Annotated in this window: 51 protein-coding genes (1 of these 51 only partly in view); 26 read left to right on the top strand and 25 right to left on the bottom strand. The window is 51.9% G+C overall.

Annotated elements, in window-relative coordinates; translation table 11 throughout:
* The 5 genes in view from PsAD46_RS07265 to nagA are tightly spaced (at most 20 nt apart) and all read left to right on the top strand, a layout consistent with a single transcriptional unit that may run on beyond the window.
* Positions 1-15 carry the final stretch of an SIS domain-containing protein gene (locus tag PsAD46_RS07265; protein ID WP_063306498.1) on the top strand. Its footprint begins 996 nt before the window's first position, so 15 of the gene's 1,011 nt are visible here — the last part of the coding sequence; the start codon falls outside the window, past its left edge; its stop codon occupies positions 13-15.
* A gap of 20 nt (positions 16-35) precedes the next feature.
* A complete protein-coding gene (locus PsAD46_RS07270) occupies positions 36-1,142 on the top strand; it encodes an SIS domain-containing protein (RefSeq protein ID WP_063306499.1) in 1,107 nt (368 codons plus the stop codon).
* A 1-nt stretch (position 1,143) separates the two neighbouring features.
* Positions 1,144-2,079, top strand: coding sequence for an ROK family protein (locus PsAD46_RS07275; protein ID WP_063306500.1), 936 nt, complete (start codon positions 1,144-1,146; stop codon positions 2,077-2,079).
* Positions 2,076-3,389, top strand: a complete 1,314-nt coding sequence (locus tag PsAD46_RS07280; RefSeq protein ID WP_063306501.1) for a class II D-tagatose-bisphosphate aldolase, non-catalytic subunit — start codon at positions 2,076-2,078, stop codon at positions 3,387-3,389. The genes PsAD46_RS07275 and PsAD46_RS07280 overlap by 4 nt, the downstream gene beginning before the upstream one ends.
* The gene (gene nagA, locus PsAD46_RS07285; RefSeq protein WP_063306502.1) at positions 3,386-4,531 is read left to right on the top strand and encodes an N-acetylglucosamine-6-phosphate deacetylase; all 1,146 of its coding nucleotides are present in this window, start codon (positions 3,386-3,388) and stop codon (positions 4,529-4,531) included. Before PsAD46_RS07280 ends, nagA begins: the two co-directional genes overlap by 4 nt.
* Positions 4,532-4,555: 24 nt before the next feature.
* Here the strand turns inward: nagA and PsAD46_RS07290 are convergent, their stop codons facing one another.
* The 3 genes from PsAD46_RS07290 to PsAD46_RS07300 form a co-directional block, all read right to left on the bottom strand.
* Positions 4,556-5,866: an HlyD family type I secretion periplasmic adaptor subunit gene (locus tag PsAD46_RS07290; RefSeq protein WP_063306503.1), complete on the bottom strand. Its 1,311-nt coding sequence runs from the start codon at positions 5,864-5,866 to the stop codon at positions 4,556-4,558.
* Positions 5,863-8,082: a type I secretion system permease/ATPase gene (locus tag PsAD46_RS07295; protein ID WP_208981717.1), complete on the bottom strand. Its 2,220-nt coding sequence runs from the start codon at positions 8,080-8,082 to the stop codon at positions 5,863-5,865. The genes PsAD46_RS07290 and PsAD46_RS07295 overlap by 4 nt, the downstream gene beginning before the upstream one ends.
* Positions 8,083-8,566: 484 nt before the next feature.
* The gene (locus tag PsAD46_RS07300) at positions 8,567-9,463 is read right to left on the bottom strand and encodes a LysR family transcriptional regulator (protein WP_063287098.1); all 897 of its coding nucleotides are present in this window, start codon (positions 9,461-9,463) and stop codon (positions 8,567-8,569) included.
* Between the two features lie 197 nt (positions 9,464-9,660).
* Here PsAD46_RS07300 and PsAD46_RS07305 point away from each other — a divergent pair, with 197 nt between their 5' ends.
* The 3 genes from PsAD46_RS07305 to PsAD46_RS07315 all read left to right on the top strand — a co-directional run bounded on the left by PsAD46_RS07305 (position 9,661) and on the right by PsAD46_RS07315 (position 12,756).
* Positions 9,661-10,524, top strand: coding sequence for a hypothetical protein (locus PsAD46_RS07305; RefSeq protein ID WP_208981718.1), 864 nt, complete (start codon positions 9,661-9,663; stop codon positions 10,522-10,524).
* A 116-nt stretch (positions 10,525-10,640) separates the two neighbouring features.
* The gene (locus PsAD46_RS07310; RefSeq protein WP_057463794.1) at positions 10,641-11,381 is read left to right on the top strand and encodes a gamma-glutamyl-gamma-aminobutyrate hydrolase family protein; all 741 of its coding nucleotides are present in this window, start codon (positions 10,641-10,643) and stop codon (positions 11,379-11,381) included.
* 61 nt (positions 11,382-11,442) lie between these two features.
* Positions 11,443-12,756: an FAD-binding oxidoreductase gene (locus PsAD46_RS07315; RefSeq protein ID WP_063306505.1), complete on the top strand. Its 1,314-nt coding sequence runs from the start codon at positions 11,443-11,445 to the stop codon at positions 12,754-12,756.
* 9 nt (positions 12,757-12,765) lie between these two features.
* Here the strand turns inward: PsAD46_RS07315 and PsAD46_RS07320 are convergent, their stop codons facing one another.
* The gene (locus tag PsAD46_RS07320) at positions 12,766-13,686 is read right to left on the bottom strand and encodes an SDR family oxidoreductase (protein WP_063306506.1); all 921 of its coding nucleotides are present in this window, start codon (positions 13,684-13,686) and stop codon (positions 12,766-12,768) included.
* Positions 13,683-15,065: an NAD(P)-binding domain-containing protein gene (locus PsAD46_RS07325; protein WP_063306507.1), complete on the bottom strand. Its 1,383-nt coding sequence runs from the start codon at positions 15,063-15,065 to the stop codon at positions 13,683-13,685. The genes PsAD46_RS07320 and PsAD46_RS07325 overlap by 4 nt, the downstream gene beginning before the upstream one ends.
* 146 nt (positions 15,066-15,211) lie before the next feature.
* On the opposite strand from PsAD46_RS07325, the gene PsAD46_RS07330 reads away from it, so the two are divergent.
* The 3 genes from PsAD46_RS07330 (at position 15,212) to PsAD46_RS07345 (ending at position 18,246) form a co-directional block, all read left to right on the top strand.
* Positions 15,212-16,276 (top strand): AraC family transcriptional regulator, encoded by a 1,065-nt coding sequence (locus tag PsAD46_RS07330; protein WP_084404362.1) that lies wholly within the window; start codon positions 15,212-15,214, stop codon positions 16,274-16,276.
* 319 nt (positions 16,277-16,595) lie between these two features.
* Positions 16,596-17,402: a 3-methyl-2-oxobutanoate hydroxymethyltransferase gene (gene panB / locus PsAD46_RS07340; protein ID WP_063287105.1), complete on the top strand. Its 807-nt coding sequence runs from the start codon at positions 16,596-16,598 to the stop codon at positions 17,400-17,402.
* A 124-nt stretch (positions 17,403-17,526) separates the two neighbouring features.
* Positions 17,527-18,246 (top strand): isochorismatase family cysteine hydrolase, encoded by a 720-nt coding sequence (locus PsAD46_RS07345; protein WP_063306510.1) that lies wholly within the window; start codon positions 17,527-17,529, stop codon positions 18,244-18,246.
* Here PsAD46_RS07345 and PsAD46_RS07350 read toward each other — a convergent pair.
* The 10 genes from PsAD46_RS07350 to PsAD46_RS07390 all read right to left on the bottom strand — a co-directional run bounded on the left by PsAD46_RS07350 (position 18,243) and on the right by PsAD46_RS07390 (position 28,025).
* Entirely contained in the window at positions 18,243-19,061 is an 819-nt protein-coding gene (locus PsAD46_RS07350; protein WP_063306511.1) for a phosphodiesterase, read from the bottom strand. The two genes, PsAD46_RS07345 and PsAD46_RS07350, sit on opposite strands and share 4 nt — an antisense overlap.
* Positions 19,062-19,522: 461 nt before the next feature.
* Complete coding sequence (locus PsAD46_RS27890; RefSeq protein ID WP_152986720.1) at positions 19,523-19,654, bottom strand: DUF2474 family protein; 132 nt, start codon at positions 19,652-19,654, stop codon at positions 19,523-19,525.
* Entirely contained in the window at positions 19,654-20,661 is a 1,008-nt protein-coding gene (gene cydB, locus PsAD46_RS07355) for a cytochrome d ubiquinol oxidase subunit II (RefSeq protein WP_063306512.1), read from the bottom strand. Before cydB ends, PsAD46_RS27890 begins: the two co-directional genes overlap by 1 nt.
* A complete protein-coding gene (locus PsAD46_RS07360) occupies positions 20,651-22,060 on the bottom strand; it encodes a cytochrome ubiquinol oxidase subunit I (RefSeq protein ID WP_084404363.1) in 1,410 nt (469 codons plus the stop codon). Before PsAD46_RS07360 ends, cydB begins: the two co-directional genes overlap by 11 nt.
* A 251-nt stretch (positions 22,061-22,311) precedes the next feature.
* Positions 22,312-22,686: a DUF805 domain-containing protein gene (locus tag PsAD46_RS07365; protein ID WP_063306513.1), complete on the bottom strand. Its 375-nt coding sequence runs from the start codon at positions 22,684-22,686 to the stop codon at positions 22,312-22,314.
* Positions 22,687-22,837: 151 nt separating this feature from the next.
* A complete protein-coding gene (locus tag PsAD46_RS07370; protein WP_208981719.1) occupies positions 22,838-23,284 on the bottom strand; it encodes a DUF805 domain-containing protein in 447 nt (148 codons plus the stop codon).
* A gap of 134 nt (positions 23,285-23,418) precedes the next feature.
* Entirely contained in the window at positions 23,419-23,652 is a 234-nt protein-coding gene (locus tag PsAD46_RS07375; RefSeq protein WP_063306515.1) for a FeoC-like transcriptional regulator, read from the bottom strand.
* A 1-nt stretch (position 23,653) separates the two neighbouring features.
* Complete coding sequence (feoB, locus tag PsAD46_RS07380; RefSeq protein WP_063306516.1) at positions 23,654-25,996, bottom strand: ferrous iron transport protein B; 2,343 nt, start codon at positions 25,994-25,996, stop codon at positions 23,654-23,656.
* Positions 25,993-26,313, bottom strand: a complete 321-nt coding sequence (locus tag PsAD46_RS07385) for a FeoA family protein (protein ID WP_063287113.1) — start codon at positions 26,311-26,313, stop codon at positions 25,993-25,995. The genes feoB and PsAD46_RS07385 overlap by 4 nt, the downstream gene beginning before the upstream one ends.
* 143 nt (positions 26,314-26,456) lie before the next feature.
* A complete protein-coding gene (locus PsAD46_RS07390; protein WP_208981720.1) occupies positions 26,457-28,025 on the bottom strand; it encodes a bifunctional aminoglycoside phosphotransferase/ATP-binding protein in 1,569 nt (522 codons plus the stop codon).
* 299 nt (positions 28,026-28,324) lie between these two features.
* On the opposite strand from PsAD46_RS07390, the gene PsAD46_RS07395 reads away from it, so the two are divergent.
* On the top strand, positions 28,325-29,998 hold the full coding sequence (locus tag PsAD46_RS07395; protein WP_063306517.1) for a thiamine pyrophosphate-binding protein: 1,674 nt from the start codon (positions 28,325-28,327) through the stop codon (positions 29,996-29,998).
* A gap of 25 nt (positions 29,999-30,023) precedes the next feature.
* Here PsAD46_RS07395 and PsAD46_RS07400 read toward each other — a convergent pair whose 3' ends face one another.
* Entirely contained in the window at positions 30,024-32,741 is a 2,718-nt protein-coding gene (locus tag PsAD46_RS07400) for a bifunctional acetate--CoA ligase family protein/GNAT family N-acetyltransferase (protein ID WP_063306518.1), read from the bottom strand.
* 197 nt (positions 32,742-32,938) lie between these two features.
* The gene (locus tag PsAD46_RS07405) at positions 32,939-33,769 is read right to left on the bottom strand and encodes a universal stress protein (protein WP_063293672.1); all 831 of its coding nucleotides are present in this window, start codon (positions 33,767-33,769) and stop codon (positions 32,939-32,941) included.
* 450 nt (positions 33,770-34,219) lie between these two features.
* On the opposite strand from PsAD46_RS07405, the gene PsAD46_RS07410 reads away from it, so the two are divergent.
* From PsAD46_RS07410 to PsAD46_RS07425, 4 genes are all read left to right on the top strand, one after another.
* Positions 34,220-35,239 carry a C4-dicarboxylate TRAP transporter substrate-binding protein gene (locus PsAD46_RS07410; RefSeq protein WP_063293673.1) on the top strand — a complete coding sequence of 340 codons (1,020 nt, stop codon included), beginning with the start codon at positions 34,220-34,222 and terminating at the stop codon, positions 35,237-35,239.
* Between the two features lie 138 nt (positions 35,240-35,377).
* On the top strand, positions 35,378-36,049 hold the full coding sequence (locus tag PsAD46_RS07415) for a TRAP transporter small permease (protein ID WP_063306519.1): 672 nt from the start codon (positions 35,378-35,380) through the stop codon (positions 36,047-36,049).
* Entirely contained in the window at positions 36,046-37,413 is a 1,368-nt protein-coding gene (locus PsAD46_RS07420; RefSeq protein ID WP_063293675.1) for a TRAP transporter large permease, read from the top strand. The genes PsAD46_RS07415 and PsAD46_RS07420 overlap by 4 nt, the downstream gene beginning before the upstream one ends.
* A gap of 95 nt (positions 37,414-37,508) precedes the next feature.
* Positions 37,509-38,396, top strand: a complete 888-nt coding sequence (locus PsAD46_RS07425) for a GNAT family N-acetyltransferase (RefSeq protein WP_063293836.1) — start codon at positions 37,509-37,511, stop codon at positions 38,394-38,396.
* Positions 38,397-38,763: 367 nt separating this feature from the next.
* Here the strand turns inward: PsAD46_RS07425 and xseA are convergent, their stop codons facing one another.
* The gene (gene xseA / locus PsAD46_RS07430; RefSeq protein ID WP_063293676.1) at positions 38,764-40,299 is read right to left on the bottom strand and encodes an exodeoxyribonuclease VII large subunit; all 1,536 of its coding nucleotides are present in this window, start codon (positions 40,297-40,299) and stop codon (positions 38,764-38,766) included.
* A gap of 196 nt (positions 40,300-40,495) precedes the next feature.
* Here xseA and PsAD46_RS07435 point away from each other — a divergent pair, with 196 nt between their 5' ends.
* The 4 genes from PsAD46_RS07435 to PsAD46_RS07450 all read left to right on the top strand — a co-directional run bounded on the left by PsAD46_RS07435 (position 40,496) and on the right by PsAD46_RS07450 (position 45,356).
* Complete coding sequence (locus PsAD46_RS07435; protein WP_084404373.1) at positions 40,496-41,224, top strand: 16S rRNA (uracil(1498)-N(3))-methyltransferase; 729 nt, start codon at positions 40,496-40,498, stop codon at positions 41,222-41,224.
* A gap of 23 nt (positions 41,225-41,247) precedes the next feature.
* Positions 41,248-43,083, top strand: a complete 1,836-nt coding sequence (locus PsAD46_RS07440) for an adenylate/guanylate cyclase domain-containing protein (protein ID WP_063293677.1) — start codon at positions 41,248-41,250, stop codon at positions 43,081-43,083.
* A 146-nt stretch (positions 43,084-43,229) separates the two neighbouring features.
* Positions 43,230-44,048: a hypothetical protein gene (locus PsAD46_RS07445; RefSeq protein WP_208981721.1), complete on the top strand. Its 819-nt coding sequence runs from the start codon at positions 43,230-43,232 to the stop codon at positions 44,046-44,048.
* 429 nt (positions 44,049-44,477) lie between these two features.
* Positions 44,478-45,356: a LysR family transcriptional regulator gene (locus tag PsAD46_RS07450; protein WP_063287123.1), complete on the top strand. Its 879-nt coding sequence runs from the start codon at positions 44,478-44,480 to the stop codon at positions 45,354-45,356.
* Positions 45,357-45,492: 136 nt separating this feature from the next.
* Here the strand turns inward: PsAD46_RS07450 and PsAD46_RS07455 are convergent, their stop codons facing one another.
* Complete coding sequence (locus PsAD46_RS07455) at positions 45,493-45,816, bottom strand: DUF1127 domain-containing protein (RefSeq protein WP_057463768.1); 324 nt, start codon at positions 45,814-45,816, stop codon at positions 45,493-45,495.
* Positions 45,817-46,010: 194 nt separating this feature from the next.
* Here PsAD46_RS07455 and PsAD46_RS07460 point away from each other — a divergent pair, with 194 nt between their 5' ends.
* The gene (locus tag PsAD46_RS07460) at positions 46,011-46,910 is read left to right on the top strand and encodes a LysR substrate-binding domain-containing protein (RefSeq protein ID WP_057463767.1); all 900 of its coding nucleotides are present in this window, start codon (positions 46,011-46,013) and stop codon (positions 46,908-46,910) included.
* A 53-nt stretch (positions 46,911-46,963) separates the two neighbouring features.
* On the opposite strand, the gene PsAD46_RS07465 is transcribed toward PsAD46_RS07460, so the two are convergent.
* The 3 genes from PsAD46_RS07465 to PsAD46_RS07475 form a co-directional block, all read right to left on the bottom strand.
* Positions 46,964-47,902, bottom strand: a complete 939-nt coding sequence (locus PsAD46_RS07465; protein ID WP_063306521.1) for a DMT family transporter — start codon at positions 47,900-47,902, stop codon at positions 46,964-46,966.
* A 125-nt stretch (positions 47,903-48,027) separates the two neighbouring features.
* Positions 48,028-48,651, bottom strand: a complete 624-nt coding sequence (locus PsAD46_RS07470; RefSeq protein ID WP_063295431.1) for a hypothetical protein — start codon at positions 48,649-48,651, stop codon at positions 48,028-48,030.
* A gap of 85 nt (positions 48,652-48,736) precedes the next feature.
* Positions 48,737-49,921: a Na/Pi symporter gene (locus tag PsAD46_RS07475; protein WP_193757737.1), complete on the bottom strand. Its 1,185-nt coding sequence runs from the start codon at positions 49,919-49,921 to the stop codon at positions 48,737-48,739.
* A gap of 258 nt (positions 49,922-50,179) precedes the next feature.
* Between PsAD46_RS07475 and PsAD46_RS07480 the strand changes: the two genes are divergently transcribed.
* The 3 genes from PsAD46_RS07480 (at position 50,180) to PsAD46_RS07490 (ending at position 52,784) form a co-directional block, all read left to right on the top strand.
* Complete coding sequence (locus PsAD46_RS07480) at positions 50,180-50,977, top strand: transporter substrate-binding domain-containing protein (RefSeq protein WP_208981743.1); 798 nt, start codon at positions 50,180-50,182, stop codon at positions 50,975-50,977.
* Between the two features lie 173 nt (positions 50,978-51,150).
* Positions 51,151-51,975, top strand: a complete 825-nt coding sequence (locus PsAD46_RS07485) for an amino acid ABC transporter permease (RefSeq protein ID WP_063306523.1) — start codon at positions 51,151-51,153, stop codon at positions 51,973-51,975.
* A gap of 110 nt (positions 51,976-52,085) precedes the next feature.
* Complete coding sequence (locus PsAD46_RS07490) at positions 52,086-52,784, top strand: type 1 glutamine amidotransferase (protein WP_063287127.1); 699 nt, start codon at positions 52,086-52,088, stop codon at positions 52,782-52,784.
* Between the two features lie 103 nt (positions 52,785-52,887).
* Here the strand turns inward: PsAD46_RS07490 and PsAD46_RS07495 are convergent, their stop codons facing one another.
* Together PsAD46_RS07495 and PsAD46_RS07500 are read right to left on the bottom strand one after the other, a co-directional pair.
* Complete coding sequence (locus PsAD46_RS07495) at positions 52,888-53,790, bottom strand: MBL fold metallo-hydrolase (protein WP_063293679.1); 903 nt, start codon at positions 53,788-53,790, stop codon at positions 52,888-52,890.
* A 15-nt stretch (positions 53,791-53,805) separates the two neighbouring features.
* Positions 53,806-54,471 (bottom strand): hypothetical protein, encoded by a 666-nt coding sequence (locus PsAD46_RS07500; RefSeq protein WP_063293680.1) that lies wholly within the window; start codon positions 54,469-54,471, stop codon positions 53,806-53,808.
* 95 nt (positions 54,472-54,566) lie between these two features.
* Here PsAD46_RS07500 and PsAD46_RS07505 point away from each other — a divergent pair, with 95 nt between their 5' ends.
* On the top strand, positions 54,567-55,472 hold the full coding sequence (locus PsAD46_RS07505; protein ID WP_063293681.1) for a LysR family transcriptional regulator: 906 nt from the start codon (positions 54,567-54,569) through the stop codon (positions 55,470-55,472).
* 14 nt (positions 55,473-55,486) lie between these two features.
* Here PsAD46_RS07505 and PsAD46_RS07510 read toward each other — a convergent pair whose 3' ends face one another.
* Positions 55,487-56,380, bottom strand: coding sequence for a LysR family transcriptional regulator (locus PsAD46_RS07510; RefSeq protein ID WP_063306524.1), 894 nt, complete (start codon positions 56,378-56,380; stop codon positions 55,487-55,489).
* Positions 56,381-56,481: 101 nt separating this feature from the next.
* Here PsAD46_RS07510 and PsAD46_RS07515 point away from each other — a divergent pair, with 101 nt between their 5' ends.
* Positions 56,482-57,411: a tyrosine-protein phosphatase gene (locus PsAD46_RS07515; protein ID WP_208981722.1), complete on the top strand. Its 930-nt coding sequence runs from the start codon at positions 56,482-56,484 to the stop codon at positions 57,409-57,411.
* Positions 57,412-57,671 lie beyond the last annotated feature (260 nt).

Below are 57,671 nucleotides of genomic sequence, written 5' to 3' on the forward strand. Positions count from 1 at the left end.
ACTGTAACTATTTGATTTTATGAAGGAATGCTGCGATGGTCGATCTGACCAAATGGGCAACTACGCGCGAAATTCAGGCGCAACCGCAAATCTGGGCAAGTTGGGGACAGGAATTCGCTGCGCGTCTGAGTGATCTGAGCGAATGGGTTGCCAACTCCGGAGCCACGGAAGTCTGGTTCTGCGGGGCAGGCACATCCGCTTATATCGGCGACCTCCTCTGCAGAGCGCTGGACGCAACTTCCGTGTTGCCAATGCGCTCCGTTCCTTCAACCGATCTCGTCAGCGCCCCGCATGCCTTCAAACGCAACGGCGTTATCCCGCTGGTCGTCTCCTTCGGGCGCTCCGGCAACTCCACCGAGTCCATCGGCACGCTGGACTTGCTGGACGCAATCTTTCCCGAAGCCCCACGGCTGAATATCACCTGCAACAAAGACAGTGCACTGGCAACCCGCCAACCTGCCTCAAAGGCCAGCCAACGCGTGATTGTATTGCCGGACGAATGCCACGACAGCGGCTTCGCCATGACCTCCAGTTTCACCACCATGATCCTGACAGCCATGGCAGTGTTTGGGCAGGAAACACCGGAAGAGTTTGCCGCCAATATGAACGAGATCAGCCATGCAGCTGAGATTGTGCTGGCGCAAGCGGATCAACTGGCAGGCAAACTCACCATCCAGCAGCGCGCCGTCTTCGTAGGCTCCGGCCCGCTTGCCTTTGTTGCCCGCGAAAGTGCGCTCAAAGTGATGGAACTGGCCGCAGGAAAAATCCCGTCTATCTGGGACAGCTCCCTCGGTTTCCGGCATGGACCAAAGTCCTTTGTCGATGACCAGACCAAGGTTTTCGTGTTTCTCTCCAACAACCTGCATTCCCGCCGTTACGACGAGGATCTGGCAGAAGAAGTGAAGGCACAGTTCGGCGAGCACACAGTCACCACCATTGGCAATTCTGCAAAGGCAGATGTGCACATTCCATGCAAACTGGAGGATGGCTGGATGTCCGTGCTCCATGTACTCATTGCGCAGTGGCTGGGAGTGGCTTGGTCTGATCAGCTTGGTTTCAACGTCGACAATCCGTTTGAAGGGCAGGGCACGCTGACCCGCGTTGTCTCGGGCGTCAAGCTCTATGCACTGGAAGAGGCCTGATATGGTTCGAGCTGGCGGCATTGATCTGGGCGGCACCAAAATTGAGGCAACCGCCTTTGATAGTGATTGGGCGGTGGTTGAAACCAAACGCATACCAACCCTTCAAGATTCCTACGAAAATCTGGTTGACGCTCTCTGCGAGATGGTCGTGTGGCTGGAAGAAACCGCAGGCTCAAAAGGCTTGCCAGTGGGCGTTGGTATTCCCGGTTTCCATTCCAAACGAACCGGCAAGTTCCTCACCGCCAACCTGCTGGCCTCAGGCCGCACCGTCCATCAGGACCTGATCGACAAGTTGGGCAGAGCCGTCGCGTTTGAAAACGACTGTAACTGCTTTGCCCTCTCTGAAGCCATGCTCGGCGCTGGGCGCAGCTACGCCAGTGTCTTCGGCCTGATCATCGGCACAGGTGTTGGTGGCGGTTACTGCTCCAATGGCACGTTAATCTCGGGTCTGAATGGGGCTGCTGGAGAATACGGTCACCTCGGCATTCCCTACATGACCATGAAGGAACTCGGGCTCGACGGTATCCAATGTGGTTGTGGTCGCACCGGCTGCTTTGAGACCTATCTGGCTGGCCCCGGCATGCGCCGTCTTGCCAGACACGTCACAGGCAAAGACGTCGATGCGAAGATCATCACCACGGCAGCGGCTGCTGGTGATCCGCAGATGCAAGAGGTCTTACGCATGTGGGCCCGTATCGCGGCGGAACTGGTTGCGGCGCTTCAATGCACGGTGGACCCGGACTGCATTGTGCTCGGCGGTGGCCTTTCCAAGATCCCGAACATCGACCGCCTCATTGCCCAAGCTCTGCCCGGCCATTTGCTGGACCAGACCGAGCCGCCGGAAATCCGTGTTGCGGAATATGGTGACAGCAGCGGCACACGCGGAGCGGCGCTTGCAGCTGTCCAAAACTATCAAATACTGGAGGAGCCGTCATGAGCAACCCTTTGCTTGAGGTGATCACTGCCAACCGTGCAGGCGCCAGAGCCGCGCTTCCCTCCATCTGCTCCGCTCAGCCTGATGTCATCCTTGCCTCCGCTCTGCTCGCAGCAGAAAAAGGCGCGACCCTGCTGCTGGAAGCGACCAGCAACCAGGTCAATCAGGACGGCGGCTACACAGGCATGAAGCCAGCCGACTTTGTCAGCTACGTCAAAAGCATTTGCGTAACTGCCGGATTGCCGGAGGACGCGCTCATCCTCGGCGGCGACCATCTCGGCCCACAAGCTTGGCGCTCCATGCCTGCCGATCAGGCCATGGCAAAAGCCAAAGAGCTGATGAAAGCCTACGTTCAGGCTGGCTTCACCAAAATCCATCTGGACTGCTCGGAAGGCTGCGCAGGCGAAGAGGCTCAGGTCGGTGATGAACTCAGCGCCAGCCGTGCTGCGCAATTGGCTGCTGTTTGTGAAGAATATGCACCAGATCCAAGTCGCCTCAGTTACATCGTCGGTACGGAAGTTCCTCCTCCCGGGGGCGCGCGTGAAGAAGGCGAGGCTCATAGCGTTGAGCCAACCCCACCCGCGCGTGCCTCCCGTACCTTGCAAATGCATTTTGAGAAGTTTGATGAGCTGGGCCTACACGCCGCAAAAGACCGGATCTGCGGCCTCGTCGTGCAGCCGGGTGTCGAGTTCTCACCCTTCCACATCGATCATCTACCCGCTGATGACGGCAAAGCTCTGCGAGCAGCGCTTGACCCATTCCAGAATGTTGTGTTCGAAGCGCACAGCACCGACTACCAGCTGGACAATGCGTTCCCACGCCTCGCCAACATGGGTTTTGCGATCCTGAAAGTCGGCCCTGCGCTCACCTTCGCCTACAGACAGGCCATCTATGGACTGGACCAGATGCTGGATTGGTTGGAAGAGGACAAACGAACAGCGCCAAAAATCTCAAAGATTCTGGAAGCAGAAATGCTGTATGAGCCCAAGTACTGGCGCTCTCACTATCAGGGATCGGATCAGGAACTGCGCCTGCTGCGCCACTTCAGTTATGCAGATCGCATCCGGTATTACTGGCCGCAAGAAAAGGTGCAGGATGCCCTTAAGGCACTCTTTACTGCCCTCCAAACCCATGAGATTCCAAAGGTACTGCAGCTTCAGCTGTTTGCATCTCGCACTGTTGAACGAGCACGGGCTTTGCAGAGCCATGGTTTTGGCATAGAGAAGGCGCTGGTGCTTGCTGAAATCCAGCAGGCATTGGACCCATATTTCTTTGAGAGAGTTGAGGCACCTCAGCTTGAGGAGGCTCTATGAGCACCGCACCGGGCAACCAAGATATCTGGCTGTGTCCAGATCAGCTGTTTGACGGCCAGAACCTGCTAACAGATACCGCCATTCATCTCGTGGATGGCAAATGCGCAGGCTTGTCTTCAGCAGACCAGTTGCCCGTCGATGTGACCGTGAAAAAGCTCTCTGGCCTCATCACGCCGGGCTTCTTTGATATCCAGATCAACGGCGGCGGCGGGGTTCTCTACAACACTTCACCATCACCAGAGGGTCTGGCTGCTATTGCAGCGGCGCACCGCCAATTCGGCACCACAGCCTTGCTGCCAACAGTCATCACCGACGCGCCAAATGTGCTGGAGGACGCCGTTGAGGCCATGAAGGATGCTTACGGCACCCATGGCATCAAAGGCATCCACATCGAAGGCCCGCACATCAGTGTAGAGCGCAAAGGCACCCACGAAGCCAGCTGGGTTCGTCCGCTTAATGAGCGCAGTTTGCAGCTGGTCCGCGACCTGCGAGATCGGGACATCCCGGTCCTCATGACGGTCGCACCAGAAGGCGTTGCCAAAGGTGATGTTGCAAGACTGGTTGAAATGGGCGCAGTTGTCTCTATCGGCCATACTGATGCAGGCGCAGCGCAGATCAAACCAGTTCTGAAAGAGGGCGCAAACCTCTTCACACACCTGTTCAACGGCATGTCCCAGATGGTCAACCGCGAGCCCGGTGCAGTTGGAACCGGCATTAACAGCACCGCCTATTGCTCGCTGATCGTAGACGGGCACCATGTGGCTGACGACATGCTTCGCCTTGCCATTCGTGCGCGCCCTGTCAAAGATCATATGATCATTATCAGCGATGCGATGCCAACTGTCGGCGGACCGGAAAACTTCAACCTTTACGGTCATCAGGTCTATCTGGAAGACGGCAAGCTCATCAACAAAGCCGGATCTTTGGCGGGGGCACATGTCACCATGCTGGAGTCTGTTGCGCGCATGATAACTGAGCTTCAGTTTCCGGCAGAAGAAGTGTTGCGCATGAGCCTGTCCAATCCGGCTGCTCTGATGGGACTGCAACAGTCTGTGGCCTCTCTGCAAAACACTGACTTGGTCGATATGCTACTGCTCGCACCGGACTATAAATCCTTCTCATTCCTCTCGCATATGCTCTAGTTTGCTGCGAGAGGAGCTGCTGCCTCACCGCTCGCGAAATGCCTCCGCTTTCACCTTGAGCAGTGGCTTGGCGAGATAGCTCAGCACGCTTTTCTCACCGGTCAGAATATCAATGCTGGCAGTCATGCCCGGCGTGATGGGCAACGGGTTTTGCTCTGATCCCAGATGGTTTTGCTTGGTCCGCACAATCACCTTGAAAAACGCCTGTCCCTGCTCGTCCTCTGACGTGTCCGGACTGATCCGCTCCAACACTCCATCCAATCCGCCATAGATAGAATAGTCATAGGCCGTAATCTTCACGCTCACATCCTGACCCGGATGCAGGAAGGCCACATGTTGTGGCTGGATTTTAGCAGCAATCAGCAAAGTGTCTTCCAGCGGAACAATCTCAATCAGTGGCTCACCAGTCTGAACCACCGCCCCAATGGTGCTGACATTAAGTTTGTTGATCACCCCGCGCACTGGTGCCACCAACGCACTGCGATGCACCCGATCCTCCGCCCCGCGCAGCCGCTCCTCAATCACAGCAAGTTCCGCTTTGGTCGCCACCAGATCTGACTGTGCCTGAGAGGCAAATGCTGTCTGCGCAGATGCTACCTTCTGTAAAACTTCTTCCTTGGCAGAGCGGGCACTTGCAAGAGAAGCATCCAACATCTGCCGCTCCCCCTCCAGAGTTGTGTACTGTCGCTTGAGCCGCAAGAACTCGATCTCTGGCAGGACACCACGTTTATAGAGCTGCTGGTTGATCTCCAGTTCCCGCGCAATGATGGTAAGATTGGCGCTCAGCATCTGTGCCTCAGCTTCAAGCTGCTTCAGATCCTGTTCTTTCTGGCTGAACTGACTGCGAAGCACCGCAACTTCCGCAGCAAGCTGCTCTTTGCGAGCTTTATAAACCGCCAGCTCTCGCTGCAAGAATGCGGCAATATCGGCAGGCGTGTTTGAAAGATCAAGCGCCAGATTTGCCTGATGGGCCTCAGCAGTCAACCGCGCAAGACGAGCCTGCAACGCATACTTCTTCTGCAACAACTCCCCCAACTGAGAGGCAAAGCCGGTATTATCCAGTTTCACCAGAACCGCGCCTTGTTCAACGATCTCACCCTCAAAAAACAGCACCTCAGAGACAATCCCGCGTTCCGGGGCTTGCACAATCTGCATCTGGCGGGAAGGGATGATGCGTCCATTGCCTCGTGTGACCTCTTCCACATGCGCAAATGCTGACCAGACGAACAACAACAGCATAATTGCGGCACATGAGAAGATCAGAACTCTGGACTGCTTTGGGCTGTGAAACTCTGGCAAATGCAGCGGTGTAACGGGAAGCGACCAACCCTTCATGCTCTCAGCCTTTCTTCAATCGGAACCTGCACAGGCTGTGGCACTTCATGCAGACGCGGTTGCTGCATGGATTGCTTCACTTCCTCGCTCAGTCCATCTGCAATGATGCGGCCTTGATCCAGAGCGATCAGCCGATTGGTGAGCTTCAGGAGGGAAGGGCGGTGTGTGCTGATAATGAGTGTCAGAGAACCGTTGTTATAGCGCCGCAAGCCACGCAACAAACGCTGCTCAGCGGAAAGGTCCAACTGACTGGAGGGCTCATCCAGAAACAGGATCTTAGGTTTGCGCAAAAGAACACGAGCCAACGCCACACATTGCCGCTGCCCACCAGAAAGCGCAGCTCCGTTTTCACCCACAATCAGATTGTAACCAGCCGGATGCTTGTTCACGAGACTATGCAGCCCCGTTATATGGCAAATTTCCTCGATCTCCTCGTTGGAAAGGTGAGGCAACCCAAGGCAAAGGTTGTCTCTCAGCGTGCCCTGGAACAGCGTATTGTCCTGAGACAGATACCCAACAAAATGGCGCAGGTCTGATGGATCAAACTGGCGCGTGTCAATTCCATCAATGAGAACAGCACCCTCAGAAGGATACCGAAGCCCGCTCATCAGCCGGCCTACGGTCGATTTTCCGGACCCGACACACCCAACCAGCCCAATGGTATCTCCTGGCTCAATCGAGAAATTGCAGCGGGTCAGGCTGGCCTTCTCACTGAGAGGATAAGAGAAACTGACATTTTGAAACTGAACTTCACCACGGCAGCACCGCAGATTTGCAGTTGCTTTTCCTGTCTTGCGTTCTGTTGGTTGGCTCAGCAAATCTCCAAGCTGGCGATAGCTGTGCAGCACCTGACGAAACCGGACCAGTGCATTGGCGATAGAGGAGATCGGCGCAAGCACACGCGACGACAGCATCATCGCAGCAATCAACCCGCCCATGTTCACAGCACCTGCCTCAACCTGATAAACACCCCAGACAATAATCAGCACCGACACCATGCCTTGCACATGCCCTGTTCCCACCATCGCCAGATTGGACCAATGACGGCTCTGCAACAGGATCTCGCTGCTGCGCTCAACAGACTGCTCCCAGCGGGATTGCATATGAGCTTCTGCATTGAGAGCACGCACTGTCTCATGCCCGCCCAATGTCTCCATCAAAATGTTCTGCCGCTTATTCCCCTCAAGGCTTGAGGCTTGAACGGTTCGCTCCAAAGGCAATTGAGCCGCCAGATTAAGCAGGCAAACCACGGGCACAGCAAGCAGGGGAATCCAGGCGATAGGGCCAACGATGAAAAACAGGATGCAGATGAAAAGCCCGACAAAGCAGAAATCCAGCAGGGCGATCAAGGCAGTTGAGCTGAAGAACTCGCGGAGCTTTTCATAATCATGAACAGTCCCGGCATATTCACCGGCACTCTTGGTTTTGGCAGAAAAATCAATATTCTGCACATGAGAGAATATCTTGGAAGCCAGTCGCTGATCTGCCTTTTTACCAAGGCTGTTGAGGATGGATGATCGTGCCACCTTCAGCAAACTATCTCCCGCCAGTGCCAACGCCACACCAATTGTCAGAGCCCATAGCGACGCCACAGCGAAGTTGGGCAGGATGCGGTCATAGACATTCATGATGAACAAGGGAGAGGCGAGGGCAAGGCAGTTGATCAGCAAGGTCCCGAGCGCAACATTTCCATAGTCAGGCCAGAACCTTGTGAATTCGGACCAGAACCAATGCTTGCTGTCTTGATGAACCTGCCCACTGCTGTCGCGTGCATGAAGAGAAGAAAACAAGATCGCATACCCGGAGTACGCGCGCTGCAAAATATCCAAGCTGAGATACTGCGGTCTTTCCAAATCTAAGGGGTCCAGCAGTTTAGCCTGCCGTGTGGCTGCGTCATAACCCACCAGCAGGCGCAAGGCTCTGTCATGAAACACCAACAGACACGGAAGGCTGCTGCTGGAGATCTTGCTAAGAACAATCTGTTGCTTTTCGGCTTGTAACCCGCAATTCTCGGAGGCTTTTTCTACCTGAGAGAATTGTAACCGCCCATTGATCAGCGGAAGCCCGGCAGTCAACGCTGTTTTACTGAGGAAATTCCCATGGGCGCGGGAGACATAAGCGACGCTTTCAAGCAGGGCGTCCAGCACCTCATGCATTGGATGGCTACCTTCCTCAGTATTGAGGGCATGAGGGCTGGACAAGCGAAAATCACTCACGGCGTGTTCCCTTGATTTATGACAGTAATCGCAGTTTCATTTATTTGTTTTTCGAGGGGCCACGCTTTGTTTGGTCTTCTTGCGAGAAGCAGAAAGATTAGGAGATACAACGCATTACAGGTATCAAGTAATCTCTCAGTTCCCGCTAAGAAGTTTCGGTGTTCTTGTGGGATCTAAGAAAACACCCTGAGTAAAATGTGGCAATCTCGGGAACTTGTACTGTCAAATAAGGGGGCAAAAATAGCAGGAGTGTATTTACCAAGGCATTCGCTATAAGATCAGCGCCTTAAAATTCTGATTGTCCGGAATCGCAAGTTTCCCAATGAACACAGCGTTTCTCTCCAAACCAACATATCCGAAAGTTTGAGAGTGAGCGTGTGTACGAAAGGGGATAGTGGGATAATTTCCCCTACGGCAAGTTATCCCATGCATTCTTAGGGGTAAAACACGGGACCAGTGAGGTTCAGCACCCAGAACCTCTCAATCACAATAGCTTAGGCAGTTTCCCGGCTAAGAAGTCAAAAAACAGCTTTATGCGTGGAATTTGCTTGAGAGTGTGCGGCGAAGCCAGCCAAACAGGCAAAGCAGGCAATGGGTCCTCCAGATCAAGGCGCACAAGGCTGTCATCCTCAAGGCCGATTCCAATCTGACCAAGACCAACCCCACATCCAGCACGCACCAATTCCCAGTAAGTCACCCTGTCATCACACCGCACACTAAAGAAGTCCCGGTCCACGTTCAGGCCCGCTTCCTGCATGCCGCGCAGGATCAGGTCAGATCTGTCGTACCCGATCCAATCAAGCGCTAAGAGTTCCTCTCTTGTGCTCGGCATGCCAACCCGCTCTACAAACGTGCGGCTTGCAAAAAGCCCCAATGGTGTCTCGCCAATCTTCTTGGCAAAAATGTCCAGCTGCGTTGGTGTAAACATGCGCACTGCGATGTCAGCTTCCTGAAACAACAGGTTTTGCGCATCGTCAGAAGGGAGAAGCTCAATCTGGATCTCAGGGTAGCTCTGCCGAAATTCTGCAATAAGCTTTGGCAGCACATAATGAGAGATCACCTGACTGGCGGTGACACGCACAGGCCCAGCAAAACCACTTTGCTTGCGCTCTTCTGCATGAAGCAGAAACTGAGCCGCCGCTGAATGCATAGCCTTGGCGTGCGGCAGCAACGCTTCCCCATCCTCTGTCAAGCCAAGCCCGCGCTGATGACGGTAAAACAACGAGACGCCCAGCTCCGCCTCAATCGCCTTCACTTGTCGCCCAATTGTCGGTTGGCTCTGGTTCATCTTCTTGGCTGCAGCTGAAAGACTACCTGTCTCCGCAACCGCTACAAAAACACCAATGAGATCCCAGGAAAGATGATGTAGTCTTCTATTCATAATTGAATATCATACCTGCATTTCATTCGAATTTACATAGGAAATAGAGCGCCTACTATCGTGTCTAAAGCGTATTCCCAAAACGTGACTACCGATGTTCGGATAAGAATATGCGATTTGGAAAAGAGTATTGGACAGGAGCGGTCATGAGACCCGTAGCTTTGATTTTAGGTGCCTCTGGCAGATTTTCAAAAAACATGACTGAGCAGTTAGAAGCTGCAGGCTGGGAAACCCGCGCCTTTGACCGTGCAAACCAAAATATGAAAAAAGCTGCAGAAGGTGTTGATGTCATCGTGAATGGAGCAAATCCGCAATATCCGCACTGGAAGCGGGATGTGCTTCCCTTCACCCATAAGGTGATTGAAGCAGCCAAACATGCCAAAGCCACAGTCATCATCCCGGGCAACAACTACTGCTTCGGCCCAAACATGATCCCCCCCATTGGCCCGCAAACACCTCAAAAAGCAACCAACGAGCTGGGTGTGATCAGAATAGAACTGGAACGCCTCTACAAAACATCGGGTGTGCGGACCATTCTGCTCAGAGCCGGAGATTTCATCGACACCTCCGCCAGCGGCAACTGGTTTGACCTGATCATGTCCACCAAGCTGGAGAAGGGGAAGCTCATTTATCCCGGCAAGACCGATATACCCCATGCATGGGCGTATTTGCCGGATATGGCGCGTGCTGCCGTCCAACTGCTGGAAATGCGAGACCAGTTGAACACCTATGAAGACATCTCTTTCCCCGGTTACACGTGGACGGGGAATGAACTCCGCAAAGCACTCACAGAAGTCACCAAACAGAATGTGAGCATCAAACAGTTCAGCTGGTGGCTGATACGCTTGAGCCGACCTTTCTGGCCCATGGCAAAACACCTTTTGGAAATGCGCTATCTTTGGAATACCCCGCATTGGATGGATAAAACACGGTTTGATGAGCTGCTCCCTGACTTTGAGGCAACGCCGGAACGGGAAGCCCTGAAGCAGGCCATCAGCCATTTACCCGCTTTCCAGCTGAACAAACCGGTCTCACTGAAACAGCCCAAAAGAGCGGCATGAGATTTTGCCTGAAGTGGCCTCCAAGAGTTTACAGAGGCAAAGCCGACAGGATATAACTGAGTAGTCCAATCAGATGTATTATGCGGCATTTGCCTCTTTGAATTTTGGAGTGCTCTTTGACCTTTAAACTTGGAATTCTGGAAGTTGGCCGACCACCCGAGAACCTGAGCAAGACATTCGGTGATTACCCGTCAATGTTCGAAACGCTCTTGAAGGATCAGGGGGGCAATTGGCATTACATGTCTTACCCTGTGGTGGATGGCCAACTGCCTCAAAACGTTCATGACTGCGACGGCTGGCTGATCACCGGCTCCAAGCACGGTGTCTATGATGATCTTGAGTGGATCGACCGGCTTAAGACATTTCTGAAAACGGCCTATGACGAGCACGTGCCAATTGTCGGCATTTGCTTCGGACATCAGATCCTTGCAGAAGCGCTGGGCGGTAAAGCTGAAAAGTCCAACAAAGGCTGGGGTTGTGGCGTCTTCACTTACTATGTCCTGGAAAATCCCAATTGGGTGCCAGAGGGCCTGACCAGTTTTTCCATTGAAGCCTATCATCAGGATCAGGTGACAAAACTGCCAGCAGATGGAGAGGTCATCGCGTCCTCAGATTTCTGCGAGTTTGCAGCGATCGATTACAAGGGCAGGGCGCTCACGCTACAAGGGCATCCGGAGTTCAACAAGGACTACTCAGTAGCCTTGTTTAAGGAACGCCGGGGTGACACACTTCCTGAAGACATCGCCGATCATGCAATCGCCTCCTCGGAAGCGCCAATGCAGATTGGTGAGGTCGCACACATGATCGTAAACTTCATTCAGCAGGCAGCAGTGAAAGAAAAGCAAGAAGGGCACTAACTGTTGCCCTGCGCTGTTTAAGAGGCTCGGGTTTGCAACCTGAGCCTTCTCAAGGACTTACATGGCTATTTCCCAAGGCTTTCTTCACGCCAACGATAAGGCAGGCCAATACCCAGCCTCCTACTACACCGCGACCGCAAACAAGCATCTCTCCTTTCCCGCGCTGGAAGGCGAGCATACCTGCGACGTCTGCGTCATCGGCGCTGGTTATGCGGGCCTGTCTTCTGCCTTACATCTGGCCGAGCGTGGCTACAAAGTCCATCTCCTTGATGCGCACCGTGTTGGATGGGGAGCCTCAGGCCGCAATGGTGGCCAGCTTGGCAGCGGCCAGCGAAAAGATCAGGACGAGCTGGAAAGCCTTGTTGGTCAGGAGCGTGCCAAAGAACTCTGGAACCTTGCTGAAACCGCTAAGTCCCTGACGAAAGATCTCATTGCAAAACACCAGATCCAGTGCGACCTGAAACCGGGAATTCTCCACGCAGATCACAAACAAAGCTATGTGAACCACAGTAAGGCCTATGCCGAAAAGCTGGCAGATACCTACGGCTACGATGAAATCCGCTTCGTAGACTCTGCCGAAATACAAGAGATGCTAGATACAACGGCGTATCATGGTGGCACGCTGGATATGGGGGCAGCTCACCTGCACCCCTTCAACTTCGCACTGGGTCTTACTGAGGCTTGCGAGAATGCTGGTGTGCAGATCTTTGAAAATTCTGAAGTGCTGGAGATTGAAAAGGGTGAGCCAGCCAGGTTGACACTCGCCAATGGACACGTCACTGCCCACTACGTGGTCTTTGCCTGCAACGGTTATATTGATAGCCTTGAGAAGCGCGTCGCGGCGCGGGTTATGCCCATCAACAATTACATCATTGCCACCGAACCACTGGGAGACGATCTGGCCCGCTCTCTGATCGCCAATGATGTAGCCGTGGCAGACTCCCGGTTCGTGATCAACTACTACCGTCTGTCAGCAGACAACCGTCTCTTGTTTGGGGGAGGGGAAAGCTACAGCTTCCAATTCCCGCGCGATATAAAGGCTTTCGTTCGCAAACCTATGCTGCAGGTCTATCCGCAGCTCAAGGACGTACCCATCGAATATGGCTGGGGCGGAACACTGGGCATCACGCTCAACCGCATGCCATACTTCGCCAAACTCGCCCCTAACATGCTCAACGCCAGCGGCTTCTCCGGTCATGGTGTCGCCATGGCAACACTGGCAGGTCAGCTCATGGCAGAAGCGATCGACGGGCAAGCCAGCCGGTTTGACGTCTTGGAAAAAGTCCCAACCCACGTCTTCCCCGGTGGCCGCCATTTACGCTGGCCTTTGATGGTTCTGGGCATGCTCTACTACAGCCTGCGGGACAGGCTTTAAGGCTGGTACTCAGCTCTTTTCCAGCTCTTGCTCCATTTCCGGCTTGTCCAGATACAGCCGTTGCCGCTGATAAAGCTTGCCGTCGACTTCCACCAGCAATCCTTGCCTGCGCAGCGAGGCCACATATTTTGCCATGCCTCGTCGTCCTTTCTTTTCAAAGAACGGCAGAATACGAGGCATCATGTTGGGCAACAGCATGGCCAGACGTGTCAGCCAGGAGTCGCTGGCTTTTGGGTAGCGCTCCAGACATGGCTTTTCCAGATGCTTCACGAACTGATCAGCCACCACGCTGGGCGATTGTGGCTCATCAATGAAGTTGAGCACGCTGCCACCTTCCAACGCTTCCTGCCGCAGCATGTAGGTGTCTGTAGCGGTTGGCAGAACGCAGCTGACCTTGATGCCGTGCAGGTCTTCATCCAGCGCAAAGGAAAGCATGGCCCCGCGTAGGCCAAACTTGGTCGCCGCATAAATCGGGGTTTCCCGAAGTGGCTGGATGCCGCCAAGCGAAGTGGTCGTGATGATGCGTGGATCATCACCTTTCAGCAGATAAGGCACCGCCAATCGGCTCAAGACCAACGGGGAGATCATGTTGATGGTGATCTCTTCTTCTATGCTTTCTGGTGTGCGTTCATGAAACCGATCCACTTTGGTGATCGCCATGTTGTTGATCAGCACATCCAAAACACCAAAGTTCTCTTCCACCTCGCGTAAGAGTCGGGTCATCTCCTCGCGTTGTGTCAGATCTCCTTCGAACACATGCACACGCAAACTGTCCAGTTGGGCCTGAAGCTCCCGCGCGGCGCGGCCATTCTTGTCTGCCAGAACAAGATTCATCCCTCGTTCGTGCAGGCGTTTGGCGATGTGCCCGGCGATGTCACCACCACCACCGGTTATCACCGCCGTACGCCCCTGAAAACGATAGGTGCTCATGCAACTACCTCCACTTTCTTTGCACTCGACGAACCCTTTGGCTTGGGCGCAGCGCGCTTGAAGCGAATATCCTCAGGGAAGGTCCAGCCCATCCGCTTGTAAAGCTTCTTCACATACTTGGTGTGCGCTGTGGCATCACAATATCCCGCATGACGGTCCGTCTTCAAAAAGTGGATGCCACCAGAAAGATCCGGTGTTTGACTCCGAATAATCGCGTGCATCTGGCTGGCGCGAGATGGATTATCTTGTTGGTCTTTCAGATAGTTGGCGACCAGTCCGGCCATGTAGTCAAACCGCTTGTAGGCACCGGAGTTGGTCTCAATATAACTGATGCCAAACAGGTTCTTGTGCTCGCGAGAAGCTGCCTGAATGAACAGCTTGGGCCGTCCGCCCTCATAGCTGAAATATTCACCAGCAAAGTCCAGATGCTGGTTGAAACCGGTCGCGCACAGGATCAGGTCAATCTCTTCCCGGCTGCCATCTTTAAACACCACTTCTGATCCATCCAGTCGGTCCACATCCGGCTTCACCGTCACATCCCCATGCTGCAGCGAATGCACCAGTTGAGTGTTGAGCAGAGGATGCGTCTCAAACAGCTTATGATCCGGCTTGGGAATGCCGAACCGCTGCAAAGTACCGTTAAACATACGCAGCAACAGCGTGAAGAACGGCCGGATCATCCAGACGGGTAAGTTAGGACCACCATCAGCAAATACATCTGCTGGCATACCAAAAACATGCTTGGGTACGATGTAATAACCGCGCCGCATGGAAAGGAAGGCTTTCTCCCCCAAAACGCCTGCATCACAGGCAATATCGCAGCCAGAGTTGCCCGCTCCAATCACCAGAATTCGCTTACCGTCAAACTCGCGAATGTTCTTGTAAGTCTGGCTGTGGCGGATCTCGCCATCAAACGAACCTTGCAACTCCGGCATGTTGGCCTGCCATTGCGAGCCCGTCGCGCAGACCACGGCCTTATATTCGCGGCACTCCCCGTTAGACAGATGAACCTGCCAGCGGTCATTCTCGGTCTTGGTCAGCTTTTCTATCTTGGTAGAAAAGGTAATCTTCTCTTGCAACCCATAAGCCTCTGCGAAGTCATGCAGGTACTTCAGGATCTCGGTGTGCTTGGGATAGTCGGCAAAATGCTCCGGCATCGGGAAATCCGCAAAGCCAGACAAGCTGCGAGAGCTGATAAAATGCGCACTCTCATAAATGGCCGTACCTTTGTGTTTGATGTCCCAGAGACCACCAACATCCGGGTTTGGGTCAAACTGATCCCATTCAATGCCGTTGTGTTGTAATGCGCGGGCCATCACAAGCCCTGCAGGGCCTGCACCAGCAATGCAGACCGCGTCACCCCTATCTATAATCTCCACCGTTCCCTCCCCGAACTGTGAAAATCTTACCCTACGGCAATAAGAGGGACGTTTAGAAGGACATATACGGACGTAGGGCGGACAAATTCGGTCATATCTTGCGGTCACTCCCGTGTTTCCGTAGCATGACTGCTTTGGGAGAGGGCATGCATTCTGAATTTGGCCAGTTGGCACCGCCAGAGGTGGCACAGCATTCAAAGGTTCCACCACACCTGTTGCGCTATCTGTTGCAGGAGCTGGAGCAACGCGGCATCGCCGCAGAAAAGGTGCTGCCTCACACATTCCTGAGCCAAAACACTGACCCCTCGGTGTTTCTGTCTCACGAGGCCCGCCTGACCTATCAGCAGAGCCGTCTCATCATCCTCAAGGCGCTGGCGTTGACGGGAGATGAAAGCCTCGGCCTTGCTGTCGGCCACCGTCAGTCCATCACCTCTCTCGGGCTCGTCAGCCTTGGCGTTATGGCAAGTGCAACGGGAAGAGCGGCGCTCGAGTTCGGCATAAAACACCACCGCTTGACTGGGAGCATGCTTGAGATTGATTTGGTGCCAGCAGCTGATAATGCGCTCACAATGATCGCACGCAGCCGGTTCCATGAGCCAGTGTTGCTCACGTTTTTCGTGCAGGAACTGTTTGCCGCCATGGTAGGCGTTGTCCGCTTCACAACAGGAAGCAAGCAAGCGATCCAGCGTATTGAGATGATGCAGACACCGCCAGCAAAGAGAAGCCTCTATCAGGAGGCACTTGGATCATCTGTCAGGTTTGATGCGTCACGAAATGCAATATTTTTTGACGCAGAGCACCTGCAACGTCCGCTGGCAACCGCAGACAGGTTTGTTGTGCAGGAAGTTGAAACACTTCTGGCAGGCATGATGCAGGAAGAAAGCAACCGTCTGGGCTTCCTTAAAACCGTGGAGGAAGAAGTCCGCCGTAGCCTGAAAAGCAACCCATCAATCGAAGAAATTGCGGGTGGGTTCTCCATGGGTGAACGTAGTTTTCGGCGCAAACTAGCCGCTTTTCAAGTCTCCTTCCGCGATATCCTCTCGCAGATCCGCCAGTCGCAAGCCATGGAGCTGCTCTTATGGTCGCGCTTGTCATCTGAACAGATCGCAGCAGAGCTCGGCTACTCGGATCCAAGGGTGTTTCGAAGGGCATTTAAGCAATGGACAGGGGAGACACCAAGCCAGTTTAGAAAGTCCGCAATTCAACTGTGAATGGTACATACCGCACCAAAAGTCCCATTGGGTATCTCAACGTTATTTTATATTCTCCGAAAATTCCTTATAAAGGCGCAGGAAGCACATGTTGCGCTGCGCAATTCCGAAAGACAAAGAGTGGCTTTCGGTGAGGTCGCGCAAAGACATAAGTCTGAAAGCACAGGCACAGATCAAAAACCAATAATAATAAGCGTACGCCGGTTTGATGCTGAACGGACTGGCAATGAGTGCGCGGAATAACAAAGAATGAAGGCAGTTGGATTGCTCCAGACAAAGGGCCAGCTGCTTTGGATGAACGAAACGGGCACCTAAAACAATGTCTCATACATCTGCGACTCGGCGGAAAACCATTAAAGACATCATGAAGGCAAAAGGCCATCACAAGCTGGTCTGCCTCACGGCCTACACTGCACCAATCGCACAGATGCTGGATGAGCACTGCGATCTGCTGCTGGTGGGCGACAGTGTCGGCATGGTGCTCCACGGCTTGCCAGACACGACAGCAGTCACGCTGGACATGATGATCATGCACGGCAAAGCCGTTATGCGTGGCTCTCAAAACGCACTTGTTGTCGTTGATATGCCTTTCGGCTCCTTTGAAGAAAGCCCACAGGCCGCTTACCGCAATGCATTGCGCGTGATGCAGGAAACCGGCTGTCAGGCCGTCAAGCTGGAATACAATTCTGCAGCGCCAGAAACCATCCGCTTTCTCGTAGACCGCGGTATTCCCGTGGTGGCTCACATCGGCCTGCGCCCGCAGTACCTGCATGTGGAAGGCGGCTATAAGGTTGCTGGCAAAAGCGAAGAAAGCCGCAAAGAACAGCTGGAATGCGCACGTCAGGTAGCCGATGCAGGTGCATTCTGTGTTGTCGTTGAAGGCACTAAAGACGAAGTCGCCCGCGAAATTTCTGACAGCGTGCCAATTCCGACCATCGGTATCGGTGCTTCCGTTGATTGCGACGGCCAGATCCTCGTCACCGATGACATGCTTGGCATGTTCGACAAGACGCCAAAATTCGTGCGCAAGTACGCTGAACTGAAATCCCAGATCGAACAAGGCGTAAAGGCGTTTGCAAATGACGTTCGCCGCGAGCAATTCCCGGCAGAGAACGAAACTTACTAAGATCGAAGACCGCCGTCGGGACCATTAGCACCAGCTGGATTGTGTACAGGTCCTGACGGCTTTGCTCCCCAAAATTTGGAAATGTCAGCCCCCCTCTGCAGCATGATATGGTGTGGGGACTGGCATGTCTTGGCTTGGGGAGCGAACGGTGCTTATTCTGGTTTTAGGAGCTTTGCTTTGCGTGGTAACCCTTGCTGCCTATACCTTTTGGGGTGTCCTCAACATTCAAACACCAACCAACGGCCCGTCGATCATGTTTGAAGGCCGCAGAGGCACTGCGCTGTTGGTGATTGATGTTCAAAGTGACTTCATCAAGGAAACCAGCTCTCGAAGTTGGGAGCCCGACTATCTGCAAGCCCGCCTCAACTACATAAACGCGCTTGGTGAGTTGGCACAGCAAAAAGGCTGGCCCGTTATCTCCATCCGGCAGGTTTATAAGGGGTGGTACACCAACCTTCTGGTCCGGCTGTTAGGAGGAGGTTTGGGGGCAAAAGGCTCTGATGGCTTAAAGATGGATCCACGCATTTCTGTTGAGCCAGATCTGGATCTTGTGAAATCAAAGAGCGACGCTTTTGGCGAACCGGCGCTCGCTGAGTTCCTGAAAAATCAAGAAGTTGACCACCTGATTGTGACAGGTCTGGATGGCAATGCCTGCGTCAAGAACACAACAATCGGTGCGCTTAACAGAGGGCACCGCGTCGAACTTTGCGACCCCGCCATTCTCGCCCAAAATCAGAAGGCATGGAAACTGCAGAAGGAGGCACTGCAGGAAATGGGCGCCGCCGTCTCATGGGACATCGTTGAGAACGAAGCCGATCTCATAACAGAGAAAGACCCAGCCTAATCAATCAGTTTGCCATCCTTATCAAAGAATGGATGTTGGCCACCAAAGTCGCCGATAAAACTCAAATGATTGATCAGTTCTCCCCCGGACCAGCAGAAAATGCGCGCTGCAGGCGGGTCCATAACAAAGCCAGGTTCCCCGTCCGGAGCCAGATCAAGCGTGACCTGATGGCCTGAAGCAGGGCAGATGCTCACCGGAATGCCGTTCTTGAAGACTTCGATCGCTCGGTGAACATGACCACAAGCAATCTGTCGGACTTGCGGCCGCCCTGTAACCACAGGCCAGAAGTCCTCATCAGCGCGCATCAGCATAATATCATCCATATGCTGAATACCCGTCTTGAACGGTGGGTGATGCATGAACACCAAAGTCGGCTGATCTTTATGTGCGTCCAGTTCATCACGCAACCACGCTTGCTTATCAGCATCAAAATGGCCGTCATGCTTGCCCGGAATGGTCGTATCCAGCCCGATAATGCGCAAGTCATCTTTCTCAATTGAAAACTGAAGTGCACCCTCTGAAGTCAGGTAGTCATGATCCGCAAACGCATCCCGCATTGCATCCCGGTGATCGTGATTACCGGGGATCACATAAAACGGCATATCCAGCTGGTCGATCTCTTGCCGGAACAGCTCATACTCATCCGCATTGCCCAAATCCACCAGATCGCCGCTAATCACCACAAAATCAAGTCGTGGACGAAATGCGTTGAGGTGCGCAACGGCCTGACGCAAATGAGAAAGCGTATCAACACAGTTGTAGGCGAACTTTCCGCCAGCCTTGATGTGAATGTCGGTAAGCTGCGCGAAGATCATGTGTGGTACCCCAAAAAAATAGGCTGCAAGTCAGAATAAACTTTAAGCGATGAATAAGCCTGCATCAGCGGAAATTGCGCTGCTGATTAGTCCGTCTGACCTCAAACAACAAGTGAACTTTTCATGACAGGAGCATGGTTGCAAGACGTCACTCCGAACAATCAGAAGGAGTGGGCAGGCGTCAGCCGCAATACAACCACAGGCCACCCACATATTAGCATCGCCTTGATTTGCTCATTTTCGCCAGTTTTAGGCAATAAAATCGCCTAACTGCGGGTTTTGACGCATTGAAAGGATTTTTAAAACATATCACAGTACACCCCTGAAATATGAGAGGCGAATTTTCGGGAGATATTCGGCTCCGGACAGTTTCGAGCCGTAGCGGAGGAGGAACCGCGAGCGGTTCATTGGGAGAAGGGCGTGCTATGGGGATAGCACGCCCTTATTTTTTGCTGGGTCTGTTAAATAATCAGACTTCTTAAGGCGTAAGAGACCACTGCGATGGAGGCAACGCCTGCCACCCAAAGGGCTGCAAACCAAAGCAACCGCTTCCATAAAGGTTGGTCAATTTCGCCAGTTTTATCGAGGCTCATCAGTGATACCCTTCCGTTGATTTGATCTTGCCACGGAACACGTAGTACGCGTAGGCCGTATAGGCGAGGATCATCGGGATGAGGATGACCGCTCCCACAAGCAGGAATTTCAGGCTGCTGTCAGGCGCTGCAGCTTCCCAAAGAGTGTAAACATTTGGCACCACATACGGGAAGATGTTGATCCCAAGTCCCACATAGGTCAGCAGGAAGATCACCAGTGAAGCGAGGAACGGTGTGTAATCCGCATCGCTCATCAAAGACCGCCACAGCACCAGCGTGGTGACCGCAACAAGAAGCGGAACCGGGAAGGTGTAAAGCAGATACGGGAAGCTGAACCACTTCTCCATAATGCTCTCATTGATGAATGGCATCCACATGCTGACCAGCAGAAGGAAGCCAATCAGGACAAGAGCTGCGTACTTTGAGACGCGGCGGAAATGCGCTTGCGGCACACCTTCCAGCTTCATCACCAGCCATGTGGCCCCAAGCAGGGCATAGCCGGAGATCACGGCAAAACCGGTCATGACAGAAAATGGTGTCAGCCAATCCCACCAGCCGCCGGCATAGGTGCGGTCAACCACCTCAATGCCTTGCACAAGCGTGCCAAGCACCAGTCCCTGGCAGAACGCAGCAACAATAGATCCTGCAAAGAAGGATATATCCCAGAAAGGTCTGCGCTCAACAGATGATTTGAAGCGGAACTCAAAGGCAACACCTCTGAAGATCAACCCGATCAACATGCCAATAATCGGTGCGTAGACCGCAGGCATGATAACCGAGTAGGCCAGCGGGAACACGGCAAACAAACCGCCGCCACCAAGGACGAGCCAGGTCTCATTGCCATCCCAGACAGGAGCAACGCTGTTCATCATCAATGTGCGTTCATCAGCGTCTTTAGTGGTCGGGTACAAGATCCCGATACCAAGATCAAAGCCATCCAAAATCACATAGGCGAAGATCGCGACTGCAATGAGAAAACCCCAAATGAGCGGATAATCAAGAATCATGGGAACGATCTCCCTCATGTGGTTGAAGGGCCTGTGCAGGAGTGATGCCTGCGGTTCTGACAGGTACGCCTTCCTCAACGCCCTGGCTCGCATCCGGAGATTTCGCCATGGACCGGAAGATGTAGAAGATACCAACGCCAAAGACGATACAGTACACCGCTACAAAGATGACCAGCGAGGCCCAGACGGCAGGTGCTTCAACAGGTGAGACGGATTCTGACGTCTTGAGCAACCCGTACACGGTGTAAGGTTGGCGACCAACTTCCGTTGTTGTCCAGCCTGCGATGACGGCGACAAAGCCAGCAGGTCCCATAACAATGGAAGCTCGCTGAAGCCATTCACTCTCATAAAGCCGGCCACGGATCCGAGACCATAGGCCCCAAACGCCAACCAGCAACATCAAGACACCAATACCAACCATGATGCGGAATGACACAAACACGATCGCTGCCGGTGGCCAGTCTTCCCGTGGAAACTCATTCAAACCAGGGACAACACCATCGAGGCTGTGGGTCAGAATAATGCTCGAGAGATAAGGGACCTCAATCTTGTACTTTGTTTCTCCAGCTTCCACATCCGGCCATCCAAAGAGGATGAGCGGGGCAGGGCCTTGGGAATCAAAGTGCCCCTCCATAGCAGCAACCTTGGCAGGCTGATGCTCCAGAGTGTTGAGGCCGTGATAGTCCCCCGCAAGCATTTGGATTGGCGTGACCACAATCATCATCCACATTGCCATGGAGAACATCACCTGCGCCGCCGCATTAAATCGGTTCTTCAACAGATGATAGGCACCCACGGCACCAACCACGAAGGCTGTGGTCAGGTAAGCTGCCAGCACCATGTGCACGAGCCGGTAGGGGAAGGAGGGGTTGAAGATAATCGCCCACCAATCCGCAGGCACAAACTGGCCCACGTCATTCATGGCGTAGCCTGCTGGTGTCTGCATCCAGCTGTTGACGGAAAGGATCCAGAAAGCGGAAAGGGCGGTGCCAATGGCAACAACCACGGTGGCAAAGAAGTGCAACTTCTTGCCTACGCGGTTCATACCAAACAGCATAATGCCGAGGAAACCTGCTTCCAGGAAGAAGGCCGTGAGCACCTCATACCCCATGAGCGGTCCAATGACCGATCCGGTTTTGTCTGCAAAGGCAGACCAGTTGGTGCCGAATTGATAAGCCATGACGATGCCGGAAACGACACCCATAGCGAAGGAAAGTGCGAAGATTACGAGCCAGAACTTGAAGACCCGCAAGTATACATCACGTCCTGTCCATAGCCATAAGCCTTCAAGGACAGCAAGAAAACTTGCCAGACCTATAGTAAAAGCCGGAAATATGATATGGAACGCGATTGTAAAAGCAAATTGGAATCGAGCTAGATCAACTGCTAAACTGTCCATGTGACCACCTGTCGATGGGATGTGCTAATTTTAAATCATGGAATTCCGTAGCGGAACACTGTTAATAATTATGTTTTTTCCGCGATCCATGACCAGTGCACCCCAAAAGATAGGGCACTTGTCTTTGCTGTAGTAACTGTTTCCTTGAAAAAGTGAGTTGCATTAGGAGCTATGCGCTATGCAAAGTGTCGCATAATTTCTGCTTATGCCCGATCCGACACAGCACTATCCAGTTTGTATTAATTCTAATTCTAATATTTCGTTTTGCTATGGAATGATGGCTGCACAAACCAGTAGAGCAGCAGCAAACCGCCTAGAATCGGTATGAAAGCGATGAGCAGCCAGAAGCCGGATCGATTGATGTCATGCAGTCGCCGCACAGCCACGGCCAGATTAGGCAAGAAGAATGCGATGTTCAAGATGGCGCTTAACGGAGCACCATCCTGCACGCTCCCCGTGGGCAATCCCAGAGTAGGGGCGATCACAAAGTTATCGATAAGGTAAGCAGCGATCATCACTATGAGCACGAAGAGTACCCACCACCAAAACTCGGAGCGAGGCGCACGCCCAGTGAACTGCACATACTTCTTGAAACAGGTTCTGATGGCGCTTTGAAAACTAACCACGCTACTCTCCAAGTTTTTGTAGGGGTGTTAGACCGCACATGCTGACCAGAACGTCGAGGTTGGCTGTCTAACGATGTGCCAGAGAGCAAAGAACTGAGGTCTGTGCTCCTGTTTTGCGTGCGTACTTTTTGCCTTAGCTGAGTTTGAGTGTTTACTCGTAATTGGCGTTGACGGTTTGCCTTGAAGGAAGCAGATGCCAGTACAATAGAAGCAATGCCCCAAAAAACGGGATCACCGTAATGAACACCCAGAAGCCGGAACGATCAACATCGTGAAGACGACGAACGGCTACCGTTAGTGTTGGTAACAACAGAAAAAGCGTAACAATCATTGTGAGGATGTTGGGCAGGAACATACCGACTGCCACTGCAGTTCCAGAAGTACCTGATGATTGCTGAAGCTCTGAGATGCCCAAAATAAGACCACTCACAACCAAAATATCAAAAAGAACAGCTACGGTGATGACAAGCGCATTGAACAAAAACCACCACCAGTATTCAGCGCGTGATGCACGACCATAAAAGTTAAAGTAGTTCTTCAGGCATGAGATGATGGCATCTTTGAAACTAAGTTCATCTTGTGAGTGCGTGTAGGCCATTGAGCCCTCTTTTTTGCAGGAAAGGCTAGAGCGCGCTTTCTCACCAGAAAGTTGAGGGCATAGGCCAAATGCAAAACAGGAGAGCAAAGACCCGGCCTTACTCTCCTGTTTGTGCTTATTTGCTTAAGCAGAGCTTATCGTTTGAGCTGATACTGAACCGTTGGTGCAAAGCTGCATCCCCCACAGGAGCTTGCACAGCTGCTGGAGGCGGAGCTTGAGGAGCACCCCACTTCCTCAATGCGGCCTAATGCTTTGAGTTGGGAGACCATGGCCATGGCAAAGTCACTCGGAATGTTCATATCCTGAGCGATCTCGCCAACAGTGGCGCCGCCACGCTTTGCCAAAACACCTTCGATCTGCTGCAACATTTTATTCTGCGGCCTCCAGTGCTGCCTGATGCGCAATGGTGCTCTCTGCTTTCTGGCGCATGAAGACCAACACGCAGGCAATTGCAGCCAGCAGTCCAATGATCCAGAGTGCAGAAGATGTTGGGTGGCGAGCGAAGGTGCCAATCTGATAAGCCAGAGAAGCGCCGGAGTAGGCCAGTAAAGTGGTCCAGCCTGCCGCAAACAGAGCCCAGTTGCGCCCAACCTCTCGCCAGATCGTGGCCAAAGCCGCAGTGCATGGAATGTAAAGTAGGACTGCAATCATGTAGGCAAATGCGCCTACTTTTCCGTCAAAGTGCGCGGCAAGGGCGGTGAACAGGCCCACCTCAACCTCTTGCTCTTCAGCAGCCACGTTATAGCTGGAGGTATCACCAATATCGATGCCAAGTGGATCAAGCATCTGCGAGGTCAGATCCACAATGCTGGTCGTGAAGATATTGATGGCCTCTTGTGCAGTCTCCAGCGGGGCAGGGGCACCGCCTTCCTCATCAGTGGTCACATAAAGCGTCTGCAAAGTGCCAACCACAGCTTCCTTCGCAAAAATGCCTGTGACCAGACCAACAGTCGCAGGCCAGTCATCTTCACTCAGGCCCATAGGAGCGAAGATTGGTGTCACTTGTTTGGAAACAACAGCCAAAACAGAGTTGCCATTGGCCTCGTTGCCAACGTTTCCTTCAAAATCAACGGAGTTCAAAATAGTCAGAACAGCCACCACCGTGACAATAATCTTACCAGCCCCAAACAGGAAGATCTTCAGACGCGTCCAGACCAGCTTCATCACCTGTGCAAACTGCGGCATCTGATAGGTCGGCAGCTCAATAGCAAGGCTGGTGGATTGCCCTCTGTAGAAGGAGTTGGACAGCGCCCAGCCTGTAAAGATAGCCACGCCAACGCCAAGCAGATAAAGCGCAAACACAATGTTCTGGCCGTTGACCGGGAAAAACGCCGCTGCAAACAAAGCATACACTGGCAGGCGTGCGCCGCAGGACATGAACGGCGCCATCATGGATGTCACCACCCGCTCGCGTTCCGTCTCCAGCGTACGGGTCGCCACAACAGCGGGCACAGTACAACCAAAGCCCAGAATGAGCGGCAGGAAGGCGCGACCGGGCAGTCCGATCCGGCGCATCAGGCCATCTGCAACCACTGCTGCACGGGCCATATACCCGCTCTGCTCAAGGAAAATCTGACAGAGGAAAAGCAAGCCGACGATAGGGGCGAACGTACCGACAGTTTGTAAACCTCCGCCAAGCGCTGTGATCAGCATTTCCAGTGCACCACCTTCAAGCCCAACCGCATAAAGCAGGCTTAGGGGTGCCTGAATAAACAAGGCATCTCCCAATCCATCAAACAGATCAATGAAGTAGGAGGAAACATTAATCGCGATGAAGAACATCGCATACATCGCGCCAAGGAACACAAACGGGCCAGCCCACTTGGAAAGCACAAAGCGGTCAATCTTATCTGAGAAGCTGCGTACATCCTGTGGCTCAGGTAGTTCCATCAGTTGCGCGAGAGAATAAGCCCGATTGAAGTAACTCGTCGCCATCACCAACTCAGTTGGGTCTTGCAGGCGAAGCTCACATCTTTGGGAAACAGCTTGAGCCTTCTCCAGCACAGCAGCAGGCACCATCTCACGCGCCAGCTTGTCTCCTTCCATCAATCGATGCGCTAATGGCATGGATTGATCTGACAAGGCCGGAGCTAGTCTGGCGATCCCATCTGCGAGCTCTTTGACAGGCTCAATCAGATCAAACGGATCTGTCAGCAAACGGGAGGGGACGTCTGGTGAGCGAACGGCAGTTGACAACTCATCACGCAAACCAGCCAGAGAATGCTCGTCGTGTACGGAAGTTGCGATCACCGGCATAGCAAGCGCAGCTGAGAGGCGATCAGCAGCTGATTGCAAAACACCGGCAGGCCACAAATCTGCTTTGGTCATCACCGCTACAATCGGCACATCAAACGCGAGTGCTTGTAGTAAAATGGCAAGTGAACGTTCCAGCGCAATCGGATCAAGCACAACGGCCAGTGCGGATGGGCGATCAGATAAAAGTGCCTGGCGGGTAATGCGTTCGTCAATACGGTCATCTTCAGGAGAGGAAAGCGTTGCAACGCCGGGTAAGTCCAGCAGCGCCAGCGCGGTGGTCTGCGTTTCACAAATGCCAGTCTTGCGGTCAACAGTAACACCCGGCCAGTTGCCGATAACCTGACTGCGGCCAGTCAGCTTGTTAAACAGGCTGGATTTTCCGGAGTTGGCAGTTCCAAGCAAATGGACTTGGGGTTTGTCTTCACAGCGACAAGAGCCAGTGTCGTGGCAGCTCATTGGCTAACCTCTTCCACCAGAATAGTGTCAGCCAAGTCAACACCAACAGCCACGCGCTGAGAGCCGATGGAAAGGATACGTGCCCGTGAACCGCTGCCTTCAAAAATGGAAAGCGGACGATCACTGGTCAAACCAAGAGAACGCAACTTCAGGGCATCTGCCCGGTTGCGTCCAAGGCGAACAACCTTCAGCTCAACACCTGTACGTGCTTCTGTCAGCGGCATAGCCTGTACAGGTGGAACGAATGTTTCGCGATAAGGTGCGAAGACTTCTTTATGGGGTGCTTGCTCGAATGTTTCTCTGGCTAGCAAAGACATCAACGTCTCCAAAAATCTTATTTCTTGAAGACATAAAACTGCAACTGCGAATGACTTGCAATGACGGGAATCAAACAAGAAAGGAACATTGCTGCGTTATAGAGTACTGCTATCACTTTGGAATTATTATAAAAAATGGAATACTACTGTAACTGAGACAGCCCTGTCACTCTACGTGCTTGTTCTAAAACAGCTTCTTTGGATTTAGCGCTATCCAGCCTAACCCAGTGAATCTCGCCCAGGTCGTAACTTTGCTGCATCCGCACCACCTCAGAGTCTGCATCTGATGCGTCGCCGTGTCGCGCATCAACACGGTTGATAAGCGTCTCAACGTCAGCTTCCAGCCAGATCCCCTGAAATTCTGCACCTGTCTTTACGGCAAGTTGCTCAACCGAGTCTCTTTCTGCCGACTTGCTATAAACCCCATCGATAATGACGGAGTGCCCGGCTGCCAGCACCACTTCAGCCCGATCCAGCAACTCAGAGTAGACCTTGGCTGAAAACTCTGGTGTATATGTTTCCTTGCTGGCGGTTTCGACCTCACCGAGATCCAGCATCTCCTTACGCAAAACATCTGTGCGCAGATGCACCGCTCCCGGCATACGTCCCAGTAAAGGAGCCAGTCTTTGAGCGAGCGTGGTTTTACCAGTGCCGGAAAGGCCACCAATCACACAAAGCACGGGCGGAGTTGGTTCAAGTGCTCTCCGGCAAACCTTAAAATACTCTTGCGCCTGATACTCGGTCTTCCGCCGTGTTTCACCTTCTTGGTGCAATGACGCCGCTGCCCCGATCTTGGCGCGGATCGCAGCTCGCATCATCAGATAGAACCTTAATACGCGGAGGTCTTCCAGATGCTTTGGCTGTCGCGCCAACTGGAGATAGGTATTGAGCACCACATTAGCTGCTTCAGGCTCTTTTCGCTCACATAGATCTAATAGTAAAAAGGCGAGATCATAAAGAACATCTCCCGTCGCGATCGCATCATCAAACTCAACCGCATCAAACAGAAGCGGCTTCCCGTCATGCATCACTATATTGGCAAGGTGAGCATCGCCATGATTTAGACGCACGAGCCCCAACTCGCCGCGGTCCCGGATCATGCCCTCGATATGTTGGTGCTCTTTGCGGGCAGCTTCGTCCAGTGCCAACACCTGGTCACTAGGAAAGAACTGCGGGAACTCTCGAAATGCCTCAAGGTTTTGGTCGGTGTAATTGAGCAGGTCATCAATCCACGGCTGAGCTTCCCGCCGTGTTGTCCGGCTATGGGCATCTACCATCAGTTTCGCTAAGTCTACCGCCAGCTCTCTGCTGATACCCTTTTCCTCAGCAACCCTGTCCAGCCCGAGGTGCTCGTTAAAGCGGTTCATGTGGACCACCCATTCAACGACAGCGCCATGACCAGCCAGCTCTAAAGAGCCATCCCTCTCTAACGTGATGGGCAAGGTGCTGCGGTAAATCTGTGGGGCATACTGACTGTTGAGCTTGATCTCGGCTTCACAGGCCGTTTTCCGCTTCTCTAGCGTGGAATAGTCAAGGAACGGAAACTTCACATCCCGCTTCATCTTGTAGGCATCATTTCCAACCAGAAAGGCAATATTGGCATGTGTGTCGATGCGCTTGACCTCTTGCCCCCGGTGCGCCTCCGGAGAGGTGAAAAAGCTGATGATGTCGCTTTGGGTCAGAGTATCCACGTCAAAACTGGCGGCGGTCATGGGTCCATCCATCGAAACTACGCAAAAGCAAAATACCTGGAGATGTTGTGCACCTTCAGGCTGCAATTGCCAATCTATCAATCGGGCTTAGGACTTATTCTAGGGCGAGAGACTTTGTCTTGCAGTGAAAAAAAAGAGTAACTCAATAAAATACTCAATCTGTCATGCAGGCTTCATCATTTGCATTGTGATTTGCCCAGTTCATTCCATCTGGGAATAATAAAGAGAAATACTGCAGATTTTCACGAGAGCATAATCCGCGTATCTTCGCCTCAATCGAATTAGGACTGGAGTGAGGGATGAGCCAGACAATGCGGACCGGTGGTCAGTTAATCGTGGATGCGCTGGAAGATCAGGGCGCCGAGCGTGTCTTCTGTGTGCCGGGTGAGAGCTATCTTGCTGTTCTGGACGCACTTTATGATGCTTCCGTTCCAATCACCCTGTGCCGTCAGGAAGGCGGCGCGGCCATGATGGCAGAAGCTTGGGGTAAAATGACCGGCAAGCCGGGCATCTGCATGGTGACACGCGGTCCAGGCGCAACCAACGCATCTGCCGGCGTGCACATTGCGCAGCAGGATTCCACACCGATGATCCTGTTTGTTGGCCAGATTGCCCGCGATATGCGCGAGCGTGATGCCTTTCAGGAAGTCAACTACCGTCAGATGTTTGGCAGCATCGCCAAGTGGGTGGCTGAGATTGATCAGGCTGACCGCATCCCGGAAATGGTCTCTCGCGCTTACCATGTCGCAACATCAGGCCGTCCCGGTCCTGTCGTTTTGGCCCTGCCAGAAGACATGCTGATCGAGCTGGCAGAAGCACAACGTGTTCCGGCTATGCGCCCAGTTGAAACTTATCCGTCCAATCATCAGATGGAAGAGTTCCAAGAGCTGCTGGAAGGTGCTGAACGCCCATTCTTCATTCTGGGTGGTTCCCGCTGGTCAGAAGAGACCTGCGACACCTTTAAGGCGTTTGCTGAAAAGAGCGGTTTGCCAGTTGGCGTGTCGTTCCGTCGCCAAATGCTGTTTGACAACAGCCATGCCTGCTACGCTGGTGATGTTGGCATTGGCATCAACCCGAAACTCAAAGCACGTATTGAGAACTCGGACCTTATTGTCCTGCTCGGCGATATTCTCTCAGAGATGCCAAGCCAGTCCTATTCCATGCTGAATATCCCAGTCCCAGCACAAAAGGTCGTTCACATCCATCCGGGTGCAGAAGAACTTGGTCGTATGTACCTACCAACGCTGAGCATCAACGCCAGCCCTGCAGGCTTCTGCGAAGTTCTGACAGAATTAGACGTGAAGCAGCAAACTGGCTGGAAAGCACAGGTTGAAGAAGCGCATGCGGATTATCTGGCATGGTCAGGTGCTCGCCCAACGGTGACGGGTGACCTGCAAATGGCTGAGGTGATGGAGTGGATTGAGAACAACCTCGATGACACCACCATCTTCACCAATGGCGCAGGCAATTACGCAACATGGGTGCATCGCTTCCATCGCTTCCGTAAATACAACACACAGCTGGCTCCAACCTCCGGCTCCATGGGCTACGGCTTGCCAGCAGCTGTCGCGGCCAAGCTCAAGTTCCCTGAGCGCGATGTGATTTGCTTTGCAGGGGACGGATGCCTGCAGATGACCATTCAGGAGCTGGGAACTGCAGCGCAAGATGGCGCAAACATTATTGTGGTTGTTATCGACAACGGCATCTACGGCACGATCCGCATGCATCAGGAGCGTGAGTATCCGGGTCGTATCAGCGCCACCACACTGCACAATCCAAACTTCGCTGATATTGCAAAAGCCTATGGCTTCCACTCAAGCACAGTGAAAACGGCTGATGAATTCGGCCCCGCCTTTGAAGCCGCAAAAGCAAGCGGCAAGCCAGCTCTGTTGCATCTGCATCTGGACCCAGAGGCGATTACGCCAATCCGTTCGCTGTCGCAGATCCGCGAAGCCTCTATGGCGACCAGTTAACCTGAAAAATATCGGAGACGGTGATCTAACTCATCGTCTCCCGATCAAGCGTAGTGACGTCCAGAACAACATCCGCAAGCGCATCGTCATCAGGAGAGCGCTTTACGCGGAAGCCGAGACTGCGGCACATATCCAGCATGGTGGTGTTCTCGCGTAAAACCTCGCCTTTGACGGTCTGGATGCCGTCGACCTTCGCATAACGAATAATCAACTTCATCAAAACCCAACCAAGGCCCATGCCTTTGAGGTTGGACTGAACCATCACCGCATACTCGCCCTCAGTATGGTCTGGGTTTGCATGAAGCCGGACCACTCCCAAAATATCGCCCGTTTCAGGATCAATAGCCGAAAATGCCATAGCCCGCGCATAGTCCAACTGCACGAGACGAGCTAGAAACGTGTGCGAGAATTCTTTGACTGGAGCAAAGAAACGCAGGCGCAAGTCTTCAACCGACACCTTCTCAAAAAAGTTCTTCAGTTTGCCTTGGTCTTCAGGCCGGATTGGCCGGATCAGGATCGTCTTACCGTCCTTCAGCTTGTGTGTGTGCTCCCATTCAACAGGGTAGGGCACGATAGACAGGCGAGACGCGCCTTGTCGTCCCGGACGTTTCTCCGGAGCACTGATCGCGACACGCGCATCAAGCACCACGATGCCATTTTCATCGACCACTACCGGATTCAGATCCAGCTCCCGCACTTCCGGGAAATCAACGGCAATCTGAGAGAGTTTCACCAGTAGATGCTCGACCTCTGCAACATTGGCAGATGGTCGATTACGGAACCCCTTCAACAGCTTGGCTGTGCTGGTGCGGGAGATCATCGCCTTGGCGAGGTTAAGATCAATCGGCACCAGATCAATCGCCCGGTCACCAACCACCTCAACGGATGTACCGCCTTTGCCAAACACGACCACAGGACCAAACACCGGATCATCTGCAAGGCCAGCATAGGTTTCTAATCCAAACCTGCGTGTCACCATTGGTTGGATTTCAACACCGGTAATGTCAGCATGCGGATAGGAGTGCTTCACATTGCCAAGGATTTTCTCAAAAGTTGCTTTCACACCTGCAACACTGTCAACGCCAAGATGCACGCCGCCAACATCAGACTTGAAGGTTAAATCAGGGCTGCTGACTTTAAGAACAAGTTGATCGTGTTTGTCGAACAAAACCTCAGCAACCTTGGCAGCTTCCTCAACGGTTTTGACCAGATGCAATTCGACTTGATTGACTGAATAAGCCCGCAAGAGTTCTCGCGTTTGCAAAGGTGTAAGCCACTTCTGGCCGTTCTCCAGCGCAACTCGGATTGTTTCTTTCGCCAGTCGCAGATTGGGCTTGTAATCGCTGGGCAGGCTGTCCGGCACAGCGGAAAGATGATCCTTCGCTTCCTTGTATCGAACCAGATGCATAAAGGAGCGGATTGCACCAGACGGGCTTGGATAGCAAGGCACACGCGCTTCATCCAGAACCTTTCGCGGAATATTGGCCCCGCCAGCCAGTGTGGTCACAAAGGCTTGATGTTTGCCAAGCCGTTTGCGGTCTTCCTTACCGGCCTCAGCAAATGCTTTAGCGACCTCAGAAAAGTCTTCAAAAGCGGTTGGCGCAGCAATGGCCAATACACCGTCGGAATTCGGATCTTTCAAGAGAGCACTGATACCCTCTTTGAACTCCTCAGGGCTAGCGGCTTCAGGCAAGACCATCGGATTGTCCGCCCGCGCGTCAGTCCGGACCAAAGAGCAGAGCTTCTCTTTGGTCTCATCACTGATTGGCGCCAGCTTGCCGCCAACCTTCGCAAGACGGTCAGCAGCCAGCGTTGCCAGACTACGACCATTCGCGATGATAGAAAGGCGACGCCCTGCCGATGGTGCAACGCGAGTGACGGTTTCCGCAGCCTCAAACATCTCATCAAGGTCGTAAACACGAAGCACACCAGCACGTTGCAATGCAGCATCATAAACAGAGTCGCGGGTTGCCAGGCGGCTGGAATGAGCCGTACCGGAAATATGCTGGTCACGACTAGCACCACTGCGGATAACGATCACTGGTTTGGACCGGGCTGCGGCACGGGCTGCTGACATGAACTTGCGCGGGTTTGCAATGGTCTCAAGGTGAACAAGGATCGCTTTGGTCCGATAATCCTGCGCGTACCAGTCCAGCAAGTCGGAGACATCCACATCCAAACGGCGACCAAGAGAAACAACACCAGAGAACCCGATGGAGTTGGCTTTGGCCCAAGACAATGTAGTGTTGAAGATGGTGCCGGAACGGGAAATTAGTGCCAGTTCCCCCTTCAAAGCTTGCTCACTCGTCAGGAGTGTCGAGAGCTTGGAATGCGGGGAAGCGATCCCCAGACTACCCGGGCCGAGAATTCGAATATTGTACGGATGTGCTGCTTTCAAAAGAGCATCAAGGTGCTCATCGCGCCAGCTGTCAAAACCACTCGCGGGAATAACCACTGCGCGCGTGCCTTGCTCTCCAAGAAGCTTGATGTCATCTGCTGCTGTGGTGTGGTCCCCCAGCAAAATGGCAAGATCTGCTTTGCCCTCCACTTCTGGAATAGAAGCGACGCTCCTAAATCCGTCCGCCGAAGTGTTGGGCAAACCAACAAACGCCCTGGGACCAGAAAAACCGCAACCGACAAGGCTGTCTATGAGACGCTGCAGGACCACCTCCTGCTTGCTGTTCGGGCCAACAATGGCAATGGAACGTGGAGAGGTCAAACCTTCTAGATTGCAGATCGTCATAGTGCATTTCCCGTCAAACTCTGTTGAGTTTTAGGCGCTGTTACAGAGGTATTCAATTTAAACCAATGCCCTTCACGATGGAATTGATGGGCGCTTGATCTTCAAAATAGAAGAGAGGTGCGACAGCAAAGCGACACCTCTCTCCCTCTTAAAATGGGCAAGGATCGGGAGATAAAATGGGGCATCTCCCGACTAAGTTAGTGAGCCATCAGAACTGGAATAGTCATGGAATGCAGAATGTCACGGGTCGCTCCACCAATGAGGTACTCACGCATGCGGCTGTGACCGTAACCACCCATAACAAGCAGATCTGTTCCATTTTCTGAGACATAGTTGAGAAGCGCATCACCAACAGCGATTGGTGGGTTGTTGATCACATCAACATTGATCTCCAGATCGTGGCGGGCAAGGTACGTTGCAATGTCGGAACCTGGCTCACCTTCGAGAGGCAGACCTTTATTCACGATCACGATTGTAACATGCTCTGCCATTTCCAGAATTGGAAGCGCTGCGTGCACTGCACGTGCTGCTGTTGCGCTGCCATCCCATGCCAAAACAACTTTCTTCGTCTGGAAGTCACCTTTGGAGATGAATGGAACGATCAGTGTTGGCACTCCAGATTCAAACAGCAGACCTTCGATCAGCATTTCGCGCATTGGCTCTGGTGCTTCAGGATTGTCCTGACCAATCACAACCATGTCGCTCAAGCGGCAATGACCCATGATGGATTCAAGGCTGCCGCCAGTGACGATCTCTTCCACACGGGTTTCAGTAGAGATGCCAGCGAGTTCTGCATAGCCTTTGAACTTCTCGGTAGAAGTCTTTGCAGCATCGATGGCCTGATTTTTAGCAACCTGCAAATAATCGGTTGGCATTGGTGCAGCCAGGAAACCTGGTACGATTGGCTCAAATGCCAGCGCAAGCCCCGTTGCATGTGCGCCTGCCTGACGGGCAAATTCAACAGCAACCTTAGATGCTGTTTGATCGCCATTCAGGTCTGTAATGGTGAGAATGTCCTTGATTGCCATAAGCCTTGTCTCCTTGCCCTCTATTTCTTAGCGGTACGGGAGGTTGTCCCTCACCTGAAATATTAGGTCAGCATTGCAATAGCTGCTTTGATCCTTGTCAACCTTAATCATTGGGATAAGGTTTTGAAAAATAATGCAGTTTCACTATTATTATAAGTAAGGGAGAGTAAGGTAGCCCAGTTTCGCCCCAAATAGGTATACTTAAAGTCTTTATACTTTAGGCAAAGAAGAACTGATTGGCTGAATAAAAGCAGAGTTTTTATACACTTGCACCCTGCAAAGATATTTTGAACGAATGAACCTAGGGGCATGTGAATAGTCATTAAATCTTCGAATTACTAAGGTTTATTACTGAGAAAATTGTGATATTTCTATATCTGACGGAATTCAGGGAGGGGCTGAATTTGCGCCTATTGCAAGGACGGCCATTTTATTTTCGGGAGTTTATAAATGAAAAATCTTAAGGTTGCGACCGCTGCACTCGCAGCAACAATGGGCTCTGCGTTTGTGGGCGAAGCTTTGGCTGCAGATGTGACCTGGAATGTCTCGTTGTGGGGCAAACGCCGTGCATTTACTGAGCACGTTGAAAAGCTGTCTGAAGAAGTGGCTGCACGTACCAACGGCAAATTTGAAATCAAGCTGCATTACGGTGGAGCACTGTCCAAATCTCGCGAAAACCTTGATGGCATCTCCATCGGTGCGTTCGAGATGGCACAGTTCTGTGCATCTTACCATGCAGATAAAAACCCGACTCTGACCACGACCGATCTGCCATTCCTCGGCGTGCCCGATCTGGAAACTCAGGTTAAGGTGGATTTTGCGCTCTACAATCACCCTGCAGTTCAAAAAGATCTGGGCCGTTGGAATGCAAAGCTGCTGATGCCATCACCAATGCCTCAGTATAACTTGTTGGGTAAAGGCGATGCACCTGCAAAGCTAGCTGACTTTGAAGGCATGCGTGTGCGTGCTCTTGGCGGCGTTGGTAATGCGATGAAGACCATCGGCGCTGTTCCAACAACTGTGACAGCTTCTGAAGCGTATCAGGCGATTGATTCTGGGACCGTGCAGGCCGTTGCTTTCGCGCCTCACGCTCATCTGTCATTCAAAACGGTTGAAGCTGGCAGCTGGTGGACCAACAACCTGAACCCAGGCACTGTGAGTTGTCCGGTTGTCGTCAGCACAGACGCTTACGACATGCTGGCCCCTGAGTTCCAGAAGGCGCTGGATGAAAGTGTAGGCCCTGCAGTTCAGCACTATCTGGATACCTACGCAAAGGTATACGACAAGTTCTATCCAGCTCTGGAAGCAAATGGTGTAAAGCAAATCTCCTTTACCGAAGAAGAGCTTGAAGGGTTCAAGGCTGTTGCCGGTAAGCCAATCTGGGACAAGTGGGTTGAAGATATGTCTGCAAAGGGTCTCCCAGCAGCAGAACTGCTCACACTTGTACAGAACGCAATTGCAGGTAAGTAATTACCTATCAAAAGGCGCACCCCGTTTGGTGCGCCTTTTTACTCCGATGGCTGCTCATCGGAGTTTTGTTTAAGAGCCTGCTCAAAAGTACTCGCTCAGAGCAGGGCACAACATTTCTCTTAAAATCGGGCTGATAACATGTCCAAATCAAACGGCCCCGCATATCCCAAGTCGGATATGGCCTATCTCCGCTTTAATGGTGTGCTGGGGAAAATCGAAAACCTGTTCAACCTCATTGCTGCGACATCCATTCTCGTCTTGATGTTGTTAGCTGTCGTTCAGGTCGCCGGACGCAACTTGTTCAACCAGCCCGTACCCGGTTTTATTGATATTACAGAGCAAGCCATGGCCGTGTTCGCGTTCATGGGTATCGCTTATTGTCAGCGTGTTGGCGGCCACATCCGCATGGAGTTGGTGATCGGCGTCTTCAAAGGCCGTACTCAGTGGATTGCAGAGTTCCTTGGCGTGCTGGCGATCCTTCTTGTCGTATCCGTGTTGATTTATGGCTCCTTCCTGCACTTTGACCGTGCATGGACTTTCGGGGACAGCACGATGGATATTTCCATCCCAACTTGGCCGTCTAAGTTTGTTGTGCCGCTTGCATTGTCCTTGTTGTGGCTTCGCCTCGTTCTTCAGCTGTTTGGCTACACCCGTCTGATCATCAATCCATCAGCCTCAGTTCTGGATTTGCCGCACGTAATGGATGCTGCTCAGCATGCAAAAGCTGAGATTGAGGAGACATTCCATTCCGCCGAAAACGGAGAAGAGGGGGCTGAAATGAGAACAGCTGCCCATGGAGGTGCATCATGACCCCGTTTGATATCGGTCTCATCATGACCGGGATGCTCTTGCTCCTCGTCATCATTGGGGTTCGTGTTGCTTTCGCGGCAGCGTTTGTCGGCATAATGGGCATGGTCGCAATCTTCTCCATGCGCCTCGGGTTTGAGCGCGGTGTTATGACAGCTGCAAAAATGGCTGGCACGATCCCACATTCCAAATCCGTGACCTATGCGCTTTCTGTTCTGCCAACCTTCATCCTGATTGGTTTCTTGGCCTATTACGCTGGCCTGACAAAACAACTGTTTGAAGCCTCGAAACGCTGGCTGGGCTGGCTTCCGGGTGGTTTGGCAATCGGAACTGTCTTCGCCACAGCAGGCTTTGCAGCGGTGTCCGGCGCATCAACGGCAACCTCTGCCGTGTTCGCCCGTGTGGCGATCCCAGAAATGCTGGAAGCAGGCTACTCCAAACGCCTTTCCGCCGCGGTCGTTGCTGCTGGTGGAACACTGGCCTCGCTTATTCCGCCCAGTGCGATCCTCGTGATCTACGCCATTTTGGTGGAAGAGAGCGTCGGTAAGCTCCTCATGGCAGGTTTCTTACCGGGTGTTGTTTCTGTCTTAATTTACGCAGCCATCATTTACGTCATCGCCTCATGGCAAGGCGGAGCACCCGCAATTGGAGGCTATAGTTGGAAACAGCGCTTTGAATCCGTACCCGGTACATTCCCGATCATCGGCGTGATCCTGATTATCTTCTCCAGCCTCTATTTCGGCTTTGCAACACCAACAGAAGCTGGTGCGTGTGGCGCATTCGTAGTGCTACTGGCAGCATTCTACAAAGGTATGCGTACCAAGCAGCTTTTCCTGGCTCTTCACGAAACGGCGAAGCTGACAGTGATGATCTTCACGCTCATCTGGGGCGTACTCGTCTATGTCCGTTTCCTCGGCTTTGCAGGCCTTCCGGATGCATTCCGTGAGTTCATTGTTGCACTCGATTATCCACCAATGATGATCATTGTTTGCATTCTGCTTGGGTATGCTGTGCTTGGAATGTTCATGGATGCAATCGGTATGCTGGTTCTCACTCTTCCAGTAGTCTTCCCGGCGATCATGGCACTGAATGGTGGTCTCGATGTCAGCGCGGCAGAAAGCACACTCGGTATGTCCGGGGCAGCCTGTGCGATCTGGTTCGGTATCATCGTGGTGAAAATGGCAGAGCTTTGTCTGATTACACCGCCCATTGGCTTGAACTGCTTCGTGGTCTCTGGTGTGCGTCCAGACATCCCGGTTCAGGAAGTCTTTCGCGGTGCAACACCGTTCTTTGTAGCAGATGTGGTGACCGTAGCTGTCTTGGTGGCCTTCCCGGCAATCATCACCTTCTTGCCATCCTTGATGTAAAATGGATGATCAATTGAGATATTGGGAAACCCCGGTCGGTGGACCGGGGTTTTTTATTGCGCCATACTCTGTGGTTTCCAACAAAGAGCATTGCCATGAAAATCAAAAAATTATCCAATCAACATCAAGAGATAGTCTGGTCGTTCTTGATGAAACACGTCTACAGCTCAATGTTCCTGCTCAACAACATCGAACAAACTGGCCTTGAATATACGGGCGAGCTCTATTCGGGAGAGTATTGGGGCGCTTACGATGAAGTCGACGAGTTAAAGGGTGTTTTGGCACAGTTCTGGAACGGTAACTTGATGTCTCAGGCACCCGACTTGAACGCTCTGGAAACTCTCACCACGCACTTCCGTGAAGTTGTTAATCGCCCGGTCGCCGGAATGGTTGGTGATGGTGAGCAAGCCAGTTTTGTGTTGAACAAACTGAACTTTCCCGCAAATGCCTACAATACCAACCGCAGTGAAGGCCTCTATCAACTGGCCTTGGAGGACCTGCAACTCTCTGAGAAAGCAACTAGCGATCAGTTCAGTCTGATCCCAATGTCAGAAGCTGATACGTCATTACTGTTCGATTGGCTAAAAGCGTATGAGCTGGAAGCCTTTGACGGTGAAGCCAGCAAAGAGCATGACAAACACATCACAAACCGCGTAATGGAAATGCAAAAAAGCGGCAATGCATGGGTCTTGCTGGATAGCGAGCAACCTGTTGCGCTGAGCGGGTTTAATGCAACCCTCGCAGAAATCGTGCAAGTCGGCCCTGTCTGGACACCACCAGAACATCGCAACAATGGATATGCCAGAGTCGCCGTTGCACTCACACTGGATCTTGTGAAGCAACAAGGCGTACGGAGATCGGTTCTGTTCACTGATAATCCAGCGGCAGCAAAAGCTTATGAGGCTATCGGCTTCAAGCAAAACGGAAGCTTCCATCTTGCCTTACTTAAGGAGCCTGTTGAATTATCGAATGTCTCCGCCTGATCTGCTTTTATCTCGCTTGGGCCACACATACCCCTTAGTCTCTCGGATAGTGATTTCTTCCGAGGCTCGATAACCTCCAGAAACCCATCTCCTTTGCAAAGCAGCAGCATGGGCCAGTCCACGCAATCGGAGAGATTAAGCACTCCGATCGTAGCAATGCCTGGTGAAGGAGGTGGTAGATGGATGAAGCTTGAACTTAAGTCCAAAATAGAAAAAGCACGGAACAGACTGGTACTCTGGTTCCGTGCAATTCTAAAATAAGCCATCGTGAAAGGGGGCAGTAGCTCCCTTTCTCTTCCTCAATATAGTCCTGATCTCTTAATCACGCAATAATGAGGAAATAGAGAGTATTCCTCCGTAATCACTTCTAAAACAAGCTGCCTTGTGCGTCTGGATCAACCATACTTTTCTTCTTTCTCGGAGAAGGCTTAGCCTGCTTTGCTTTCGTCTGAGCCACGTGTTCCTCTAAGTTCTTTGGAGGAGAAGTTGGCTCCGCGGTAGCCTCCGCGACAGGTTCTGACACCGGCTTTACTGCTCGTGGAGGTGTTGGTGTTACACCACCTCCATCAGCCACAGCTCCAACAGTACCGCCCTTCATCTCTAATTTCAGAGCCTGACCGGCCTGCACAGTCTGAGCGCTGGCCAGTGGTACACCGTTCTCATCACGCACCACAGCGTAACCACGCTCAATCACCCGCTCATAGCTTAGTGAGGCCAAAAGCCCGGCAGAGTTGGAAAGGCGCAGGCGTTGCCGTTGCACCTGGTTGGAAAAAGCTGCAATGGCACGATCTTTCAAAACTTGGAGCCGCTCGCGCCCTTGCGCAACCTGCCGTTCAAGTGTGATGGGACGCAAGCCAGAGGAAACTGCTGTCAGAGAATTCCGGTGGATCTGCGTGTTCGTCTTCAGTCCCTGCTCAAGACGGCCTGCCACCATATCAAACCGCTGGCGTGGAAGAGCAAGAAGATCTCGTGGAGCAGGCAGTGCAGCACTTGCTGCCCGCAGTTCGGTTCGGCGCGTTTGGACCAGGCGCAACAAACCCGTTGAAAGGCGGCGGGACAGATCATCCACCTGAGCGGTCATCTCAGCCTTTACCGGAACTGCAAACTCAGCAGCACCAGTTGGAGTTGGCGCCCGCACATCAGCGGCCAGATCAATCAATGTCCAGTCTGTCTCGTGGCCAACAGCCGAAATCAGTGGGATTTGAGAGTCTGCCGCCGCACGAACCACAGCTTCATCATTAAAGCCCCAGAGGTCTTCAATTGAGCCACCACCACGCGCAACGATCAGAACATCAGGGCGTGGGATCGCTCCGTTGGCCTCAAGTGCGTTAAAACCGCGAATACCAGCAGCAACTTCTGAGCTGCAGCTCTCACCCTGAACGCGAACTGGCCAAACCAAAACATGCAAAGGAAAGCGGTCACTGATGCGGTGCAGGATATCGCGAATAACCGCGCCAGTTGGGGACGTAACAACGCCAATCACACGTGGCATACGTGGTAAGGCAACCTTGCGCTCTTCTGCAAATAAACCTTCTGCAGCCAGTTTGCGCTTGCGCTCTTCCAATAGAGCCATCAACGCTCCAGCGCCAGCTGGCTCAAGGCTATCAATCACCATCTGGTACTTGGATTGCCCGGGAAAAGTGGTGATTTTACCCGTTGCAATGACTTCAAGACCTTGCTCTGGCTGCACCTTGAGCCGTGAAGCATTGCCACGCCAGATAATGCCGGAAAGCACGGACTTGTCGTCTTTTACATCCAGATAGATATGCCCTGAAGCTGGTTTGCTCACACGACCCAACTCGCCCCGCACACGGATATAACCAAACTTGTCCTCAAGCTCGCGTTTGATATCACCGGAAATCTCGGAGACGGTATATTCAGCAATGTTGGAGCGTTCAGACAATGTCAGACTTCTTTCATATGCGGCAAAAAGTAAACCATTCTCTCTTAGTGTAGCCCGCGACAATTGCAAAGGGGAACCGTGAGAAGCGCTTCCACCTGTTGAGACATTGAGTTCTCACCAGCAAATCTTTAAGCGCAAAGTGGTATCTGCCGTGTGCTTGGCATATGGTGCCCCCATGTCCCGCTATGAGTTTCGCATGCAACGTTTATTTGTCGATCAAAATCTCCGTGCAGGCCTTCAATTGGAGGCAGACCGCGCACAGGCCAACTACCTTCTGAATGTCCTTCGCATGAAGGAGGGAGGCGACGTGCTCGTCTTCAACGGCAAGCATGGAGAGTGGCGGGCCCAGATACTGCCGACGGGGCGTAAGTCCTGTCAGCTGATTGTGACTGAGCAGCTGCGTGAGCAGACACCGATGCCAGACTTGGACTATCTGTTTGCACCGCTGAAACTGGCGCGTCTGGATTACATGGTTCAAAAGGCCGTGGAGATGGGAGCTGGGCGCTTACGCCCGGTGCTCACCCAGTTCACCCAAAACCCAAAGGTGAAGCTGGAGCGCATGGAATCCAATGCGCTTGAAGCCTGCGAACAGTGCGGCGTGCTTTCAATCCCCTCCGTAATGGAGCCACAACAACTTAAGAAACTTCTTTCTATGTGGGGGCAAGAAGAAGGCGATCGTCAGATTATCTTCTGTGACGAAGGCCATGGGACGCACAATCCGTTGGAGGCACTGAAAGATGTTCCTAAAGGACCTCTGGCCGTATTAATCGGCCCGGAAGGCGGTTTCTCTGAGGAAGAGCGTGCGCTTTTGCATAGCAAACCATTTGTACATGCTATCCCGCTTGGCCCACGGATTTTGAGAGCAGACACAGCTGCCGTCGCGGCTTTGGCCGTTGTTCAGGCAAAATTGGGAGATTGGTTCTAAGGTACCTCCGAATGGAGGCCTGAATGGACCTGAACAACAAGACTGCTGACGCTGAAAAGCAGCCCCAAAAAGAGAGCTCAAAAAAGAAAGACAGCAAAAGATGGCGCCTGTCCATCTCCACTGTCTTCAGCATTGGTGCGGCGATGCTGCTGGCCTTAATTGGCGGTTCCATGCTGCTTTATGTATCTGATGCCACAAACCGTCAGACAACCGTCATTATGCGCGAAACCGGGGCTCTCATTGTCGAACGTGGTCTGGAGGTTGTTGAAGATTTCTTCCGCAATGAAGAACGGATGGGGCTGTTGGCGGCCGAAGTCCTGTCAGATCCACTAATCTACAACGCGCCTGTAGCTTTACGTGAGCAGTTGATTTCCATCCTATCACGCCAGACCAATATTAAGCGGATTTCCTACACTTTCCCGACTGGACGACGGATCTCGGTTCAGTTAGATCACGCGAGCCAGCCGGTTCAGCAGATGGTGGTCATGCCTCCTAATGAACAGGATATGGAAGTCGGCAATCATCGCTGGGCTCCTCCGTATTATGATGAGGGCATAGGTGAAACGTTTATGCAGTTTGCCGTCTACATTAGAAATCCAGTCGACAATACAATCTCTAAACTCACGTTGGATTATCCAATATCTCTACTCGGTCAACTGATGGCTCGCATCAAATGGCGGGCTTCTCAGATTCCGTTTATCCTTTATGGACGAGATCAGGTTCTGGCGAGCTCTGAGCAAGCGTTTCTGAGCTTCAAGCCGAGTAAGGCAAAGCCGATCCCATTAATCTCAGATCTGCAGGACACACCTCTGAGCAATATCTGGTCCGAAAATGCCAATCGCAGGTCTCTCAACACCAATTATAAAGCCCACATCGACACAACTACCCATGGCACCTATCTGTATCTTTATGACGATTTGAGAAACGGAAATCGCTTCCCCATCATCATCGGTAGCTATGTATTAGCCTCTGAGTTCAGTGTTCCCTTCGAGAATCTGCACAAAATCTTTGTTGCTGCCACGGCTTTTCTGGCTGTCGGTGTGCTTCTTATGTTTTTGATTGGCCGAAGACTTGCAGGACCGTTTGTGGCTCTCGGAACCCAAGCAAATGCTATCCGTAAACTCAATATGGAAGGGTTGAGTGCGCTGCCTAGGTCGCGACTTAAAGAGGTAGATCAAGCCAACCAGGCCTTCAACTCAGCAGGCGTGGCTCTGAGCGCATTCTCCAGATATGTGCCTAAGGACCTTGTCAGAGTGCTGCTGGAGCGAGAATTTGAAGGTCTCAACAGCACGGAGCTTCGTGAGATGACAATCTTGTTCTCTGATATCGCTGGGTTCACTGGTGTTGCCTCTAAGCTGACAGCAGAAGAGACCACGTCCTTACTCAACACACACTTCCAGGAGCTTGCCGATTGCATAAGCCACACTCATGGAACTATCGACAAATACATTGGTGATGGTTGTATGGCGTTTTGGGGAGCTCCGGAAACCATGGAAAACCACGCGCAAGCAGCTATCGATGCGGTACATCTCATTGCGCAAAGGCTGGAGACAGAGCTCAAAAACGAGGAGGGCGCGACTGAAAAGCCACGCTTGCGTATAGGAGTTCACACAGGAACAGTCGTTGTCGGCAACATCGGTGCCATTGAACGGATGAACTATACTGTCGTTGGAGATGCAGTGAATGTGGCTGCACGTCTACAGGAGCTTGGCAAAACGGTGGATCCTGATGCCCGAGTGATTGCCCTTGCCAGCAACGCGACGGTGGACCATCTCAGGGATAAATCTCATACGAAACATTTGGGAGATTATCAGTTGCGTGGCCGTGAGGAGGCCGTTGATGTCTACCGGATTGTTTAGAGCGGGCATCACTATTGAACCCAATTCAATCAAATTTCGTCTCTTAGACATAATATTTGCAGAATACTACATCCAAAATTAGGGAACTGACGTTACGTCTGATGAGTGATTAAATAGCCGTGAGAAGCTTACGAGGGGAAAACCTCATGTTACGACATCCCAATAACAATATGTTTTCCCTTATGGAAATGCTCAGCCAAAACTATGCAAAAGCCTATAAGGACTACTGTGAGACTAGCCACGGTTTTATGCCCTTCATGCAGAAAGAGGAAACGCCCTCTGGAAAGTCGGGTGCAAAATCTACAGATGTTCCTGAGTTTCCATACATGAATTGGGCTGATCCGTCTAAATGGCAAGGGATGACCGGATTGCCACAGCAGGCTATGCTCTCTCAAGTCATGAGCATGTTCAGTGGCGATAAAAATATCAGTGCAGCCATGCAACGCCACCTCAGTCGCAAAGATGCCATGAATGTTGAAAGCTGGATGGAGCTAATGCCCATTTTACTGATGCTTTCCTATGGCAACATGATGAAGAATTATCTGGCAGGGCCTCAGCGCACTATGATGGAGGCCTACTTGCAAGGCTTTGCAAAAGGATGTCCAGAGTTACATCAGGACACGGATGCTGCGCGTAATCCAATCTTGGATGCGCGGGAAGCTTTCTGGTCGCAGATGATGCCATTAGAAAATCCGATGCTTGAATTCTGGACAAATGCTCTGCAGGGTACAAGCTCAGCTTCTGATGAGCACAATGAGTCACCAAAAGAATCTACAACGCAAAACACACGAGCCAAGAAGCCATCGTCTCCGGGGAACGGATCAGGCCGTAAGGCGCATCAATCCACTGCGAAGGAATCGGGTGTGCCATCCTTGTCTGGAGGTTTGGCAGCAATGCAACAAGCTCAGGGCGAGGCTTGGCAGCAATATTGCGACGTTTTTTGGCCAACTCGATCTCGTAGGTAACAATATTTCACATATACCTGAGGATAACTTTTTGTGATGAAGATCACTAATTGAGGAAGTTGTTTACTGCAATTTCCTCCGTTTCCGTTCAGACCGAGAGTTCAGAACTAGCCTGATCGTCCAAGCTAATACAAACCGGCATGAATTAATCTAGCATAACTCTCTATCTTAGAGAGAATTACTAGGTGTTTTTTATATCGTAACTCCAAGTCGATTGATCTCTTTCGGGTTTTATTTTGACTATTGGATTCTTTCGAGAGTCTAACCCAGAATAAGAACAATTTTGATTATATTAATTATTGTGATGAATCGACTTAAGCTCCCTAAAAGAGGGAAAAGACTGCGATAATAAAGTATTATATTCCAACTCTCGGTTTTCTTTCCACCAGTTTGCTGTATATTCATATCAAATTGTTATGGATTGGGGACATGACAGCACTATTAGACTTAGATTCTCTGCGAACTCTGGTAATGATTGCGGATACTGGGAGCTTCACAAGAGCAGCAGAAGAACTTGATAAAACGCAATCAGCGATTTCCATGCAAATGCGTCGCATGGAAGATAAGCTTGAGCGCACGGTCTTCCGGAGAGAAGGGCGGCACTCGAAACTGACAGAGGATGGCGAGCTACTGTTGCGCCATGCCCGTCAGATGCTGCGTTTGAATGACGAGACATTAGCTATGTTCTCGGAGCGCGAAGTGACCGGTAAGGTTCGTCTTGGTCTTGCGGAAGGCATTGACGAAACCAGAACCGCAAAGATTATCTTCGAGTTCTCTAAGAACAATCCAAAAGCTGAAGCATCCATCGTCTGCGCACCGGCAGCAGATCTTCGTAAGGCTTTGGGAGAAGGCAAACTGGATCTTGCCATCATCGGCAGCCTCGCAGATGAAGCCGAAGCTGGTGAGGGGAGTGTTCTTTCCAGCGAGCGTCTCGTTTGGGCAGCTGGCAGCAATTTCAAACTTGCCAGTGAAAGAGAATTGCCATTGGCTGTTGGTCTGGAACAATGCCGCATTCGAAAAGCTGCTGTTGAAGCGCTTGAGGATGATGAACGCGCATTCCGTATCCAATACAGTTCAAGCAATCCAGGTCTTGTTGAAATGACAGCAGCAAGCGGTATGGCGATCACAATTCAGCCGCGCTCATCTCTTGTTGCATCTGACGCTGGGCTGCTGGAACTGGAAGGCCTGCCGCAGTTACCAAACTACGTGGTCAAGCTGGTTCGCGGTAAGGAAAGCCATTTCAAAGCAGCAAACGCTTTGAGTGATTATCTGGCGAAGTCCTTTGAGAAAACAGCAGCCTCTGCCTGAGTGGCTTGCAAAGAATAAGTCCGAGTTATCGGAAAAGAAAAAGGGCCTGCGCAATGCAGGCCCTTTTCATATGTGGGTGATGAATTTTTGGCGGTTCAATTAGGGGTAGAGCCGCCAATTGAGGCTCCCACAAAAATTATGCGCGCTGGCGGCGCTTTTCCATTTCGGCGCAGCGGCGTTCGCTGGCGCGAATACGTAGATGCCAGCTTGGGTCTTTGCCATCGCCAGCAGAAAGCGCGCTGAAAACGTCATCACGAGTAATGCCGATGTCGTCCAGCATACGGTCTTCCAAGCGTGCAAGCTCAACCATTGCGCGACGATCCTGATAGTGTTTCCAGAGCTTTAGAGGCAAAGCTGTCAGCAGGTGCAACGTGTGAGCCAGCGTCAGTGGTTCAAAGGTGCCTGCATTAGCGCGATTTGGGTTGCGATATTCAGAAGGGGTAGGGAATGCAAGCGTCATGGTATCACTCTCCCGTTTGGATAGGCTGCTCTGGCCATCCATTGGAACTGGTATAGGGGGTTAAAAAAAGAGGGAACGGTGTCGTTCGATGCGTCAAATATCACCGAAAAGTTGTAGACAAACAAGAGAATGTTTTCGATTGAAATCCATTCAAGATCGTGATTGATTGATCATCGTTAAATGGGAGGGAGCCCATGCCTTATTCGATCGATGTTGATCAATTGAGAACATTTCTGGCCGTCGCAGAATTGGGAAGTTTTACCAAGGCTGGCGATGCCGTACATAAAACTCAGTCCGCTGTTTCCATGCAAATGAAGAAGCTTGAGGAACGTATCGGACAACCAATATTTGTGAAAGACGGACGTAACTCTAGGATAACAGAGCACGGAAGACGTCTTGTCGAATATGCGCGGCGCATGGTTGCTTTAAATGATGAAACGCTCTCTGCGTTTCATGAACCTGAGATCGCCGGACGAATCCGGTTAGGTTTACCAGATGACTACGCAGAACGACTGTTGCCACAAGTACTTGCGGCATTTAATCGGCTGAACCCTTGCATCAATTTGGATGTGGAATGTTCCAGCTCTAACGAAATTGGGCGACGAATCCAAAAGGGTGATCTGGACGTGGGAATTGTCACCAGCGGTGACTGTACCAGTGTACCAGGACAGATTGTGCGCCGTGAGCCTCTTCAATGGATTGGCTCTCGTGAGCATATCGTTCATGACCAGCGCCCATTGCGCCTTGCGGTTGGTCCAACAACTTGTTCATGGAGACAAGCTGGCGTTGCTGCGCTTGATCATCTGAACGTTCAGCATCAGGTGGTTTATACCAGCGCCAGTGCCGCAGCTCTTGCTGGTGCTGTGAATGCCGGACTGGCCATCGCGATCCTGCCAGCCAGTGCGTTGCGTCAGGGACAGCGTATTCTTGGAGAAAAAGAAGGCCTGCCGCCACTGCCACCTTGCGATATCACCATCATCAGATCTCAAATGGCAATTGAGCCGGTGCATGATGCGCTTTGCCATCACATCGTAGCGTCCATTGGCAACGTCACGATGGAGTATAACGGAATGGAAACAGAAGCCGCTGAATAAGCGACTTCTCTGCTAAAGTGCTTTTTAAAGTCCGGTGGTTCAAAACCCCGGGCTTATTTTTTGGCAGAGCGGCTGAGCACGATCCAGTTCCCACCCAGCGCAAACATCAGGCCAAGAATGGATGTTGCAGTCCAGGTGTAACCTTCCATCACGGTGGAAACGCCAAGCGCCACAATCGGAAACATCACTGTCGCATAGCCTGCACGCGCAGAGCCGATCCGCCCCAGCAGTGTCAGATAAGCACCAAAGGCAACGATGGAGCCGATGGCCACCATATAAAGGAAGCTCCAGATAAACTCCGGCGTAAACGGAACCTCAAAGCTGGCACCTTGTAGCAGGCCGTTCACACCAAGAAGAACAGTGCCGTACACCATCCCCCATGCACTAGCTGAGATAACCGAGATCTTTTTGGCAGTCGCACGTGCAGAGACAATGTTGCCAAAACAGAAGCTCAAAGTTCCCAGAGCACACAGACCAAGCCCGCCCAACGCCGCGATATTCCAGGTACTGCCTGCAATCTCTTGATAAAACATCAGACAGATGCCGGAGAAACCAAGAACAGCCCCAACCACAAGCGCACGGCTTACCTTCTGTTTGAACAGAACGAAGCCAAGTACGATGTTGAACACGGATGCAAGCGAAAACACCACCGAAAGCAAACCTGATGGCAGCTCTCGTGAGCCGTGATAAAACAAAAGGAAGTTGGTTGAAAACAGCAGCAGGCCAAGCCCCGCAAAGCTCAGATGAGCCCGCAGCGGAAAGGCCATCTTATGACCGCCAAAAATGGCCCAGCCCCACATTAAGATTGTCGCAAACAGAAACCGCCAGAAAAGTGCAATCTCAGGGGTAATGACCGCCTGCAACTTCAAGGCGTACCAGCTGAAGCCCCACGCAAATACGGTTGTGCCATAAAGGGCGAGATCGAACATACTAAGTGCTTGAGGCTTTTGAGAAATAGCAATGCCTGCATCAACGTCGCTAGCACTTGTCATGAAATATTCCTGCCAATTCAAAGTGTTCCAAGCAACTTCCTGCATGAAATCGCGAGATGAAACAAATGAATAAACGTCATCTATTCATTTGAAAAGCGAATGATTTAGAGGTCTATAGGTCAGTATTAGAGATTAAAGATGCCCCATTTCGGGCTGTAGCCATCTCTCAGGATCGCAATGATCTGCGGCGGCGTAATAAGAGTAACGTCCTCAGGCAACTTTCGGTCAGCCGCCGTATATCCCTCAAAGCTCCAGCTCCACCATTTACGGTTCCTCAGAGCATAAAACCTGTCGCCACAATGAACCACAGTACCCTCTGGCCAGTCCTCGTGCGGATTGATCTGCGGAAGGGAAACAGGCGATTTCTTGTGCCCGCACCGTTGGGAATGCAAAACCAGATCCATTTCGTCAGAGCTTGGGGGCACCTCTAATCCTTCGCAGCATTTCCAATGCTCAGCAAAGCGACGTGCATCCTCCTTGCGGCAAAAGAAACAAGGCCGATGGCCTGCGGCTAGCGCAGTCACCTCGTCAAAGAAGAAGAGTTCCGTATAAAACTTGCCCCAGACATCGCGGTGCCAGTCTTTATAGGTCGTAGAGCAACACAGCCACCTGCGAGAGGCATGCGTTCGGCCAGTCAGCTTCTGCGTTTCTGGATCATGAATACGGCCACCACGATTGCCCATGAACATGCCACGGGCAGGGACAGCACACAGCTCACCATTGGGAGCAACACGGTTTTGCAAAGGCATAACAACAAGCTCATGTAAATAGAGAGCAGCTTTTGGCACACGAAAGAGCACAGCGCTGCAATAGGGAAAGATGACTGGAGCTAGGTTATCTGCTCAGTAGGAAGATGCCAAGAGCGGGGATCAAAAAGAAAATGCCGACCACATAGCTCGCGGCCACCACAAACCGACGTGCACCCAAGTCACCAACAAACTCAGCAAGGCGTACTGGCAGATAACGCGTGAATGGCAAACTGTAGATCAACACAACACCCAGTACGTTATAGACCAGATGAACAATCGCGATCTCAAACGCCAACTCACGCTGACCAGTCACAGCAAATGCAGCCAGAATTGCTGTTAAACAAGTGCCAATATTTGCGCCAAGTGTGAACGGATAAACCTGCTTTGTTGTCAGAACGCCAGAACCCGCCAGCGGAACAATAAGGCTGGTTGTTGCTGAAGAAGACTGCAGCAGCAAGGTCGCAATCAGTCCTGTAAAAATGCCGGAGGATGGAGCGACAGACGTCATCGTCTCAGCCAGACGACGTGCATGTCCGGCAAGCAACAGCTTGAGCAGCTGGCTCACAAACGTGATGCTGATAACAATCATCACAAAACCAATTGCCGCAATCACGAGGCCATTCCACGGTTGCGCCAGCCCATAGGCTAACTCACGGATTTCTCCAATGACGGGTTCAGTTAAGTAATTGACGAAGTTGAAGTTTGCGGTGATCAGATTGTCGGCAGGATCGAGCGCCGTAAAGAAATCACCAACAGCCATAGCGATCTTCTGCAAAAAGCCAAAGGCCAACTCCAGCGGTAGAAAGATCAGCAGGCAAATCAGGTTGAACGCATCGTGAACCGTTGCCGCACTAAAGGCGCGCCGGAAATCTGCACGGTCCCGCGCATAACCAAGGCTTACGAATGTGTTTGTGAGTGTCGTTCCAAAGTTGGCCCCAATCACAATAGGAATGGCAATGGAGATTGGCATTCCTGCCGCAACCAAGCCAACCACAATGGACGTGGTGACAGAAGAACTCTGCACTAAAGATGTGGTTAGAACGCCAACCAGCACGCCTGCAATTGGATTGGTAGCATAGGAAAAAATCTGCTCGGCTGTCTGATGACCAATAGCAACAAAGCCCGCTTCAATGAGGCCAACAGCACAAAGAAGAAAATAGATCAGGAATCCGACAGAGATCCAGTTGAGCAAACTTATGCCCAGTGGCATGTGGTGCTCATCCTCAAGATAGGGCTCGTCGTTGTTCAGGGGATCTTTTTGCACCGACATATCCGTCTATAAAAGTTCACCACGACATTTAGCCGTATCTTCTCACACCAGTAGCACAACCTAGGAAATCACCAAGGCTTTCGTTGACCGCCTCTGCATTTGCAGGGTAAATACTCAAGCTAACTACGGTATTTTACAGGTCAATCACCTGCATCCTATTGCTCACTGATCGGCTAACTGTCAACATCTGCCGGGTGTGATTCTGCCAGATTTTTCTACGTGGTGGCCAAATTTTCCTTGGAGGGGACATACCCGATGATGAAGAAATTTAAACTAGCATTAGCAACTCTTGCTCTTTCTGTCGGTTTCGGAGCAGCAGCTTCCGCAACGGATCTGCCAGATCTGAAGGGCCGCACCATTGTTGCAGTAACCGAAAATGCATACACACCTTTGAACTTTGCAGACCCCAAGACCGGTGAAGGCATCGGTTGGGAATATGACGCGTTCAATGAAATTGCGAAACGCCTCAACATGAAGGTCGACTGGCGCCTGGCCTCATGGGACAGCATGATTGAAGCTGTTCGTCAGGGCCAGTTTGATGTGGGCATGGATGGTATCACCATAAACGAAGAGCGTGAAAAGCAGATCGACTTCACCGATCCTTACATGACCTCCGAGATGTTCATGCTGGTGCGGGCGAATGAAGACCGCTTCGACAACTCAAAAGCTTTTGCTGACGATCCAGGCTTGTTGGTTGGCGCGCAGCCAGGCACCACAAACTTCTACACCGCTGTTTATGCTGTGTTGGATGGCGATGAAAACAACAAGCGCATCCAACTGTTCGAAACCTTTGGTGCTTCTGTTCAGGCATTGCGTGCTGATGATGTCGACATGGTGCTGATGGATGCAACTGCAGCAGCAGGCTACATGGGTGCATCACCAGACAGTTTTAAAGTGGTTGGTGGTCCAATCGGCTCTGAAGATTTCGGCTTCATTCTGACACCGGGTTCTGATCTGCGCGAGCCGATCAACGCAGCACTCAACTCCATGCGCGAAGACGGCACCATGGATGCCCTGAACCAAAAATGGTTCTTCGACTATAAGTCCAAGAACTAACAATAACCTGGTTGATTTTGGCGGGTACTTGCGACCCGCCATTTTGTGTCTGGGTATTGCAGAAGCGTCGAAACCGATTTTCACACGCAAATACACCCAGCAATCTGCTTCTGGTATGACTACGGATTTCCGCCTCTCTTCAGGAAATTCAAACGAGATTTAAAGGAAACGCGATGGGCATGCGTTCTGCCACAAGATCCCGGTTGAACAAGCTTCCATGGTGGTTGCTCGCATCATTTGTTCTCGCAGTTTTCTTTCTCTGGCTCATCGCCGCCAACGGTGATTATCGCCAGATCTTTGAGACCCTTCTCAGAGGTGTCGGCATCACGCTGTTTGTCACCTTTGTCTCGTTCATCATCGCCAGCATCGTAGGACTCGTCATCGCATTAGGGCGAGGGTCTAAACATCGCGCTATCCGTGAGTTGTGTTCGTTCTATACCGAGATTATGCGCGGCGTACCAATGCTGGTGCTGCTCTTCTACATTGCCTTTGTCGGTGCCCCACAAATGGTTGCAGCTTACAACTGGCTCATGGGGCCGCTGATTGAATGGGAGATCGTCGACAAGCTGCGGGTGCGCGACCTTTCCATGCTGTGGCGTGCGATCATTGCACTGTCCATCGGCTACTCTGCCTTCATTGCTGAGATTTTTCGCGCAGGTATTGAGAGCGTGGATGACGGCCAGTTGGAAGCAGGTCGGGCACTTGGCCTTTCCAGATGGCACACGTTCCGCTTCATCATCTGGCCGCAAGCACTCAAGAACATCCTGCCGCCACTTGGAAATGACTTCATCGCACTCATAAAGGAAAGTGCGCTGGTCTCCGTGCTTGGTGTGCAAGACATCACTCAGCTTGGCAAAATCTATTCTGCCTCCACATTTCAGTTCTTTGAAACTTACAATGTGGTTGCGTATCTCTACCTCATCATGACAGTCTCGCTGTCTCTGGTCGTTCGCGGTTTGGAACAACGCATGAAGCGAGCCTTTGAAAACGAAGCTTAGAGCCTGTCCCTAAAAAGCCCACAGAGGTTTTAGGTCGGGTTTCTACCAAACAATGATAAATGCAGCATGCCCAATAAAGAAGGCACAGCTGCTTATGACAGGAAGTTGGAATGACCGTTCTCGTTATTGAAAACTGCGAAAACGTAACGCTTGGCCTGCTGGGACAGGCACTGGATGAAGCGAAAATGCCGATCGATCTGCGTGTCATGGCAGAAAGTGATCCTCTGCCATCAGACATCTCCAAGTTCAGCGGGCTGGTTGTTCTGGGCGGTTTGCAACATGCCAGAGCAGATGAGGAGTTCCCATTCCTGAAAGGCGTTTGCGACACGATCCTTGCATTTCACGAAGCTGATAAGCCGGTGATGGGCATCTGCCTCGGAAGTCAGTTGATCGCACGCACATTCGGCGGCGAGAATATTTTGGGCAATCCGGTGGAAGCTGGCTGGCTACCACTGCAAGTCTCAGAGCAAGGCAAACAAGATCCGGTCATCTCCGCCTTCGAGGAAGACGACCACATCTTCATTCTGCACACGGATACTTATACTCTGCCAAAAGACGCCGTACATCTGGCATCCAGCGAGATGACACCCAACCAGGCCTTCAAAATGGGCCGCGCTACATACGCCATCCAGTTCCATTTTGAGTGTTCTGTCGATCAGGTGAACCATTGGAACGGCTGCTTCCATGGCCCAATCAATGAACTGGTGCCGCACTGGAACGAAATTCTGGAAGAGCAAGGACCAAAATTCGGCCCAAGAGCCGACGCGTTGGGACTGGAAATCTCCCGCCGCTGGATTGCTCTGCTGTAAGAAAGGCGAGTAGCAAGAAATGTGCTTATGCCTCAGTAAGCTCAATTAGAAAACAATGACAGGAAAGCCCCCGCAGAAAACTGCGAGGGTTTGAAGCCTTCGATTATTCAGCAGGCCATTTCATCTCGCCCATCACCACCTTGGCTCCAAGAGCAAGGTCACTGGTTCTGCGTTCTTCCAGTGCTGGAAACTCTGTCTTCATGAGCGTCACCAGTTCATCAGAGTTTTTTGCAAGAGCGGCATTTTTCTCAACCGCAGCCACATAGGCCTTGGTAAAGGCGATAGAACCCACCGTCTGGCTGTTGGTGTTACCAAGAAAATGCCCAGGGATCACACGTTTCGGGTTCAGAACAAGAAGATCATCAAGACTCTTCTGCCAATCCTTACGCTTCTCTGAAGTCGGATTATCAGCCTGCCATATATGAGAGTTGTCATAGACCAGCACACCGCCAACCACAGTACGCTCTGAAGGAACCCAAAGACTGGTGTGGGACGGGTCGTGTCCATCAAGACCAACAATCTCAACTGGAGTTCCATCCACCTCAAAGCTGTTGCCATCAATGACCTCAGGAACGATCAACTCCTGTGGTGCATCATCTTTCAGGATCGGTCCCCAATAAGCAAACTTGCCCTCAATGGTGGCTTTGATCTTCTCTACCGTCGGCTGCGTGGCAACGATCTTCGCATCAGGAAAGGCCGCATGAAGCGCATCCAGACCGAAATAGTAATCAGGATCACCATGACTGATGTAAATTGATGTCAGCGTCTTGCCACTTTCCTTAATGATTGAAATTAAGTTCCGGGCATCGCGGCGCTGAAACTGCGCATCCACCAAAACAGCTTCCTTTGGGCCTTCAATCAACACTGAGGTAACTGGGAACAAACCCTCATCACCCGGATTGTAGACCTCAAAGGTGAGGGCAGCAGTATCCTGAGCATAGGTTGCAACAGGCGTAAGAGTAGCGGTTGCTGCAAGGCTTGCAGCAAGAGCAAAAGGTTTAATCATTTGTTTTCCTTGGGGTTAAAGAGCAGGAAAGCCCTGCTGAATGCTGTGGGAGAAGTTGTTCAAAGCTTCTGTTAGTTGCCCGTAAGAGCCGTAAAGCAGATCAGAGGGCAGCAGCACGCGCTCACCGAACATGTCTGCAACAAGTGTTGGCACACCACGTGCACCCATCTGGTTTAAAACCACCTGTCCATAAGCAACGCGCTGTGAAGTCTCCGCCTCAACAGACGTCATATGGTCTTGAAGCAGAGTGGCAGCATCTACAAAACCTGCACCGGAAAGCAGATCCAGCAGGATGGAAAGGTCGGTGATGTCTTTGCCTTCCACATACCGGGCATCTTGGATGAGCTTCAGCGCCTCTGGCCCTCTCGCTGGTTCCACGATTGAGCATGCTGTCATGGCAAGTGTCGCAAATGTTGAGTCTAGCGTTTGTCTCTCACCATTTAGAATCTGGCTTTGATAGGCCCGGCTAAATGTCTGCCCTGTCAGCCTCGCAATCTTCTGGTCACTGGCCCACGCATAAGATGCAAAAGAATGGTCCAGAGGGCGAGCTCCAGCACCGCTAAACAAGCCTGCTGGTAACATCTCAACCTCGTAGTCCTTCGCCAAGTCCGCCAGTCTGGGAGTTGTGCCGTAACACCACCCACATAGCGGATCGTAGATGTAGAGGAATGAGTGCGTCATAAGTTTCTCCTTGTTGCAGGGGAACCTAGGACAACTTGACTATCTGTAAAATATAGATAATTTCGACATACTGTCTGCAAAATAAAGACAATTATATGAGCCTCTACAATCTCAATCGCCTCCGCCATTTTGTTGAAGTCGTCGAAAGTGGTTCCTTCACCGCAGCAGCGAAAAAGCTCGGCCTGGGAAAAGCCATCGTCAGTCACCAAGTCGCAAAACTGGAAGAAGAGCTCGGCGCAGCCCTACTGGTGCGTACAACACGCTCTCTTCAAGTGACAGAAGCAGGGCAGCGGTTTTATGAAAACGCCGCAGAAATTCTCGATCAGGCAGAACGAGCGGTGCAGGGACTCCAGCATGAACAAGAGGTTCCCAGCGGTTTGCTCACAGTGACAGCACCAGAAGATTATGGCCAGTGCGTCGTCGCCAAAGCGCTCATGCGATTGAGGGTAAAATATCCAAAAATCAGGGTCAATGCGGTCTTCACGGATGAAAAGTTGGACCAGCTTAAAGAGAAAATAGATGTCTCCATCCGCGTTGGTTGGTTGGAAGACAGCTCTGCTATCGCAAGGAAAATAGGCAGTTTCCAGCAGTTTACTGTGGCCTCACCGCAATATGTTGAAGCGATGGGACCGGTCTCAACACCAACCGATCTGCAAGATAAAGACTGGATCTACCACTGCAAGCTGCCTGCGGGAATATCGTGGCAATCAGCTGAAGGGGAGGAGGTGCAATTTGTACTCCAAAATCCGCCGATCACAGTCTGGAACACACTGACTTCGCATGCATGCGCCCTCAGTCACGGCGGTCTGTGTCTCCTCCCGTCCTTTCAGGTCCGCGAAGATCTGGCATCAGGTCGCTTACAACGGGTTTTGCCAGACTGGCACCATAAGGAAGGCGGAATTTACGCGCTCTTCCCAAACAGCCGCTTTCGTCCAGCTAAGACCAGGGTGTTTGTAGAAGAGCTGATAAAGACGCACAAAGAGGCTCGCGATGTATTTTGAGAAGGTCGCTGACGCTATACCCAAGTCTTCTGGTGCAGCTGGCACATCCGGTTGATCAACCATTTACAGGCAGGGGCTTGCGCCTGCTGTTTGCCCCAGACAAGAGAGACCTTGTTGAGAATAGCATTCTGCTGAAAATCATAGGAAAGCTCTTTCAGCGCACCAGCCTTCACCTCATCATCCACCATCTGCGCAGGCAACTCCGCCCAGCCCACACCGCCATGCACCATGGTGTGTGCCACGCGCGGATTATCTGTAATCAGCAGATGCGGCCCTTTCTGACGTGAAAACTCAGGTGAGTTTCGGTCAGTCTCTGTCCCAGAAATAATCTGTCTGTATCCGCGCAAGTCCACCAACCGGACTTCCTTCAGTTCGGCGAGAGAATGGTCCTTGTGACAAACCGCAATCCGGCGCTCAAATCCAAGCCCACGGAAGTGGTAGCCTTCCTTGTAGGGGTGCCGCTCGATAATAATCCCCAGTTGAGCGCTCTCTTCCGTCAGCCTGGAAAATACATCACCAAAAGAGGTGGTTTGGACATGCAGCTCTACCTTCGGAAACTGCTTGTCGAAATCATGGAAAACCTGATTAATCTCAGAAACATAGGTCCCATACTCAAACACCACTTTGAGGCTGCCTTCAGCCCCTTCACAAAGGGCACCAGCCTTCACAAGCAAGTCCTGCCTGCTCTGCAAAATGGATCTTGCATAATCCAGTAAGGAAACACCCGAGACAGTCAGCTCTGCACGGTAACTGCTGCGATCAAAAAGATCGGAGCCAAGATCAATCTCCAGATTGGAAATCGCAGCACTTACAGCGGATTGAGCCTTACCCAACCGTCGTGCAGCAGCAGAAAAAGACCCTAACTCTGCGGCAGTCACAAACGCTTCCAACTGGTCAACACTGGGCATCCAACCTCAACACGATCTGAAATTCTGATGGAGTTCAACTTTACTGCATAGGTCAAACTGATCTTTATGTCACCCAAATTTGCAAACTGAGAGGAATGACCATGCGAAAAATAATCGGGCTGGCAACCGCAACAATGATTGGCTCACTCATGACGTCAGGGCTCGCCATGGCAGACACAATGCCGTGCGAAACCAAACTGCCAATTGACATCCCCTCCAATTGCGATGCCATCAAGGTTATTAAACCAATCGAAAAACTGGAGAACTTTCGCCCACTAACCACGCCGAAAAATGGCCCGGCTTTAAAGCCGCAAACAGTCTTCCGCTCTGACCAACTGGACAACCTGACAAAAGCTGATCAGGAAAAACTCAGTGCATTGGGCATTGAGACCATTGTGGATTTGCGTGCTCCGGATGAGTTGGAAAAACACCCCAACAAACATATTTCGACAGTAGACTTCAACATCAATCTGCCAATTGGCTCAGACCCGGCAGACGTAAAAAAAATCATGCCTTTAGATGTAGCCTCGCAAATTGGCCCTTTATGGTTCAGCGGTAAGTTTGATGAGATTGACCAACTGCTGAAAGACCATAATGTAGACCTCTACAACACCCGGATTGATCGCTATAAGGACTTCGCCCGTAAGTTTACACCGCAGATCTCCCGCTTCATGCATGTGTTGTTGGAAGAACAGAACTACCCATTGGTGTTCCACTGCGCAGGCGGCAAGGACCGCACCGGTTATGTGGCAGCTGTACTGATGTTGTCTCTGGGCTTTTCTGAGGAAGACGTCATGCGCGACTACCTCACCACCAATCTCTACACTTATGATGAACTGAGCAAGTTAGTCGCAGACGGCCCGCATTCTCTCCGTCCGGCTTTCGGTGCACATAAAGAGCAGATCACGGCTGCGCTGCAAGCGGTGAAAGAAGACTACGGCAGCTTTGACACCTACCGCCGTGAAGCATTGGGCATTTCTGACGAAGAGCTAGCCCACATCAAAAAGAACCTGCTGGCAGACCCAACCTAAGGCCTCCCAGCACCCCTCGTGCTGCCTTCCCCCAACGTTGGCGGCACGAGGTTTCTCTTAAACGAAAGAGAAGCACTCTACGCACCTCCTCGTTGATGATTGTGTGCTCGCAAGTCTGTACCGATTGTCTCCAATTTGAAAGTAAATCAGGACATTCAGGAAAGTTTTCATTTGAGGGAGCGTAGTAGTCTGGCGGCCCGTTAGGAATACAGGCGTTTACTTCCAGAAAAAATGCGGTTGGAAGGGATGCGCAAATGTTG

It is taken from the genome of Pseudovibrio sp. Ad46, assembly GCF_001623065.1.
Lineage (GTDB): Bacteria > Pseudomonadota > Alphaproteobacteria > Rhizobiales > Stappiaceae > Pseudovibrio.

What these genes read in the sequence shown, in the direction of transcription:
- PsAD46_RS07360 (WP_084404363.1), bottom strand. Translation starts at nt 22,060, where the DNA reads ATGGACAGTTTAGCAGTTGATCTAGCTCGATTCCAATTTGCTTTTACA.
- PsAD46_RS07410 (WP_063293673.1), top strand. Translation starts at nt 34,220, where the DNA reads ATGAAAAATCTTAAGGTTGCGACCGCTGCACTCGCAGCAACAATGGGC.
- PsAD46_RS07400 (WP_063306518.1), bottom strand. Translation starts at nt 32,741, where the DNA reads ATGACGATCTGCAATCTAGAAGGTTTGACCTCTCCACGTTCCATTGCC.
- PsAD46_RS07330 (WP_084404362.1), top strand. Translation starts at nt 15,212, where the DNA reads ATGCATTCTGAATTTGGCCAGTTGGCACCGCCAGAGGTGGCACAGCAT.
- PsAD46_RS07405 (WP_063293672.1), bottom strand. Translation starts at nt 33,769, where the DNA reads ATGGCAATCAAGGACATTCTCACCATTACAGACCTGAATGGCGATCAA.
- PsAD46_RS07385 (WP_063287113.1), bottom strand. Translation starts at nt 26,313, where the DNA reads ATGTCTTTGCTAGCCAGAGAAACATTCGAGCAAGCACCCCATAAAGAA.
- PsAD46_RS07460 (WP_057463767.1), top strand. Translation starts at nt 46,011, where the DNA reads ATGCCTTATTCGATCGATGTTGATCAATTGAGAACATTTCTGGCCGTC.
- PsAD46_RS07280 (WP_063306501.1), top strand. Translation starts at nt 2,076, where the DNA reads ATGAGCAACCCTTTGCTTGAGGTGATCACTGCCAACCGTGCAGGCGCC.
- PsAD46_RS07480 (WP_208981743.1), top strand. Translation starts at nt 50,180, where the DNA reads ATGAAGAAATTTAAACTAGCATTAGCAACTCTTGCTCTTTCTGTCGGT.
- PsAD46_RS07300 (WP_063287098.1), bottom strand. Translation starts at nt 9,463, where the DNA reads ATGAATAGAAGACTACATCATCTTTCCTGGGATCTCATTGGTGTTTTT.
- PsAD46_RS07395 (WP_063306517.1), top strand. Translation starts at nt 28,325, where the DNA reads ATGAGCCAGACAATGCGGACCGGTGGTCAGTTAATCGTGGATGCGCTG.
- nagA (WP_063306502.1), top strand. Translation starts at nt 3,386, where the DNA reads ATGAGCACCGCACCGGGCAACCAAGATATCTGGCTGTGTCCAGATCAG.
- PsAD46_RS07350 (WP_063306511.1), bottom strand. Translation starts at nt 19,061, where the DNA reads ATGATCTTCGCGCAGCTTACCGACATTCACATCAAGGCTGGCGGAAAG.
- PsAD46_RS07435 (WP_084404373.1), top strand. Translation starts at nt 40,496, where the DNA reads ATGCAACGTTTATTTGTCGATCAAAATCTCCGTGCAGGCCTTCAATTG.
- panB (WP_063287105.1), top strand. Translation starts at nt 16,596, where the DNA reads ATGTCTCATACATCTGCGACTCGGCGGAAAACCATTAAAGACATCATG.
- PsAD46_RS07510 (WP_063306524.1), bottom strand. Translation starts at nt 56,380, where the DNA reads ATGCCCAGTGTTGACCAGTTGGAAGCGTTTGTGACTGCCGCAGAGTTA.
- PsAD46_RS07415 (WP_063306519.1), top strand. Translation starts at nt 35,378, where the DNA reads ATGTCCAAATCAAACGGCCCCGCATATCCCAAGTCGGATATGGCCTAT.
- PsAD46_RS07375 (WP_063306515.1), bottom strand. Translation starts at nt 23,652, where the DNA reads ATGTTGCAGCAGATCGAAGGTGTTTTGGCAAAGCGTGGCGGCGCCACT.
- PsAD46_RS07320 (WP_063306506.1), bottom strand. Translation starts at nt 13,686, where the DNA reads ATGAGCACCTATCGTTTTCAGGGGCGTACGGCGGTGATAACCGGTGGT.
- PsAD46_RS07490 (WP_063287127.1), top strand. Translation starts at nt 52,086, where the DNA reads ATGACCGTTCTCGTTATTGAAAACTGCGAAAACGTAACGCTTGGCCTG.
- PsAD46_RS07315 (WP_063306505.1), top strand. Translation starts at nt 11,443, where the DNA reads ATGGCTATTTCCCAAGGCTTTCTTCACGCCAACGATAAGGCAGGCCAA.
- PsAD46_RS07515 (WP_208981722.1), top strand. Translation starts at nt 56,482, where the DNA reads ATGCGAAAAATAATCGGGCTGGCAACCGCAACAATGATTGGCTCACTC.
- PsAD46_RS07505 (WP_063293681.1), top strand. Translation starts at nt 54,567, where the DNA reads ATGAGCCTCTACAATCTCAATCGCCTCCGCCATTTTGTTGAAGTCGTC.
- PsAD46_RS07425 (WP_063293836.1), top strand. Translation starts at nt 37,509, where the DNA reads ATGAAAATCAAAAAATTATCCAATCAACATCAAGAGATAGTCTGGTCG.
- PsAD46_RS07445 (WP_208981721.1), top strand. Translation starts at nt 43,230, where the DNA reads ATGTTACGACATCCCAATAACAATATGTTTTCCCTTATGGAAATGCTC.
- cydB (WP_063306512.1), bottom strand. Translation starts at nt 20,661, where the DNA reads ATGATTCTTGATTATCCGCTCATTTGGGGTTTTCTCATTGCAGTCGCG.
- PsAD46_RS07290 (WP_063306503.1), bottom strand. Translation starts at nt 5,866, where the DNA reads ATGAAGGGTTGGTCGCTTCCCGTTACACCGCTGCATTTGCCAGAGTTT.
- PsAD46_RS07345 (WP_063306510.1), top strand. Translation starts at nt 17,527, where the DNA reads ATGTCTTGGCTTGGGGAGCGAACGGTGCTTATTCTGGTTTTAGGAGCT.
- PsAD46_RS07465 (WP_063306521.1), bottom strand. Translation starts at nt 47,902, where the DNA reads ATGACAAGTGCTAGCGACGTTGATGCAGGCATTGCTATTTCTCAAAAG.
- PsAD46_RS07305 (WP_208981718.1), top strand. Translation starts at nt 9,661, where the DNA reads ATGACTGAGCAGTTAGAAGCTGCAGGCTGGGAAACCCGCGCCTTTGAC.
- PsAD46_RS07450 (WP_063287123.1), top strand. Translation starts at nt 44,478, where the DNA reads ATGACAGCACTATTAGACTTAGATTCTCTGCGAACTCTGGTAATGATT.
- PsAD46_RS07475 (WP_193757737.1), bottom strand. Translation starts at nt 49,921, where the DNA reads ATGTCGGTGCAAAAAGATCCCCTGAACAACGACGAGCCCTATCTTGAG.
- PsAD46_RS07270 (WP_063306499.1), top strand. Translation starts at nt 36, where the DNA reads ATGGTCGATCTGACCAAATGGGCAACTACGCGCGAAATTCAGGCGCAA.
- feoB (WP_063306516.1), bottom strand. Translation starts at nt 25,996, where the DNA reads ATGAGCTGCCACGACACTGGCTCTTGTCGCTGTGAAGACAAACCCCAA.
- PsAD46_RS07495 (WP_063293679.1), bottom strand. Translation starts at nt 53,790, where the DNA reads ATGATTAAACCTTTTGCTCTTGCTGCAAGCCTTGCAGCAACCGCTACT.
- PsAD46_RS07275 (WP_063306500.1), top strand. Translation starts at nt 1,144, where the DNA reads ATGGTTCGAGCTGGCGGCATTGATCTGGGCGGCACCAAAATTGAGGCA.
- PsAD46_RS07485 (WP_063306523.1), top strand. Translation starts at nt 51,151, where the DNA reads ATGGGCATGCGTTCTGCCACAAGATCCCGGTTGAACAAGCTTCCATGG.
- PsAD46_RS07390 (WP_208981720.1), bottom strand. Translation starts at nt 28,025, where the DNA reads ATGACCGCCGCCAGTTTTGACGTGGATACTCTGACCCAAAGCGACATC.
- PsAD46_RS27890 (WP_152986720.1), bottom strand. Translation starts at nt 19,654, where the DNA reads ATGAGCCTCGATAAAACTGGCGAAATTGACCAACCTTTATGGAAGCGG.
- PsAD46_RS07370 (WP_208981719.1), bottom strand. Translation starts at nt 23,284, where the DNA reads ATGGCCTACACGCACTCACAAGATGAACTTAGTTTCAAAGATGCCATC.
- PsAD46_RS07470 (WP_063295431.1), bottom strand. Translation starts at nt 48,651, where the DNA reads ATGCCTTTGCAAAACCGTGTTGCTCCCAATGGTGAGCTGTGTGCTGTC.
- PsAD46_RS07440 (WP_063293677.1), top strand. Translation starts at nt 41,248, where the DNA reads ATGGACCTGAACAACAAGACTGCTGACGCTGAAAAGCAGCCCCAAAAA.
- PsAD46_RS07420 (WP_063293675.1), top strand. Translation starts at nt 36,046, where the DNA reads ATGACCCCGTTTGATATCGGTCTCATCATGACCGGGATGCTCTTGCTC.
- PsAD46_RS07500 (WP_063293680.1), bottom strand. Translation starts at nt 54,471, where the DNA reads ATGACGCACTCATTCCTCTACATCTACGATCCGCTATGTGGGTGGTGT.
- PsAD46_RS07455 (WP_057463768.1), bottom strand. Translation starts at nt 45,816, where the DNA reads ATGACGCTTGCATTCCCTACCCCTTCTGAATATCGCAACCCAAATCGC.